Below are 56,613 nucleotides of genomic sequence, written 5' to 3' on the forward strand. Positions count from 1 at the left end.
ATATTGCGCTTTTCGGTTTTCAACACATCACCCCGCATTCTGGGTCATTTGTATTCCTATTCAGAGGGGGTACGTTTAGAAGTTTTTTAGGATGTTCAGAATGCGTTGAAGGTTCTCCTCAGAGAACCCGTAGGTATGTTGGATTGCGTACTCGATCACTCTGTACGCTTCTTGGTTTCGTGGGGCTTTCTTCAGGGCCACCTTAGTCAAACTTTCAGACAGCTCTTTCGTGGTCAGCTGCTTGGTCTGCTTTTCAGGCTCCACCTCCCCAATCTCTTTCTCGATCTCGTCAAGTTTCCTTTGGGCATTACCACGCTCCCCTTCAGTGGCCGACGGGTCGTCCCTCAGGGCACGTAGACGCTCAACCTTGCGGAGGTCGTCAAGGGTGGCTGAACGGCGTTCTGGTTTGGGGGTTCGTGAAGGTTTCCCTAAGGCGAGGACTTCGCGTATTGAGGTGCATTGGTCAAATGCTACCCGCGAGTGACATTTGGCTTCTGCCACCTTCATGTACTCGTGCGCCCTCTTTCGGGTGAAGTTACACCACTCTTAGACCCAAGGGATGAACTCCCCATGCTTCAGCTCAGCCTTCTTGTCGATCAGCATCATGCCAATGTCAGCAGCGTAGTGCTTCATCTGGTTCTCACCGCGTTGGATGGTTCGGTGAAGGTCGTTGATCGAGGATGCCAAAAGGGCGCCTGGGGTCGGTGAAGGGGCTGGGGTCGAGATCATATACTGAAAGTTCCTGCTATGGATTCCGACACCACCTAAGAACCTCAATAAACTCAATCAAGCCTTTATTTTTGCAGATTATTTCATACACCGACTACTGAGTGACGAGCATGTCACTGAACAATATCCAGCCTATTGATACTCTGTAAGTTGCACGGGATTTTCTATCCCCGGCGCTACATTCATTTTTTTTCGGTGACGCAACAAAAAACCGGAAACCTGATAACGCGTAGAGCGCTGCGGCGACCGAAGCTACGCCAGCAAACCCAGATCACTCACCTTAAGCAGTGCCTTATGGGTCACCCGCAGCTTCGCCAGTTCACCCCCATAAGCCGTGTCCCCCTCGCCCCCTAAGGTGTGACCAAGAATGAGGTTTTGCTCCAATGTTGGAACGCCAGCTTCTCGCAGCCAGTCCTTCATTGAATGACGCAAGCTGTGGTTCGTATGGCGAGGGTTAGTTGTGACTTTCCTGAGGTGTTTCATGAGCGCCTGAGAGGCCCCGTCAGCACCACGGGGCTTGGCATAGGTGTGAAACAGCGGCGTAGCCTCATCAGCACTGTGCGACTCTCTCACTGCCTCTTGAGCAGTATCCAGAGCAAGCCCTACAAGTGGCACCTTACGAACCGATGAACGCGTCTTGAGACTGCGAACCGAGTTCGGGCGAATTACAAGGTGGGGTACTTCGTGATCAAGAATCACCTCATCAACAAGTAGACCTGTTATCTCAGCCATGCGGCAACCTGTACCCGAAAGCAAGTTCCAGATACGAAGCAACTCACGTGACTTGCATGACCTCTCTAAGCAGCCCCTCATCGCCTTGATTAGATCAACTGGAAGCGGGTCTCGTTCGTCGCGGGCTTCGAGTGTCTGTGTGGCCTTAGGCATATCTAGCTTTTCAAATGGGTTCCCCATCTTGTCTGACAAATCAAACTCACGGCTACCGATACCAACCATGGCGCGGACCATGTTCAGTTCACGTTTGACCGACGAAACAGCACGAGGCGTCCCATCTTTCTTGAGCATGGAAAGCATTGCATCTCGAAGGGAGCGGGCATGTTCTCGTTTCAGATCAAGCAACGCAAAATCCTTCAACGGACCGAACGTGTCAGCCATGTAGCCACAGACGCGGTCAAGGCGAACTGACTTCGGCCTGTCGTCGCCAATCCGCTCTTTCAGGTACAGTAAACGAGCGTCTTCAAGAGTGTGGGCGGGAGGTAGTTGTTGTGGATTGGCAACCGCTTGAATGAGTGACGAACGAGCGCCCGAGGCCAACAGTGCCTCAGCAAGAACCTCCGCTTTGCCGCCATCGACCCAAACACCGAGTTGCTCGTCATACTGGTCATTCAGTCCAGTTACGCCGGACAGCAGTGTCTTGGCCTCCTCTACATCGACTAGGAATTGCTCTCTTGGGGTCAGCAAAGTTTCTCCACGGGCGATAGAGACTTGCTTGTCAAACTCAGCCATCAACGCGTGATGCTCTTGCACGAGGGCGGAACCTTCGCGGGCCTTCATCGCCACTTGCAGAAAGGTCTTACCAACTATCGGAACAACATCTTTAGGGAATCGTCTACGGAACCGCTTACGGCCACCTGAAAGTTCATCTACGTGGTTGAGTTTCATCGTTATCGCCATGCTTTGTGTTCCGCCATGTGTCCCAAATGTGTCTCAGGACAGCGGCGAAAAGCCCAATAAACCAAGGAAATAAGGCGAACAAGTATGTTCGGTGGTGCCCCCACACGGACTCGAACCGCGGACCTACTGATTACAAATCAGTTGCTCTACCAGCTGAGCTATAGGGGCACTCGGGGACGATCTAATTGCTTCTTTCGAAAGGTGCAAGCAAAATTCAACGGCGGCTCGCACGGGCCATCAATGCGACTGCACAGAGACCGACAGAAATGACCATCAACGCGGGGGGCGCGGCTTGCCCCAACTGTTCCAGCGACGCCTGTTCATAAACGCGCGTGGCCAATGTTCCATAGTTAAATGGGCGTAAAAGCAAGGTCGCTGGCAGCTCTTTTACGCTGTCTACAAAGACAAGCAAAAGTGCCGTCCCCACTGAACCGCGGATCAGAGGAAAATAGACCTCAATCAAGGTTCCACGGGCGGAACGGCCCAATGATCGCGCCGCCATCGGGATATTGGGCGAGACTCGTTCGAACGCGGCATCACTGGCACCTTGGGCGATGGCAAAAAAGCGCACACAGTAAGCATAGATTACGGCGAAGGCCGTTCCCGTCATAACCAACCCCGGGTCCCAGCCAGTCACAGCGAGGATCCCATCGGCCATGGCGTTATCCGCCGCAGCCATTGGGATCAGGATACCAATACCAAGAACTGCGCCGGGGGCAGCATAGCCAATCGTCGTAATCGGCATTAACTTGCGTGCCAACACGCTGCCCGAAAGGCGCACGCCATAAACCAAAAACAATGCGCCAAGCACTGAAACAAGTGCGGCAACCGAACCGACTGTCAATGTATGGACCAGCGCGGAGAAAAGCCCATTGGACAGCCAGTACTCGGGTTTTGACACAGCATGCGAGAACAGGACGATGACAGGCAGTACAAAGCCAATCGCGAATGGAATCGCACAGGCAGTAAAGGCTGCCAGCCCGGACCAACGCCCCAACTGACGTGGTTCGACAGGACGACTTTGACGCGACATGCGATAGAAACGGCTTTTTGAACGACCGATTTTCTCGAGCGCGGCGAGCACAAGCACGAAGCCTAGGATAACCAATGCAATTTGAGCCGCGCCGCCTGCATTGTGGCCCTCGAGCCAAACCGTGAAGATCCCCGTAGTCAGGGTCTGTACAGCGAAGTAATCCACGACCCCAAAATCCGAAACCGTCTCCATCATCACAATGGCTACTCCAGCCGCAATGGCAGGGCGCGCAAGTGGAAGACCCACGCGCCAGAACCGCGCAAACGGCCCTGCCCCCAGAGCGCGGGCGACCTCGTACGCATCTGCGGATTGCTCTCGAAACGCCGCGCGGGCTAACAAAAACACATAAGGGTTCAATGCAGCTGCAAGCACAATAATGGCAGCCCAGCGCGACCGAATTTCTGGAAACCAATAGTCCCGCGCCGTTTCCCAGCCAAACAATGTCCGAAGCCCCGTCTGCAAGGGGCCTGCATATTCCAGAAAATCAACCAGCGCATAGGCGCCTACATAGGCCGGGATGGCCAACGGGGTCAGCAAAAGCCACTCAAGCCAGCGCGCACCAGGAAAGCGATACATAGTAATCAACCAAGCAGCGCCCGTACCCACAGAGGCCGAGGCGATCCCCACTGACAGAGAAATAACCACCGTGTTGGTCACATAGCGCGGCAGGGTTGTTGCCATCAGATGTGGCCACGCATTTTCTTCGGGCGTGAAGGCCAGCCACAGAATCGAGAGAATGGGCAGAACCACCAGAAATGCGATCACAAATGCCCCGATGGACCAGACGTTTATACGATGCCAAACGCGCGCGGACGCCTCTATCTGAGTCTTTTGCTCAACCATGCTTTGGCTTTAACCTGAAATCTGTTTAACTGTCCAGAAATCCCCAGTATGTTTCACTGTGCAGGACAAAAGAACACAGGCGCCCCATGAAAATCGCGATCCATATCGGTGCACATTGTACAGATGGCGACCATCTGACCAAATCGTTGCTGAAAAACGCCGATCAATTGCTGTCACACGGCGTCGCAGTTCCTGGCCCGATGCGCTATCGTGGCCTGCTGGGACAGATCATGGTCAAGCTAAAGGGAAGTGTCGCAACGGTCGAGACTCAGGACATGCTGATTGACGAACTGGTCGACTCGCAGAAGGTTGATCGGGTCATCTTGGGACATCAGCATTCGCTGGGTGTGCATCACCGAGCTTTGGAAGATCGTCGCCTCTATCCACTTGCAGAGCGAAACACAGCCTGGATGAGAAATGTATTCCCGGATCACGAGGTTAGTTTCTTCCTTGGAATCAGCAATATCGCCAATTTCTACCCTGATATCATTGACGCCGTGAACGATGATCAGCGCCCGCCAATCTTGGAAACGATTGATCCGCGCGATCTGTTCTGGTCCGATGTCGTCGAGAACATCCGCACTGCTTGTCCCGATGCGCCGATAACTGTGTGGTGCAACGAAGATACCCCCGTGATCTGGCCCGACGTCATGCGCAGCATTGCGGGGCTCGCACCATCTGTCTCGCTGAACTCCGGTGAGTTCGATATTCTTGAACAGATTACCGCGCGTGAAGGCATGGCCCGTTTGCGGGCCTATGTGGATGAGAATCCGTTTCAGTCCAGCGCGCAGCGCGCGCGTATCTTAAACGCGTTCATGGAAAAATTCGCGCGAGATGACACAGTTGAAAGGGAGGTCTCGCTACCAGGGTGGACGCAGGATCTGGTGGACGATCTGTCTGAAAACTATGAGCGTGACCTACAAGACATCGCAAGCATTACCGGCGTTACATTGTTGACCCCATAAAAAGGGCCCCGAAGGGCCCAATTCCGCGCGTATCAAAGCCAGCTTACATACCCAAGGCTTCTTTATACATATCCAGAACGGCTTCTTCTTCCGCTATGTCATTGGGTTCACGCTTACGCAGAGCGATTACTTTGCGCATGACCTTGGTGTCGTACCCACGACCCTTGGCCTCGGACATCACCTCTTTCTGATGGTCGGCGATGTCCTTCTTTTCCATTTCCAGACGTTCGTAACGTTCTACGAACTGGCGAAGCTCGTCTGCGGTCACGCGATAGCTGCTTTGGGTCTGATGATCTTCGTCCATTGGGCCCTCTTACCTGTGATGGTTGCCCGCAAATCGTGACAGGCGTTGCTGCTAACCGCTTTAGCCCGACAGATTGATGCCTTCAAGGCCTCACAGGACTTGCGCGGCGGCATCCCGCGCGGTAGGCGCAAAGAAATCAAAAGGAGACCGCCATGGAATGGCTGATTATCGTTGGGGCTATCATGTCCGCCATTGGCCTGATCGGGTTGGTGGCAAGCGCACTCAAAGTCATGAAAGCCAAACGCGAGGGGCTCGAAGAAGCCGCGTTGCGCGCGCGTATGCAAAAAGCTTTGGTGCTGAATTTGGGCGCGTTGGGCGTGTCGGTTCTGGGCCTGATGTGCGTTATTCTGGGCGTATCGCTAGTGTGAGACGTGGTGGGGCCGCTCCCGGCCCCCTCGAACTCGCAAGCGTCTAAAGGTCGCCGAAGCTTCGTCCGTTCTTGATCAACTCATCAAACAGTGGGGATGGCACCCAGAAACGCGGCTCCTCGCTTTGCCAGTTGATCAGAGCGTTCTTCACAGTCAATAGTCCCGCCTGATCTGCGGCCATCATCGGCCCGCCGCGATACCGTGGAAAACCATAGCCATACAACAGAACAACATCAACATCTGAAGGCCGCAGCGCAACCCCCTCAGACACCAGACGCGCGCCTTCATTCGCCATCGCAAAGACACATCTCTGTTGTATTTCCTGCTGCGAAAATGCCCGTAGCGCAACGCCCTTAGAACGTCGCTCAGCCTCGATAATGGCCAGTACGTCCGGATTTTCCACAGGCGTTCCCGCCTGATCATGGATATAGTAACCGCGACCGGCTTTCTGGCCGAACCAGCCCTGTTCGCAAATCTTGTCCCCAATCGCAACATAGCGATCTTCCGGCGCACGGCTTGCCGCCAAACGCTTTCGCCGCGCCCAGGATATATCTAACCCGGCCATGTCCAGTACCTGATAAGGACCGATGGGAAAACCGTATGCACGCATCGCTGCGTCGATCTGCGCGGGCGATGCACCATCCTCGAGCATGAAATCCGCTGCCAAGCGGTAGGACGCCAAAACGCGATTTCCGATGAAACCATCTGCTACACTTGCGCGTACTGGAACTTTGCGCAGTTTACGCGCCAGATCAAACCCGGTAGCAACCACGTTTGGATCAGTCTGGTCGCCCACTACAACCTCGAGTAACTTCATGATGTGCGCAGGTGAAAAGAAGTGATAGCCGACCACATCCTGTGGGCGCGAAATCGTCGCCGCCAGCGTATCAATATCCAGATACGATGTATTGGTCGCAAGGATCGCGCCCGGCTTCATCACTGTATCTAGCTGGGTAAAAACGGTGCGCTTGACCTGCTCGTCTTCGAACACCGCCTCGATGATCAGATCGACCGGGGCCAGTTCATGCATCGAAGTGGTACTGGTCAAGCGTGCCAATCGCTCGACACCTGTGGCAGTGTCGATGCGGCCCTTGTCGACCGATTTGTCATAATTCGCAACAATGCGTTGAACGCCACGGTCCAGCGCGTCCTGATCCCGCTCGACCAGCACGACAGGAAACCCCGCATCCAGACAGGAAATCGCAATGCCGGACCCCATGGTCCCTGCCCCAACAACGCCAATGCTTTTGATGGGCCGCAGCGTTGCACCCTCAAGCTCAGGTATTTTCGAGGCGCGGCGCTCCGCAAAAAACGCATGACGCATTGCATTGGCCTCAGCACTTGCTTCACAATCGTCAAACGCAGCACGTTCCATCGCGATCCCGGCGTCAAAAGGCAAAATCTGCGCGGCCTCGATACAATCAACGATCCGCGCAACCGATGGCAGCGGGTCACTTTTTACCTTTTCACGACGAGCTGCTACTGCATTCACAAACCCTCCGGGGTCTTGCAGTCCCTCGCTCCGATCCCGAGTTGGCCGCGTGGCCCCACCATTGGCGATCAGCTGCCCGGCCAACGTCATCGCAGCCGTATCCAGATTGGCCTCTACCACCAGATCTGCCACGCCCAAATCCAACGCAGTTTGCGCACCAAGCGGTTTGCCCGTCAGCATCAAGTCTAGTGCGACAACTGCACCGACAATCCGAGGCAGACGTTGGGTTCCACCTCCCCCCGGCAAAACACCCAACTTCACTTCCGGGAGTCCAAACCTGGCCGCTTTTTGCGCGACGCGGTAATGACAGGCCAGCGCGAGCTCAAACCCACCACCCAGCGCGCTGCCATGTACCGCTGCGATTGTCGGTTTAGAACAGTCTTCCAACAGCGCGCAGACATCCGACAAAATCGGTGCCTCGCGCGGGCGTCCGAATTCACGCACATCCGCTCCGGCAGGGAAGGTTCGCCCTTCGGCCCGCAACACAATCGCCTTCGCCGTCTCATCCGCGACTGCGATCTCAATTTTATCGCTTAGGCCTGCGCGCACAGCGTGGCTCAGAGCATTAACCGGGGGGTTCTCGATGGTGATGATCGCGACAGAATTATCGACGCGCAGGGTGACGGGCTCGGTCATAGGTCCTCCTTGATCAGCTTCCTTCAAGGGGCAGATCCGCACCGCATTTGTCAATGGCTGTTGGCGCAAACGGCACACCTTTTCCGACCAATCGGTCGGATTTACCACCCCGCCAGAGGAAAAAACTTCTTAGACAGGCAGATTATCGAATGGATCTTCCGAACCATCCTGCTTCAACTCTTCTTCGAAGTGGCGGATCTCCTCTGGTGCAGGTAGTCCCATTTTTTCCAGCTCTGAGAGTTTTTCGCGCAACTGTTCCTGCAGCACATGTCGATCTTCTGGTCGTTTTGCGATCTCGTCCAAAATTAAGCTTATTGCGACCTTAAGTTCTTCAAAAGCCATGACGTCCTCCCTTTCATATCAAATCAATAGGCGTCTGGGGCATACTGGATGCCACCGTCCCTCCTCAGGCAGTGACTTCCTTAGGCGTGCTTCGCCGCACAATCCCGGCAAAATGGGGTATGTGGCAGGAGGTTCAGGCGCTCAGGTGAGATTTCAGCTCCACATTCAGCGCAGTATCCAAATTCACCGTCATCCATCCGGGCAAAGGCGGCCTGAATCTGGGCAATCTCGGTCTGACCGGACGTTCCCAGCCCTTCCAGCACCTCATCTTCTTCACGCTCGACGGCCAGTTCTTCCCAATCTTTCGATTGGTGGCTGTCCAGCTCGTCTTCGATCTCGTGCAGTCGCTTGTCCAGCTCTTGCATCCGGGCGTTCAGAATATCGCGGTACCTGTTCACGTCTACCATAGAAGTCTCCTTTGCCCAACTGTGGCGCGGGGCGAAAGAAGCTGCCTTGATGCAGGTCAAGCGATGAGATACTTAGTGTTCTGGCGTTTCTGGATGAGCCATGGGTGGAACAGCAGCCGCTTCGGATCCAGCAGTGACGTTACGGGACAAAGTCGTTTCTGGGCTAATATCCAATAACGTCCCGCCCCCGATCCGCAACGCGCGTTGCCCATCCATCTGCCCCAATCGGCAGATTGTGACGACTTCACCTTTGGAATCCAGAAGATCCACATGTCTCAACGCCTGAAGCGGTACTGGGAAAACCATCCCAACCTCGAGGTTTGTAATGTCCGCAACTGGCATTTGAATCTGATGTAAATTCGCACGCAGCTCCGCATGACAGGTCATTGCAACATCTGCGATAGTTCGCATCGAATCCCCACTCCCCTTGCCCTGCATGGGCTTAATGGGCGCGTCAAAGGGAAGGATCAGACTTAGGGCACCTTGCTTTGCCCCACCCGCCAGATCCAGTTCCACCCGCAACGTGCGATAAATCACGTTGTTCAGCGTCAGCGAGATTGTCTGAGGGTCCATGAGTGGCAGCGCGTAGCGAAATCCTGAAACACGAGGCGCAATGTCCAAAGCAGCTTCCTGCACTTCGACTTCAAAGCATTCTAACATGCGATCAACGAAGTCAGCACAGATAGCCGCGTCTGTCCGCGTCGGCGCGCGATCAGGGGCTGCGGCCGAGGTCACTTTTCCAATGGTCAGCGCTTCGACAAGACCCGTCACCACAGTACTGTCCAAAATAACCATGCCGAAACTACTATCGGGTCCTTCGACCATACATATAAGCCCCTGCTCTGGCAGATCGGCCAGAACGTCATCCAGCACCGCCTTACCTTCGCTGATCGACTGGGGCGCAAGAACGGTTCCAGCTACGTCTTGCCCGGTGCGACGCAACGCATTTCCGAGCGCTCCGGTCACGGAAATTGGGCAAATCGCTGAGGGTGGTCGCCCTGCACCGGCTTTGCGCTGCATTACGCTGAATGTGTCTGGATCGGCCATGTATGTTCCAAGCGATAGATCGCCCCAACATTGCCAAGACAAGGTTTACAAATGGTTGACACCAGCCTCTGCACCACGGGCAAATGTAGATGGGTTCCCCACTGGCAAAGTCACACGAAACGCCGCCCCGCTTTGGCCCGGCAAATAGGTGATCTCTCCCCCAAGTTTGTCCATGATCTCGCGACAGATGGCCAAGCCAAGACCCGCGCCCCCGGCGGCCAAATGGTCAGACAGACGCGAAAATTTCTCGAAAATCATCGACTGGCTTTCCAGCGGCACACCGCCCCCATTGTCAACAAAATCAACCTGAAGCCTGCCCCCACGCTGTCGCACCCGAATCGCAAGACGTTTTTCCTTGGCATCACAGTACTTTGCGGCATTTGAAATCAGATTGATGAACACCTGCGCCAGCCGGTCCGTATCGGTATAAAGTGCAATGCCTTCATCCGAGCGGTTGCGGTGGATGTGCATATTTTCGTGATCAATGACCGAGCTTGTGGCCGCGATCGCGCGGTCCAGCACCTCGCGCACCACCTCGCGGCGTGGGTTCAATTGCACCTGCCCATTTTCCAGCACACTGAGGTCAAGAAGGTCGTCCAGAAGCCGGGTCAGGCGCACGCTTTCATCATGAATGATCGACGCATGGCGCGCCGCCGCCTGCGGATCATCGGCACCGCCATCGCGCAGAATTTCCGAGAACGCGCGGATTGACGTCATAGGGGTGCGCAGTTCGTGGCTGATCTGGCTGAGGAACGCATCTTTCTGGATCGACAACTGGGTCAGCTTCTCGTTCACCTCAGACAGCTGGCGCGCGGTCAAGGTCAGCTCGCGCTGCTTGGTTTCCAGTTGCGTGGTTTGCTCTAGCATCTGTTGGGTTTCGTCCGCGACGGCAAGAAGATCGTCAACAGAAACTGTGGCCCCACCCAGGATTTGCGCGATCATGGCGTGGGCGGTGGCGGTGCCCACAAGCCCGGACAGCTCGCGCTCTAACCGCCCGATGAAGTCTGGTGTTGTGTCGGGCAGATAGCCCTGTTTTCCTTGCAATTCAGCCTGAGCCTGAAACCATGCCTGCGCCTGATCCGCCCCCATAATCTGTTGCGCCATCACCAGCAGGTCTTCTGCCGTAGCTGCGCTGAAGCTGCGGCCGCGTGCCGGGCCGGAATGGTCCAGCACGTTAACAAATTGCGCCGCCTGCAACCGTTCCAACGGGCTGGGAAATGACATCAGCGAAATCAGGATGAAAACGGCACAATTCAGGATCAAAGACCAAAACAGCGCATGGACCACCGGATCCAGACCATCAACGCCGAACAAGGCCTGCGGTCGCAAGGCCTCGATCCCCCAAGGTCCGTGGGCCAACATCGAGGCGCTCATTGCACCAGCATCGCCGAAACTGGGCAGAAACAGCGTATAGGCCCAGATTGCAAACCCTGTGATCAACCCCGCCACTGCGCCACCACGCGACGCTCCGCGCCAGAACAGCCCCCCGGCCATGGCAGGCAGCACCTGCGCCACGCCTGCGAAGGAAATCAATCCGATGGCCGCAAGCGCCGATCCCCCGCCTGAAATGCTGTAATACAGATAGCCCAGCGCCAAAATGCCCCCGATGGACAGGCGGCGGGCGGTCAAAAGGATCTGACGCACATCACCATATTCTGACGCTCCACCGGGGCGGGTCGACAGCCAAATCGGCATGATTATGTGGTTCGACACCATGGTCGCCAGCGCAATCGATGCGACGATCACCATCGAGGTTGCCGAGCTGAAACCACCAAGGAAGGACAGCATCGCCAACCCATCCCGCCCAAAATAGAGCGGCAATGTCAAAACGAAGAGGTCCGGGTTCTCGCCTGCAGGCATGAGGGACAGCCCCACCACGGCGATGGGGATGACAAACAAGCTCATCAGAAACAAATACAGCGGGAACGCCCACGAGGCCATCGCCAGCTGCCGCTCATTCACATTCTCGACCACCAGCACCTGAAACATACGCGGCAGGGTCAGGAATGCGGCGGCGGACAGGAATGTCAGACCAACCCAACGCCCGCCCTGCAATGCCCATGCGCCTTCGGGCGCGGCCTTGATGACTTGGTCCATTGCGCTGGCGATCCCCTGCGGCCCGCCTCCGACGCCCCACACCACAAAGATCCCGACCGCCAGCAGCGCCACCAGCTTCACCACGGCCTCGACCGCGATGGCGGTGACGACACCGTGATGACGTTCGTTCACGTCAAGATTACGCGTGCCAAACAGAATGGTGAAAAGCGCAAGCCCCCCGGCCACCCAAAACGCAGTTTGCTCCAAATCCGGGACCGCCCAGCCGGCGGATCGGTCACGTGCGAAGACTGCGAAGGACAGGGTCACTGATTGCAGTTGAAGCGCAATATAGGGCGTGGTGCCAACGACCGCGATCAAAGTGACCAACACCCCCAACAAGTTCGACTTGCCATAGCGCGACGACACAAGGTCCGCGATCGACGTCACCCTTTGGCTACGCCCGACCCGTACCAGCTTGCGCAGAAACCACCACCAGCCGATCATCACCAAGGTTGGTCCCAGATAGATCGTTACGAATTCTAACCCCGACCGTGCCGCGTAACCCACTGCGCCATAAAAGGTCCACGCGGTACAATAGACAGACAGTGACAGGGTATAGATCATCGGCGAGGTCAGAAACCGCACCTTGCTGCGCCGCGCGCGCTTGTCGGCGACGAACGCCACAAGAAACAACAAGACCACATACAGAAAGCAGACACCAACCAACGTGTTGAAGGTCAGCATCAGCGCAATCCACCGGCATCATCGGCAGCATCTGTATCAACGGTTGAAATGCTGTTGGTGCTGTGTTCGTCCTGCCCCACACCACGCCCCAGATGCCGTGCCAAAAGCATAGAGGACAGGATCAACACGAACCAAGCCGAGAAAACATAGGCCAGCCGTATCGGACCAATTTCCCCACCCACCATCAACGGCAAAAGAAAGGCGATCACACCGAACAGGGGCAACAAGCGGGCGGCGTCCTCGATCCGGCGCCTGCGATAGCTTTGGCGCGCCAGAAACAGGGGTTCACGCGGCGATCTCATCCCTTGTCAGCCCCCGACCAGCTCGCGCAGGTTTGACAGCATTTCGGTGTTCGAGAACGGCTTGGTCATAAAGCGGCTGACGCCCAGACGTTCGGCCAGCTCGCGGTCAGTTTTTTGGCCGCGTGCGGTCAACATCAGAACCGGCAGAGCGCGCGTATCGTCAGAGCTGCGCAGATCCTGCAAAATATCATAACCCGATTTTCCGGGCAGCATCACATCAAGGATCAGTACATCCGGTTGCACATCACGCACCGCCTGCACCGCAGTTGTTCCGCTTGCATGGGTGGACACATTCCACCCATCGCGGCTGAGAATGAAACTAATGGCCTCGGCGATATTGGGTTCATCTTCGATGACCAGTACCTGTTTTGTCATAAAGCCCTCCCCAGAGATGCGGCAGTACGCACCGTCCCGCGACTATCGCCAAGAACATGGCTGCAATCAAGTGAAACACGCTTTTAGAACGGTAGGTTGCAGGTCGATCCATCCGATCAACCGGCGGACAGGATCGTCGCCTCGCGTCGGGCAGCACAATCCGGGCGGGGGCAAACACGGCAGGCGGACCCGACTTCCACGGGTGGTGTATGTGCCAAAGCCTCTCCGTCCAGCGCATCGTCCAGCTCGCGGATCAGCATGACGGCTTCCAAAGCTGGTGGGTGATTGAACGACGGCGCATCGCGCCGGACGCAGATGGCCTGACAGACATAGCGCCGCCGCGCACCGCCCGGTTGCCGGACCACTGTTTGCATGGGGCGGTCGGGTTGCGCCAACGCTTGAAACACGGGCCAATACGGACAGGCGGCCCCAAATCTTGGCAGGGTGAAACCCGGAACGGATTTGCGCAGCCCAAGTGCACCCGCCCCATCGCAACTGATCACACCCGCACCGATCCCGCCTTCTGACGGCGGCACGAACGCAATACGTCGCAAAACCGTCGGCAATGGCTGATCGAATGCATGGGCCAAGGCCATCGGACCCCAGCGATAAGTCTCACGCGCGGTTTGAAAGTCCTGCAATGGCATCGCAACCGCTTCGGACATGTACTGCGACAGGAACTGACGCGCCATATCCTGCGCCTCGCGCGAGGTCAGGGCGTCGCTGTCTGCAATCAAACGGCCAATGGCACGGTCGTGTACACCGGCGTCGCTGCCCGTGACCTCTTCCAAAACCGGAAAGAAATGATCATGCGCCTCTAGAAATGTGGCCAGCTCTTCTGCTGGGCCAATAGGCACAACTTCGGCGCTGGCACCTGCGTCCAGAAACTCGACCAACCCCTGCGCCGCACCCGACAGGCGCATCCCTTCATCACGCATGTTGCGCAGGAACCTGTCTTGCCATTCCTGATCGACCTCCCCCCCACCGGACAGGATGGCAGCGGTTGATCTGATCGCCGTCACCGCCGAGATCACCTCGTGCAAAGACGCGGCCAGCTCTGGGTCATGGGTCAGCCGGTCAGACAAGGCTTCGACCATCTGCTCAAGTTCTTGAATGCGCTGATTTTGCGCCGTGACAAGCGAAGCCCACCCGGGAAACCGCCCGGCGAAATCCTCGGACCTGTCCAGTTCGGCCTGAGCTTGCGGCAACCGTTTATCGGCCTCGCTTAACGCGCCCAGAAGCGCAGCTTCGGCGCCTTCTGCGAGGACGGCTGGATCGGTTCGCAACACTTTGGAAATCGCATCAAGTAAAGCGTCACCAACCCGGCGTCGGTTGTGTTCGATCAGATTCAAATATGCCGCAGAAATCCCGACTTCTTTCGCCAAAGCCGCCTGTTTCAGGCCCAAAACAAGCCTGCGCTCGCGAATTCGGCTTCCTGTCAGTCTGGAATGAGGCATAATGCAGATCGACTTTCATTGACGTGCCGGGGCCGACCCGGTTTTCGGACTACACCACGTAACAGCAACGTTGTTTACAAAAAGATCCCTATTTCATAGCCTGTTAACATTTAGTTTTCAAAGGCGATCAGCTTGAAAGGTCAAAATTTACACCACATCGGCACATCGTGCTGAATATTCGACTCCGACGGTGCGGCGAAAACCCGCCGGGATTTACCCAGATCGCTCTGATAAGTTCCCTTGACCCACCAATTGCCTAGAAAGAGTATGAAACGGCCTTACTTTTAGGAGGATAAGATGAAGAAATCCGTATTGACCCTTGCCTGTGTGGCGTCGCTGGCGCTAACCGCATGCATGAACCGCCCGCTGACTGATCAGGAAAAAACCATCATCGGCGGCGTTGCCGGTATTGGCGCTGGCTTGATCACAGCAAACGCCATCGGCGCCAACAAGAACTGGACCGTTCTGACCACGTTGGCCGGTGCAGCCGCTGGCATCATGGTTGCGCGCAACAGCCACACCAACATGTGTGCATATTCGAACGGCGACGGCACCTACCGTCAGCGCCCCTGCCCGGTCTGAGTTAGGCACAATAGAACACGAAAAGGCGCGCTGGAAACAGCGCGCCTTTTTTATGCCAGCGTCTTGCGCAACTGGGTTTTCAACACTTTGCCATAGTTATTCTTCGGCAATTCAGGCACTGCAAAATAGGCTTTAGGACGTTTGAACCGGGCGATATTGTCCAGACAATGCGCATCTAGATTGGCTTCGTCCAATTTGCGACCGTTCGCCAACACAACAAAGGCAACGACATCCTCGCCCCATTCCGCACTGGGGCGTCCGACGACGCTGACTTCACGCACATCAGGATGGATCAGAAGCGCCTCTTCCACCTCGCGTGGATAGATGTTCGTCCCGCCCGAAATGATCACGTCCTTCGATCTGTCCCGCATGGTCAGATAGCCGTCTTCGTCCAAGAACCCCATGTCGCCCGTCATCAGCCAGCCATCGACCAACGTCTTCTGGGTGGCGTCGGGATTGTTCCAATAGCCAGGCATGACCGGCGTGCCACGCACCATGATTTCGCCCACCACGCCATGCGGCACTGGCTGGCCGTCTTCATCACCAATTCGAACTTCAACCACGCTTTGTGCGCGTCCGACCGAAGCCAAACGTTCGCGCCACCGCGGATGCGTACGATCCGCCACGTCTTCGCGCGATAATACGGTGATCGCCATAGGGCATTCCCCCTGCCCATAGATCTGCACAAAGCGCGGGCCGAACCAATCAACCGCCTCTTCAATATCTGCCAGATACATCGGACCGCCACCATAAACGATCGTCTTGATCCCGTCCCCACGCCGCCCGGCAGCTTTCGCAATATCCGTAAATCGCCGCACCATCGTGGGTGCCATAAACATCTGCAGCGGCCCTTGGGCCTCGGCGGTGTCCAACAGCTCGACCTCGTCAAACCCACCCGAGGCCGGCGTGATATGTCGTGCACCACGGGCCACGTGAATGGGCGCATAAATGCCCGCGCCATGGCTCATCGGGGCCATATAGAACACCGCATCGTCGGCCGAGACATCGTCACAATCCAGCAAATACGACATAGACGTCGAACGGATCATGCCGTGACTGATGTAAACGCCCTTGGGCTGCCCGGTTGTGCCCGAGGTATAGAAAAGCCATGCAAGATCTATATCCGCACGGGGCGCCACCGCCACCGGATCATGTTCGCAAAGTGCCGCGAACTCGTCTTGTTCGACATGAATCATCGGCACGTCGATAATATCCGACAGGTCAGAGGCCAAATCATCCGTCACCAGAACCAGTTTCGCGCCAGAATTCTTAATAATATACGCGGCTTCTTTCGGATGAAGCTTTGCATTGATCGGCACCACCGCCGCACCCAGCCCCCAAACCCCATAGAACCCCAGAAGATATTCAGGGCAATTCTTCATAAACAGCGCAACCCGGTCGCCTGGACCAACACCGCGCGCGGCCAAACCGGCAGCCAGCCCCTGCGCAGCGCGGAAAAACGCGGCATAGGTCATAATCTGCTCTGCCCCGCGAAACACAGCTGGCTGGTCGCCTTTTACCTGCGCGGTACGTTCAAGCCAAAGTGCCAGATTCATGTGACCTCCCTTTCATCACGATCGACCTTTGGACTATCGAACGACACTTAATGTCCGCGCAAGCCCCGTAAAACTACGCAACTGTTTGAATTGTCGCCAAAGCTTTGGCAGGATAGGGGCATGACGCAGACCGATCTTGCCTTCATGTACGCGCCCACTGGGCTTGCGCTGACCGAAAACAGGATCGTGCGGCAGTGCAATCTGCGCTTTGCTGAAATGTTCGGTGCCGACGTCGAGAACTTCAAAGATATGCCGCTAGAGCATCTTTATCCGTCCCTGAAAGACTATGAAAAAGTGGCGCGGATCGGCGGGGATATTCTGCGTGAAACTGGGCGATATGAAGATGAACGCATCATGCGGCGACTAGACGGGGACATGTTCTGGTGTCGCGTGCGCGGTACAAGCCTGACGCCGGAAGACCCCTTTCGGCAAGGAGTTTGGAGCTTTGCAGACCTGTCCGCAGAGCGCCCCGTGGTCGAGCTGACCCCCCGCGAACGGGACGTGGCAATCCTGACCTGCCAAGGCAAAACATCCAAGGAAATCGGCCTATCATTGGGGCTAAGCTATCGCACGGTCGAAGCCCACCGCGCACGCCTGCTGCAGAAATTCGGGGCACGCAAGCTGCCCGAGCTGGTCGCGAAGTTCTCGGGCATGCCGATCTAGGCTGTCGTTAACCTTTCTGAATGAAAGATTACGCAAATTAATCATTCGGTAACTCCTTTCCAGCCATCATTGTACTTGGTGGGGGCTCCGTAACTGACGGAGCATACAATGGAATTCGTACTCCCGTCCCCGTTGGGGACGCAGGCCACGCTTACGGCACAGCAACCGGCGCGCCCCGCGCCCAATCCAACACGTGTGGAAAAAACACCCAGCAGCGGCAAATCCCGCGCAGATGCGCACAACACGCAAGATCATGGGAACACTCGGCCCCTTTCGGAAAAGCTGCTAAAGGATGTGTATTCACCACCGCCGGACCCGGATCAGCCCGTCGGCCCCCCTCCGACTTTTCAATTAAACGTGCTCGAGATGGAGCGGCAGTTGCAGCAAAGGCTCGCGCAGATCGAGTTTTCGCGTGCGTTGGAGAGCGACCGCGCATCGCTACCCGCGCCAGATAACTCGGATCAGGTCCTCGAAGAACCTGCCAAATCGCCGCCCGAACATCCAGACTGACACGCCCATGGGCATAAATCGGTAAAACCGCCCCCAATTTCCCGCGAATTCCTGACAGAATTCGGGCGATTTTGCGTTTTCGCAAACCTTCTTGCTTTTCTCCCCTTACCTAGCGTCCTATAAGCGTTGCAATGAGATAAAGCCTGCATAAATAGGCGGGCAGACAAACAAGGGTGAGGACCCATGGCGAAGAAAAATCACGAGACCGATGTGGCATTCATCGAAGCGCTGGCGAAGCTGCTTCAGGAAAACGACCTGACCGAGCTGGAAGTCATGCGCGACTATGGCGAAAATGACAGCCTGAACGTGCGCGTCAGCCGTGCAAAAGAAGTCATTCAACAGATTGCTGCCCCCGTTGCAGCGGCCGCCCCGGCAGCCGCCCCTGCAACAGTTGCCGCAGCGCCTGCTGCTGAAGCACCCGCTGCCGCGTCTGACGATCCGGCCAACCATCCGGGCGCTGTACCGTCGCCGATGGTGGGCACGGCCTATCTGCAGCCGGAACCCGGCGCACCGTCTTTTGTCAGCGTTGGTGACACTGTGTCTGAAGGGCAAACCGTTCTGATCGTGGAAGCCATGAAGACCATGAACCAGATCCCGGCCCCGCGTGCCGGCAAGGTCACCCGCATTCTGGTCGAAGATGGTTCGCCCGTTGAATTCGGCGCACCGCTGATGATCATCGAATAAGGGGCGGATCATGGCCCAGTTCGATAAAATCCTGATTGCCAACCGGGGCGAGATCGCGCTGCGCGTGATCCGAGCCGCCCGCGAGATGGGCATCAAAACCGTTGCCGTGCATTCGACTGCTGACGTGGACGCAATGCATGTGCGCATGGCAGATGAAAGCGTCTGTATCGGCCCCAATGCCGGCACCGACAGCTATCTGTCGATCCCCGCGATTATCGCCGCATGCGAGATCACCGGCGCACAGGCTGTGCACCCCGGTTACGGCTTCCTGTCGGAAAACGCGACCTTCGTACAAGCGCTTGAAGATCACGAGATCACCTTTATCGGCCCGTCGGCAGCGCATATCCGCATGATGGGCGACAAGATCACCGCGAAAGACACAGCGGACAAGCTGGGCATTCCCTGCGTCCCCGGATCTGAAGGCGGTGTGCCCGACATTGAAACGGCCCGCAAAGTGGCCGCCGATATGGGCTATCCGGTGATCATCAAAGCCACCGCTGGCGGCGGCGGGCGCGGCATGAAAGTGGCCGAGTCCGAGGCTGAAATCGACATGGCGTTCTCGACTGCCCGCTCGGAAGCCAAAAGCGCCTTCGGAAATGACGAAGTTTACATGGAGAAATACCTCCAAAAGCCGCGTCACATTGAAGTGCAGGTCTTTGGTGACGGACAGGGCGGCGGCGTCCATCTGGCCGAGCGTGACTGTTCGCTTCAGCGCCGTCACCAGAAGGTTTTCGAGGAAGCCCCCGGCCCCTCGATCAGCCCGAAAGAGCGTGAAAAAATCGGGACTGTCTGCGCTAACGCCGTGGCCGAAATGGGCTATTCCGGCGCGGGCACGATCGAATTCCTCTATGAAGATGGCGAGTTCTATTTCATCGAAATGAACACCCGTCTGCAGGTGGAACATCCCGTGACCGAAGCCATTTTTGGCGTCGATCTGGTGCGCGAGCAGATCCTTGTGGCAGAAGGCAACAAGCTGTCCTTTGCCCAGTCGGATCTAGAAGTGAACGGCCACGCAATCGAAGTACGTCTGAACGCCGAGCGTTTGCCGAACTTCACCCCCAACCCTGGCAAGATCACGCAGTATCATGCGCCTGGCGGTCTGGGCGTACGGATGGATAGCGCGCTTTATGACGGCTATTCGATCCCGCCCTATTATGACAGCCTGATCGGCAAGCTGATCGTGCATGGTCGCGACCGTCCTGAAGCGCTGGCACGCCTAAGCCGTGCGCTGGGTGAGCTGATCATCGACGGGATTGAGACCACAGTCCCGCTGTTTGACGCCCTGTTGGCCGAGCCTGACGTGCAGTCCGGAAACTATAACATCCACTGGCTGGAACGCTGGTTGGACGAAAACATGGGGTAAGGGCCATTGGCCCACCCCTCCCCTCCTCTTCTCACTGCTGAGCTGTTGCTGAAAGCCTATGCCATGGGCGTCTTCCCCATGGCCGAGGGGCGCGACGATCCCGAAGTTTTTTGGGTGGATCCAAAGCACCGCGGGATCATCCCGCTTGACGGCTTTCACCTCTCGCGCAGCCTTGCACGCACCATCCGCCGCGAGCCGTTTCAGATCACGCTAAACCGTGATTTCGCGGGCACTGTGGCGGCCTGTGCAGATCGCGACGAAACGTGGATAAACGACACGATCTTTGATCTTTACAGGCAGCTTCACCAAAAGGGCCATGCCCATTCGCTTGAGTTGTGGGAAGGGGCTGAACTGGTCGGCGGTGTCTATGGTGTGACCTGTGGCGGGGCGTTTTTTGGCGAAAGCATGTTTTCGCGCCGCAGGGACGCATCGAAAATTGCGCTGGCCTTTCTGGTGGCACATCTGAAAACCTGTGGGTTCACGCTGTTTGACACCCAGTTCCTAACCCCCCACTTGGCCAGTCTTGGCGCGATCGAAATCCCGCGCGCTGCGTATCACGTGCTGCTAGATAACGCGCTTGAAATTCAGGCGGATATCCAAGGACACCCGCTGCCTGATGCCTATTCTGTGGCGCAGCGAAGCACCCAGACGTCATAGCGCGGGTGATCCAAGGCGTTCAGTGCGGGCGATGATGCGACCATCCAACCCTCGAACGTTGTTTCTTCGGCATTTCCGTCGCGCACGACCAACCACGCATATGCATCGCCTGACGGGTTATCCACGGGATACCGGCATTCACCCAGCGTGACGCGAAGACGGCCCAGTTCAACCGTGTCGCCGACCTTCATTTGAAAGTCCACAGGCGTGCCAGACACTTTGTCCAGCCCACGCAGATGCGCGCCGGATGCCTTAACGGTTTCGGCCCAAGCGGCACTAGCTGCAAAAAGGGCAGCCGATAATGTCAAAACAGCGCGGATCACTCGGCGCTATCCTCGCCACCGGCCACATATTTCAGCAGCAACTGCACCAGGCTGACAGAGCCCTGAGTGTCTTCAATTTCGGCCCCGGGATCCAAATTGAAGGGGGATCCGCCAGGCAGGAGTTCGACATAGTTGCCGCCCAAAAGACCCTCGGACGAGATAATAATGGCCGTATCATCCGGCAGAGCCACATCTGACTGCACCGTGAAATCCGCATCCGCCCGGAACGTGTCAGGATTCAGCGTGATGTCCGTGACAGCACCAACTTTGACGCCGCCCAGTCGAACATCGGTGCCGATCGAGATGCCGTCAGCAGTGCGGAAGGACGCTGTATAGGTGTGCGTCGCGCTGGTGCCGGACAGGCCAACAATTTGCCCCGCATACATCAGGAACCCAACGGCAGCGGCCAGCACGATGCTGCCCGTTACGACTTCGGTTGTGTGACTGTTACTCATACGAAACTTCCCTGTTTCCGGGGCAACCGGCAGACGTGACTAATTATTCAGGCTGCCAGGCTTCGTAGTCGCTTCGCTCGGCCGGAGCAGCCTGACGAAGGGACCCAATCGGAGCATAGGCCATCGCCGTACCCGTCAGGTTGTCCTGATGCGGTTTCTCCCACGCCTTGTGGGCCAGCGGCTTGTCTTCAGGGCAGTTGTCGAAGGTGTGATGCAGCCAGCCATGCCAGTCAGGGCTCACGCGACTTGCTTCGGGCTCGCCGTTATAGATCACCCAACGGCGGCTGTCGTCTTGGTTGCGATAGAAGACGTTGCCTTGATCATCTTCCCCAACTTTCACGCCTTTACGGCGGGTGAACAGCCAGGTTCCGATCGTCTCACTGTGGTACCATGTCAGAAGCGAAAGAAGCCGCATATCGATCTCCGAAATTTCTTACACTTGATATGGCGCAAACAACGACCAAGGTCCAGTGTTGTCATGCTGCTCAGGCGTTAGTCAGCTGGCACAAGCGCGGTTAGCTCAATCTCGATACGGAATCTTGGGTCGATCAGGTTGCATTCGATCATGGTCGCTGCCGGTGGGTTATCGCCAAATGCGTCTGACAGGATCGGCCAGCAGGGCTCGAACTCGGCCGCATCGGGCAAATAATAGTTCACACGAACGGCGTGATCCAAGCCAGAGCCTGCTTTCTTCAGCGCGTCTTTAATGATGCCGAGCGCAGATTCGCACTGTTCTTCAACAGTATCCCCCTGCCCCACAGTCCCCGCGACATGAACAAAGCCGCCAGCGACCACAGCGCGGCAGTAGCCGATCTTTTCTTCGAATTCACCACCCGAAGAGATGCGTTTGATATTCGTCATGATATCCGGTCTTCCTGCGCTTAGCTGGCGGTCACTTCTTCCTGCGCGGCATCCGCGTAGATGATCAGCGGCTTCGCATCTGAATTCACGGCGTCGTCGTTGACGACCACCTCGTCCACATTCTCAAGCCCAGGCAGGTCGAACATCGTATCCAGCAGGATGTCTTCCATGATCGAGCGCAATCCGCGTGCACCGGTCTTGCGTTCGATGGCACGTTTCGCGATGGCTTTCAGCGCGTCGTCGGTAAAGGTCAGCTGTGCCTCTTCCAGTTCGAACAGGCGCTGGTATTGCTTGACCAATGCGTTCTTCGGCGCGGTCAGGATGGTGACCAGAGCTTCCGCGTCCAAATCCTCGAGCGTCGCGATAACAGGCAGACGGCCAACAAATTCCGGGATCAGACCGAATTTCAGCAGATCTTCCGGTTCCAGTTCTTTGAACAGCTCGCCCACGCCGCGGTCATCATTCTCGCGCACATCGGCACCAAAGCCCATTGCCGAGCCCTTGCCGCGCTGTGCAATGATCTTGTCCAGACCGGCAAACGCACCACCGCAAATGAACAGGATGTTCGTGGTGTCAACTTGCAGGAATTCCTGCTGCGGGTGCTTACGGCCACCTTGGGGTGGGACCGACGCCACAGTGCCTTCCATGATTTTCAGAAGCGCCTGCTGCACACCCTCGCCCGACACGTCGCGGGTGATCGAGGGGTTGTCCGACTTGCGCGTGATCTTGTCGACCTCGTCGATATAGACGATACCGCGCTGCGCGCGTTCGACATTGTATTCGGATGCCTGCAGCAGCTTCAGGATGATGTTTTCCACATCCTCGCCCACGTAACCGGCTTCGGTCAGCGTGGTCGCGTCAGCCATGGTGAAGGGCACGTCCAGAATGCGCGCAAGCGTTTGGGCCAGCAGCGTTTTACCGCAGCCAGTCGGGCCGATCAGCATGATGTTGGACTTTGCCAGCTCAATCTCGTCACCGTTGGCGGCAGCGTGATTCAGTCGTTTATAATGGTTGTGCACCGCCACAGACAGCACGCGTTTGGCGTGTCCCTGCCCGATCACATAGTCGTCCAGCACCTGACAAATTTCCAGTGGTGTCGGCACACCGTCCGAGGATTTCAACCCCGACGACTTGGTTTCTTCACGGATGATATCCATGCACAGCTCAACACATTCATCACAGATGAACACTGTCGGGCCCGCAATCAGTTTGCGCACCTCATGCTGGCTTTTGCCGCAGAACGAGCAGTAAAGCGTGTTCTTGCTGTCACCAGAGGAATTATTCGCCATAGTCCAGTCCTATTCGGCCGAATACCGACCTCGTTAAGCCCTTCCGGGCGGTCTTTTGCCCCGCCCCCAGCTTAGGCCAGTGGAGGAACAGGTACAATCAGCTTTTTGAAGGGCCCCTAGATGGGTCCTTCATTCAGGCACAATCAGGCTTCAGCTTCGTCACCATTGGCTCGGCTCTCAACGATTTCATCGATATGACCCCAATCTTTGGCTTCCTGTGGAGACATGAAATTGTCACGCTCAAGTGCTTTTTCGACATCCGCCAGATCATTGCCAGTATGCTTGACATAAATCTGATGCAGCGTGTCCTTGACCTTCTGCGTCTCAGCCGCGTGGATCATAATATCTGTTGCCTGCCCCTGATAGCCACCAGACGGTTGGTGAACCATGATGCGCGAGTGCGGCAGAGAGAAACGCATACCTTTTTCGCCTGCCACAGACAGCACCGACCCCATTGATGCCGCCTGGCCAATCACCAGCGTCGACACCGGGGGCTTGATGTACTGCATCGTATCATAAATCGACAGGCCCGAGGTCACGACCCCGCCAGGCGAATTGATGTACATTGAGATTTCTTTTTTCGGGTTCTCAGCTTCAAGATGCAGCAGCTGCGCAACGATCAGGCTGGACATGCCGTCGTGAACCGCTCCATTTACAAAAATAATCCGCTCTTTCAGCAGACGCGAGAAAATGTCATAGGCCCGCTCTCCGCGTGCGGTTTGTTCAACCACCATCGGGACCAGGTTATTGTTAAGAGTGTCAATCGGATCGTGCATGTCGCCTGCTTTCTCTTCGCGCCAAAGCCCGTTCTGGGCACCTGCTGCCAACCTAGTGCTGTGTTTAGGGGGCTGCAAGGGGCCGAAGTGACCCGGCTGCAAACTCCGTCACACATTTCAGACAGAGTTGCCGGAAAACGGTTAACAAACTCCTCTTATTCGCGACGTCACGACAATAATTTGCAAAAGAAAAGACGCCAGAGTGGCGCCTGATCTTTATCAGTTTTCTCGGACCAATCAGCCCGGAGACATCCCACGCAGACGCTCGGACCGGCGGCGCAGCAACTCGACCGTGGTCAGAAGCGCGATCGAAATCACAACAAGGATTGTCGCAACCGCCAGAATGGTCGGACTGATCTGCTCGCGCAGACCAATAAACATCTGCCACGGAAGTGTCTGTTGCTTGGCCGAACCCACGAAAATCACAACCACAACTTCGTCAAACGATGTGATGAACGCAAACAGCGCGCCCGAGATTACGCCGGGCAGGATCAGCGGCATCTGCACCCGGAAGAAGGTCGTGACAGGGTCCGCCCCCATATTGGCCGCAGCGCGGGTCAATGACCGATCAAAGCCAACCAGCGTCGCGGTCACTGTGATAATGACGAAGGGAATGCCCAACGCGGCGTGCGCCAACACAACCCCCCAATAAGTGCCCGCAAGGCCGATACGGGAATAGAAAAAGTACATCCCGGCCGCAGAAATGATCAGCGGAACGATCATCGGAGAGATCAGCGTCGCCATAATCGCACGACGTGCGGGGACATGCGGCTGACTTAGGCCGATGGCGGCAAGGGTTCCCAACGAAACCGACAGAAGCGTCGCAACCGGTGCAATCTTGATCGAGTTCCAAAGTGCGTCTTGCCAATCAGGATTTCCGAAGAAGTCCCGATAGTGCTTCAGCGAATACCCGGCCGGGTCAAAGCTCAGCATCTCACGGGTGAATGTGAAGAAGTCCTGCGAGTTAAAACTCAGAGGGATCACGACAGCAATCGGCGCAATCAGGAAGAAAAAGATCAACCCGCAAATCACACGGAACGTGTAGTACCAGATGCGCTGGCCAGTGCTTGCATATGATGGAAGTGCCATGTCCGTTACCCCAGCTTCACGTTGTCGATGCCGACGATCTTGTCATACGCCCAGTAAAGGACCAGAACGACCGCCAGAAGAATAGCACCCAGCGCCGAGGCAAGGCCCCAGTTCAGAGAACTTGAAATGTGGAAGGCGATCTGGTTCGAAATGAACGTGCCTTTCGTACCACCGACAAGTGCGGGTGTGATGTAGTAGCCGATCGCCAGAATGAAGACGAGGATCGAGCCCGCGCCGATGCCCGGAATGGTTTGCGGGAAGTAGACGCGCCAGAACGCAGTCCAGTCAGTTGCCCCAAGGCTTTTGGCTGCGCGCAGGTAAGTGGGCGGAATGGTCTGCATGACCGAATACATCGGCAAGATCATGAACGGCAGCAAGATATGGGTCATCGCTACGATTGTGCCGAACTGGTTGTTGATAATCACAAGCCTTGCACTGTCATCCACCAAGCCAATCCAAACCAGAATGTCGTTGATTACACCCTGCTGCTGCAGAAGGATTTTCCATGCGGATGTCCGTACCAAAAGCGATGTCCAGAACGGAAGCAGCACCAGGATCATCAGCATATTTGCCTGACGCATTGGCAGGTTGGCCAAGATCCAAGCCACCGGATAAGCCAGCAGAATGCAGCACACCGTAATGGTCAGTGACATCCAAAGCGTCCGCTTCAACAGGTTCATATAAATCTGTTCGCTTTCCGGGCGCGACTCTGCGCCATCCGGCCCGACGCGCATATCAACAGCGTTCAGGAAATAGCCAGCCGTAACCGGTGGCGAATAGGTTTGAATGGTGCGCCAATTGTCCGGGTCACCCCAACCTTTGTTGATATCGATCAGCGCTTCTTTCCACGGACCGCCATTTTCAACGTCGAACTTTTTGGCCTTACGACCCGTCTTGCGGAACAGGGAAGAGATCCCTGGGTTCTCATAGTTTAAACGCGTGCCGACCTTTGTATGCGTCTTGGCGGCGGCTGCATCTTTCAGATCCGCTGCCATCGCTGCAAAGACCGCCTCGGACGGAAGATCACCGCTATTGGCATCCCAATCAGCCAAGGCCACAACAGAGCGTGGCAGCGTTTCAGTGACGATCCCGTTTTGAACCGAGCGATAAAGCATGTCCGCGACGGGCAAGATAAAGCTGATCAGGATGAACAGCAAAAGTGGTGCAATCAGCATCAAGGCCCGCATCTTCTGCCGTCGCAGCGCCCGCGCAAGACTACGCTTCAGCGGTGTTCCATCTGCGGCTAGAACCGGGCCGCCGGTGTCGGTCATATCGCTCATATCATCCCTGTCGGCTGTTGCCGTTTCTTGGTTTCATGTCAGATCAAAGTGACAAACGAATAGGATTCTAAATAATGGGTCGGAGAGGGCCAAAAGGCCCCCTCCGGGAAATCGATTACTTGGCCAACCAAGCTTCGAATTTTGCGTTCAGATCGTCACGGTTGTCTGCCCACCATTCGTAGTCATACACGTGAACGTTGCCCGAGTTTGCCGGGTCGGTCGGCATGTGCGGCGCCATGTCGATGCCCAGTTCGGCGTGCTTGCCAACCAGCGGAGCGGACGATGCACGGGCCGGACCGTACGAGATGTAGGCAGCCTGATCAGCCAGACGCTGGGTGTCGGTTGCGAACTTCAGGAAGTCCATGACGCGGGCTTTGCGATCTGCGGGCAGACCAGCAGGAACAACCCAACCGTCAAGGTCAAACGACTGCATGTCCCACAGCATCTCGATCGGCTGGTTCTGTTCAGCAATGGCCGAGAACAGACGGCCGTTGAAGGTCGATCCCATGACAACTTCACCATCAGCCAGCAGCTGCGGTGTTTCTGCGCCAGCAGTCCACCAGACAACCTGATCCTTGATGGTGTCCAGCTTGGCCAGCGCTTGGCTTACACCTTCGTCAGTGCCCAGCGTGTCATAGATCGCGTCCTTCTCAACGCCATCGCAGTACAAAGCCCATTCCATGTTGTCGATCGGGCGCTTCTGCAGCGAACGCTTGCCTGGGTATTTCGCCAGATCAAAGATATCGCAAACCGTGGTCGGAGCGGTGTCACCAACCAGGTCAGTGCGGTAGCCGAAAGTGGTCGAGTATACGATCTGCGGCACAAAGCAATCCGATACCAGCAGGTCGCCGAAATCGTCCGAAGCGGATGTGCCGTCGGGGGCAGCAGCCAAATCTTCATCGTGGTTGATTTCTTCAGCAAGACCTTCGTCACACAGACGCATCGAATCCGATGCTACCACGTCAACAAGGTCCCAAGTGACGTTGCCGGTTTCGTTCATGGCGCGCAGTTTTGCCACTGCTTCGCCAGAGCTTTCGTCCCAGGTGACCTTAACGTCGGGGTGCATCTCAAGATACGGTTCGACATAGGCTTTTACTTGGCTGGCCTGATAGGCACCGCCCCAGGACACCAGCGTCAGTTCGTTGGCCATATCCTCGGCGGTTGCCACATTACCGGCAAGCGTCAGGGCCGAGGTAGCCATAAACATTTTCGCAAGTTTCATACTTAAATTCTCCCTAGTTATCCCGTTTGGTTCGTCGGAACTGCATGACGGGTCGCATGGCAATTCCCTGGCAGAATGCCCCGGGGCCGTGTCACCACGCCCCCGTTGCAATTGGGTTCACGCGTCCAGCGCGCGGCAATCCTGCGGCAACCAGCCGATTTCAATCTGCTGGCCCGGTTGCAGTCGTTCGACATCCGGTGCGTTACGGGTCTTGATGATGAATTCATCATTGCCGGCGACGCGCAGACGGGTGCGGAAAATGTCACCCATGTAGATGAACTCAAGCACTTCGGCTTTCAGCGTATGGGCGCCTTCTTGCAGGCGTTCCTTGTTGTATTCAACACGCTCTGGACGGATCGACACTTTGGTACGTTCGCCCACTTTCGAGACGTTGATCGGGGTCGCATCCAGTTCCTCGCCGTCATCCAGACGCACCACACATGTATCGCCAGTAATTTCGGTGACGATACCTTCCAAGGTGTTGTTTTCGCCGATGAACTGCGCAACGAAGCTGTTTTCCGGCTTTTCATACAGAAGATCCGGCGGGGCCAGCTGCTGAATACGGCCATCGTCAAATACGGCCACGTTGTCGGACATGGTCAGGGCTTCGGTTTGGTCGTGGGTCACATAGACCGTGGTGATGCCCAGATTATGCGCCAAATCAGTGATTTCGAACTGCATCTTTTCGCGTAGCTGCTTGTCCAACGCGCCCAGCGGTTCGTCCATCAAAACCAGTTCGGGTTCAAACACCAGCGCACGCGCCAGTGCGATCCGCTGTTGCTGACCACCGGACAACTGCGACGGGCGGCGGCCGCCAAAGGCTCCCATTTCCACCATATCCAGCGCACGTTTGATTTTCTCTTCCCGCTCTGATTTGCCCATCTTGCGCACTTCCAACGGGAAGGCCAGGTTCTCGGCAATCGTCATATGCGGGAACAATGCATAGTTCTGGAACACCATGCCAATACCGCGCTTATGTGGCGGGATGTTGTTGATTGGCTGCCCCCCCAAACGGATATCACCGTGGGTTGCAGTCTCAAATCCAGCCAACATCATCAAGCAGGTGGTCTTCCCAGACCCCGACGGCCCGAGCATGGTTAGAAACTCGCCCTTCGCAATCGACAGGTTCAGGTCTTTTACAACCAGTGTCTCCCCATCATAGCTTTTTTGGACACGATCAAAAACGACAAATCCGTCGTCGGAAACAGCTTCAGCCAAGTGACCCCCCTGGTCTATGTTCTTCTTTTTTTCATGCACCAGCCAACACGAAGAAATGAGCGAATTCAACAGTCAATTCGACTGTCTCCATATTGTCTGACAATTAATCGCACTTTTCTGAGCATGGAGCACATCAAAACGATTTATTGTCGTATCGCACAAAACCTCTTTTTATCCGGGCTTTGCCATGTCGCTTTTTGACCTTGGGCAAAGCAGTTGACCGATGACCGGACGGCGGGGATAAATCTTTGCGTTTATCTGCGCCTCCGCCCGGCTTTCTACCTTCAGTCTGAGTAATTCGCGACGCCGAGACGACACGCGCACGACCCATAAAGGCAATTTTACGCCAGAATCAGCACCTATCGCGAAATAATGTTATGCTCTGGACCATAGGGGAAACCGGTGATGTTTTCAGCACCATTTTCCCCGACCACAAGAATATCATGTTCACGATAGCCGCCGGCACCCGGCGTGCCCTCGGGCAGGAACAACATCGGCTCCATCGACACAACCATGCCGGGTTCCAGCACAGTGTCGATGTCCTCGCGCAGCTCCAAGCCTGCCTCGCGCCCATAATAGTGGGACAGAACCCCAAACGAATGCCCATAGCCAAACGAGCGGTACTGAAGCAGCCCTTCGCTTTCAAAGAACTTGTTGATCTCAGCCGTGATGCCCGAACAGGTCGCGCCCGGCTTGATCAGGCTGATCCCCAATTCGTGCGCGGCAACGTTGGCCTTCCAGATCCGCAGGCTTTCCGCGTCCGGCTCGCCGACAAACAGGGTACGTTCCAGCGCAGTGTAATAGCCTGAGATCATCGGGAACGTGTTCAGCGACAGGATATCGCCATCTTCCAGTTTGCGCGTGGTCACCGGATTATGCGCGCCGTCGGTGTTGATGCCCGACTGGAACCACACCCATGTGTCGCGGATTTCGCTGTCGGGGTGGGCACGCGAGATCTCAAGCTCCATCGCATCGCGGCCCGCCATGGCTATGTCATTCTCGCGGGCGCCGACGCGGATCGCGTCGTGAATGGCTGCCCCGCCCACGTCGGCAATACGTGCCCCTTCGCGGATCAGCGCAATTTCTTCGGCCGACTTGATCATGCGGGCCTGCATCGTATCAGGTGCAATGTCGGTGAACCTGCTGTCGGGCAGGAACTCTTCCGCCAAACCGCGCTGCGCCAAAGTCATGTGGTCGCCTTCGATCCCGATCGACTTGGCATTGCCCACAAGGTTCTTCACAGCGCGCCAATAGTTGTTGCGCTCCCAATCGGTGTAGATGACGTTGTCGCCATAACAGCGCCGCCACGGCTGGCCCGCATCGATATTGGCAGACACTGTCGTCGACCGATCCGCTGTGACCACCAGCGCATAGGGGCGACCGAAGGCGCAGTACAGAAAGCCTGAATAATAGGCGATATTGTGCATCGAGCTGAACACAACCGCTTCCACACCGCGCGCGGCCATGATCTTGCGCAGCTCCGCCAAGCGGCGCTCATATTCCGCGTCCGAGAAGGGCAGCGGGGCTTTTTCACCGTTTTCACAAACAAAATACTGAGGGCGTGACATATCACATCTCTCCATCTTCCGAGGCCAGGATGTCTTGGGATATGCCCGGCCAACCAAACTCCCCGGCGTGCAGGGCAGTTGATCTCCGGACCGGTGTGCATATGGCACACAGGGCAGCGACGCCATCGCTGCGGATGGAAAGACAGTGGCGGCTTACCGCGCACCTGTCAACCGCTTGGGCTGTAGCTGCACCCACAAGATGGGGTCACTCTATGACACGCATGTCCGTTCGCACTGCCCCAATCCGACAGTAAAAGCGTGCCAATCAAACGAACGTATGCATGTTGCGAACGAACCGACCAATGCGGCACCTTGAAATGGCTCCAATTAGCCAATCGCGACACCGACCGCACACGGCATATATATCGAATTTGAGAGCCGCCCTGATGGCCAGGCTGCGTTGGACTTGATACATTGGCGAGCACGCCACAAACAATTCCCAGAAGCCTGCGCAGCATCCCAAAGCTGCGGGGCTGGATCTTCCCAAAGAGATCACGAAATCCTGATTATGTCCAACAGCGGCGGTGGCAAGAGGAATTGCATTCACCCCGTCAATGGGTGCCCGAGATTTGATGCAGGGGCGTGTGCTGCTGTTTGGCATCACACGCAATTGTGTATATGAACCACCGCATGCACGCCCTTCGGGCGCTTTGGAACGTATTGCGGCGGCCAATTTGGCTTGGTATACAGCGGCATACCATAGGCATTTCCAACGGCCTGACGATTCCTTCGTGCTGGGCTAGGGGCTGCATCCAACTCATATTTGTAGGGACCGTCATGAGCTTGTACACCGACTACCTAACTGAGATTGAAACACGTAAAGGCGAGGGGCTGAACCCAAAGCCCATCGACGACGGCGCATTGGTGGCTGAACTGATCGAACAGATCAAAGACACCGGCAATGAGCATCGCGACGCATCGCTGAACTTCTTTATCTATAACACACTTCCGGGCACCACGAGCGCCGCTGGCGTCAAGGCGAAGTTCCTGAAGGACATCATTCTGGGTGGGGCCACTGTTGCCGAAATCTCGGGCGAGTTTGCCTTTGAGCTTCTGTCCCACATGAAGGGTGGCCCCTCGGTTGAGGTGCTGTTGGATCTGGCGCTGGGTGATGACGCAGCGATTGCGGCGCAGGCTGCAGAGGTTCTGAAAACACAGGTTTTCTTGTACGAAGCCGATACGGATCGTCTGGACGCAGCCTATAAAGCGGGCAATGCCGTCGCCAAAGAGCTGCTGGAAAGCTATGCCAAGGCTGAGTTTTTCACCAAGCTGCCCGAGGTCGAGGAAGAGATCAAAGTCGTTACCTATATCGCCGGTGTTGGTGATATCTCGACCGACCTTCTGTCGCCGGGTGCCGAAGCACACTCGCGCGCCGACCGTGAACTGCATGGCAAATGCATGATCACACCCGAAGCTCAGGCCGAAATCCAAGATCTGCAGAAACAGCACCCGGATGCGCGCGTGATGCTGATCGCGGAAAAAGGCACGATGGGTGTGGGCTCGTCCCGTATGTCAGGCGTGAACAACGTGGCGCTGTGGACCGGTAAGAAGGCCAGCCCTTATGTGCCCTTCATCAACATCGCACCTGTTGTGGCCGGGACCAATGGCATCTCGCCGATCTTCCTGACCACTGTGGGTGTGACCGGCGGTATCGGCATTGACTTGGACAACTGGGTCAAGAAGCTGGATGCAGACGGCAATGTGGTGGAAGACGAAGACGGCGAAGCCGTGTTGGAAGAGGCGTACTCGGTTGCGACCGGTACCGTCCTGACCATCAACTCGAAAACCAAAACCCTGCATGACGCGTCGGGCAAAGAGCTGAAAAGCGTTGCTGCGGCCTTCACCCCGCAGAAGATGGAATTCATGAAGGCTGGCGGTTCCTATGCCGTTGTCTTTGGTAAGAAGCTGCAGACATTCGCCGCTGCCGCTTTGGGGCAAGAGCTGAAATCGGCTTATGCACCGTCGAAAGAGATCACTGCCGAAGGTCAGGGCCTGACCGCTGTTGAAAAGATCTTCAACCGCAACGCCTTAGGCGTCACGCCCGGCGCGACACTGCTTGCAGGATCGGACGTGCGCGTTCAGGTCAATGTCGTTGGCTCGCAGGATACGACCGGTCCGATGACCGCGCAGGAACTGGAAGCCATGGCAGCGACCGTGATCTCACCTTCGGTTGACGTTGGGTATCAGTCGGGCTGTCACACCGCTTCTGTTTGGGACAAGAAGGCGCAGGCCAACATCCCGAAACTGATGCAGTTCATGAATGATTTCGGCCTGATCACTGCACGTGACCCGAAGGGCAAATATCACGCGATGACTGACGTGATCCACAAGGTGTTGAATGACATTACCGTGGATGACTGGGACGTGATCATTGGCGGCGACAGCCACACACGCATGTCCAAAGGTGTGGCTTTTGGTGCGGACTCGGGCACGGTGGCGCTGGCACTGGCGACTGGTGAAGCCTCGATGCCGGTCCCGGAATCGGTGAAAGTGACCTTCAAAGGTCAGATGGCCGAGCATCTGGACTTCCGCGACGTCGTTCACGCCACGCAGGCACAGATGCTAGACCAGCACGGTGACAACGTCTTCCAGGGCCGCGTGATCGAAGTGCATATTGGGACGCTTCTGGCTGACCAAGCCTTTACCTTCACCGACTGGACAGCCGAGATGAAGGCCAAGGCGTCGATCTGTATCTCGAATGACGACACGCTGATTGGATCGCTCGAACTGGCTAAATCCCGCATCCAAGTCATGATCGACAAGGGTATGGACAATGAAGCCCAATTGCTGGCGGGTCTGATTGCCAAGGCTGACAAACGCATCGCCGACATCAAGTCGGGTGCGAACCCAGCCCTGACCCCGGATGACAATGCCAAGTATTTCGCCGAGGTTGTTGTCGATCTGGACGCCATTGATGAGCCGATGATCGCGGACCCGGATGTGAACAACGAAGACGTGTCCAAGCGCTATACCCACGACACCATCCGCCCCGTGTCCTATTACGGTGGCGACAAGAAGGTGAATCTGGGCTTTGTTGGCTCGTGCATGGTGCACAAGGGCGACATGAAAATTGTGGCCCAGATGCTGAAGAACCTTGAAAAATCGATGGGTAAGGTCGAATTCAACGCGCCGCTGGTTGTGGCCGCACCGACCTACAACATCATTGATGAGCTGAAGGAAGAGGGCGACTGGGAGATTCTCGAGAAATACTCGGGCTTCGAGTTTGACGACCTGTTCCCGAAAGCCGAGGCACGGACCGAGTACGAGAACATCATGTATCTTGAACGTCCCGGCTGTAACCTGTGCATGGGCAACCAAGAGAAAGCCGCGAAAGGTGATACGGTTCTGGCAACCTCGACCCGCTTGTTCCAGGGTCGCGTCGTAGGTGACCTGCCCGAGAAGAAGGGTGAATCGCTTCTGGCCTCGACCCCGGTTGTCGTCCTGTCCGCCATTTTGGGCCGCACGCCGACGATGGAAGAATACAAGGCGGCGGTCGAAGGCATTGACCTGACCAAATTCGCCCCACCGCTGGCTGTTCCGTCAACCACCAATTCGGCGCATTTCTAAAGCGTGAAAAAATTAAGAAGGGCGAGGATTTCCCCGCCCTTGACAAAAAATGCCATACGCAACCGCACCTCGGACTTATCAAGGTGCGGTTGTTCGTTTCTGAGAGCGTGCCACCACCATACCTTCACATACCTATCTTAACGACAAAGCTTATACCGCCCTTCGAGAAAGGTGCACTAACGGCACCTACGCGGCGTAGCTATCAACTGCCTCAGCAAAATTTGAACCCGCCGGTGCAAGTTGGCGGGTTTCTTCTTTTGTGTCGGTTAGTGCGCCAACTGGTCCGGATATATGCACTGGCAAAGTGTTCCGGAGGCAATTTCTCAACTCACTTAAGCGCTTGTAATATAAGGAAAAAGAGAGATTGGCTGGGGTGGTAGGATTCGAACCTACGGTACACTGTACCAAAAACAGTTGCCTTACCACTTGGCTACACCCCAACTGTGAGCGCTTAAGTAGCTAAAGCCGAAACGGGGTGCAACCCTAAAGTTTCGGTTCTTACAGAAATTTCGTTGCACGGTCGAATTGGCAAAAGACGGGCGTTCTCATGACAAGTGTTTCTCGTAATAATAAGAGCTTAGCCGGATTTTTCCTCGGGCGATTACCTGGATTTTGGAGTGAAGTCTCACCAGTTTGCATACGGCAATTATGCCTGAAAAAGGCAGCACAGATTCGCGATCACAGAAGGCTATCGGCTAACTACAGGTTTCGGGGAACGACCGCGCCTTAGCTACCGCATCGAGCGCGGCTAAGTCAGAGAGAAGCGATCCCATGTCATCAATGGGTATCATATTAGGACCATCGGACGGCGCATTGTCAGGATCCTGATGCGCCTCGACAAACACGCCTGCCACTCCAACGGCAACCGCAGCGCGCGCCAACACTGGCGCGAATTCCCGCTGACCGCCAGACGCGCGCCCCTGCCCTCCTGGCATCTGGACAGCATGGGTCGCGTCCATGATCACCGGACAACCGAGTTCTGCCAGTTGCGGTAGTGCTCGCATATCGGTGACCAAAGTGTTGTAGCCAAAGCTGGTTCCCCTTTCGGTCAACAAGATTTGAGAATTCCCTTCAACAACCAACTTTTCCACTACATTCTGCATGTCCCATGGGGCCAAAAACTGTCCCTTCTTCACATTCACAGGTCTATCTGTGGCCGCTGCTGCCAGCAACAGGTCTGTCTGGCGGCAGAGAAACGCTGGGATCTGCAAAGCGTCCGCGACCTCGGCCACGGGGGGGCACTGGTTGGGCAGGTGTACGTCTGTTAACACCGGCACGCCGAGCTCTGCCTTCACGCTCGAAAGCATCTCCAACCCCGCCTCCATTCCCGGTCCACGTTTCCCGTGCGTAGACGTGCGATTGGCCTTATCGAAGGATGCTTTGAAAACAAAGCCAACACGCGCCTTCTGACACGCAACGAGCAAACGTTCCGCCAGAAACAAGGCATGATCGCGGCTCTCTAACTGGCATGGCCCCGCAATCACCGACAAAGGCAGACGATTTCCGAAGCGCACTGAACCTATCGCAACCTCGGACATATCAGGACGAAATCTGTTCGCGTAGGATCGACGCAGTCAGGGACAGCATCAAATAGATCCCCGAAAAAATCAAAAACGCCAGCAGCGTGTTTTCAAACGCCTTCGGATAGGTCGGCTGGTCCGGCGCAACGGGGCTGACGTTTGTGGATAGATAGCGGGTTTGCTTGTTGGCCTCGATCCGAGCGACCTCAAGCTGCTGCAGCGCCTGTTGCATCAGAAGAGTCCGGGTTTCAAGGTTTGTTTGCGCAATACGCAACTGCCCGCTGATCGACGCCAGCGATCCTTTTTCACCGCCGGTATCAGTCAAACGCCCGCGAAGTTCGGCGATCAGACTTTCAAGCCGCGAGATGTCTCCTCGCACACCATCGACGCGGGCTTGATTCGGGCTAGTATTATCCAAGAGCTGCTGGAGTCGCAGTCGTTTATCCTGCAATTGAAGCTCATAAGTGTTGATCTGAGACATCAACGAAGACGCATCCGAGGTCGCATCGAACACCCCGACCTCTTCTTGCAAAGCCAAGACACGGCCTTGAGCGGCCAGCATTTCACGCTCAGCCTCTTCATAGCTGTTTTGAGCACCTTCCATCTGATCTTCCCGCTTGCGCTGGGTCAGATTATCAACGCGCTCTTCAGCATAGGAAATCAATGCCTTCGAATATAGCTCACTCAGCTTTGGTGACGGGGCGACTACTTCCATCTTGATGATGCCTTCGGTCGGATCAAACCCAATTTTCACCCGCTTTCGATAGGCTTTATAGGCCGTTTCGTTACTTGCACCTTGATCAAGCCGCTGAACAACATCAATTGACGGATCGCTGAAACTGTCTTTGAATCCGACGTCGCGGTCCAAGCGCAGCATAGCCTCGCGTGAAGTCAGGTAGCCCTGAACACCGATACTGTCTTGACTTGAGGCCAGCCCGGTTCCAGCGAAAAGCCCACTTGCGCCGCCGCCACTGCCGTCGGCCTGTTGGATAACAAACTCGGACTTTGTCGCGTACATAGGCGTCGCGACGTTGTAATAGTAATAGCCCGCAGCAATGGTCGGAAACACCACAAAAAAGATCAATCGCAGTATCAGCATCTGCAGGTTACGACGCCGGCGGCGGGCAATGTCTCGTTGAATGTCGATGACCGATCTTGCGCGTGCGGCGGCATCGAATACACCGGGTCCGGGCACGCCCACTTGTGGCGCCGGCTGTGGCAAATTGGTCGACTTGCCATCCCCCTCGCCTTCGACCAGTTCAAGCATGTTCGCACGCTTAAAGGGATCAATCCCGGCGCGGCGCAATTTGATTACGGCATCATAATCGTTGTCAGCTTGCACACCGTGTTTCTGTGCCACACGACGGGCCATGCGCAGCTGGCGACCTGTCAGGCCTTCATTCTGTACCTGTGCGATCTCATCGGGGTTTGCGTCAGCGTCCGTTGCACCCGAGGGCCTTGTGTTGCGTTCGATACGCATGGCCGATTTGCCCGCCGCAGGCGGCAATCCGTCTTCTTGCGGAACGGCGGCCATCTGCTCAAGCGGATTAAGCTCGGCTTCCTTTCGGGAAGACGTTTCTTGTGACGCCTCCGAAGCGGCCTGCTCGGTCGCCGAAGCATGCTCTGATCCGCGTCGAATGCGATATCTGCTAACTTTGGGTTTGGTAGTCATAGAGCTGCTTCGCTTCTTCCAAAGTCTCGAACTGACAAAACTGACCATTGGTCAGAACTGCGGCCGAGCTGCATAGTTTTTCCAGTGTTTGGGCCTGATGGGATACCACGATCACCGTGGCTTCTTTCAATCGATCCTGCAAGACGGTCCCGGCGCGACGATTGAATTCCGCATCCGTTGTGTGCGGCATACCTTCATCAATCAGGTAAATGTCGAATTCCATTGCCAGAAGCAACGAGAATGTGAATCGCGCCCGCATCCCGGCACTATATGTCGCAATCGGGAAGTCATAGTATTCTTCCAGGTTACAAAGCCAGCGCGTGAAGGCCTCAAGATAGTCGGGATCAAGCCCATAGAGCCGCGCGATATGGCGGGCATTGTCACGCGCCGACAGCTTGCTGACCACCCCGCCCATGAACCCCAATGGAAACGAAATCCGGCAATCGCGTACAATTTCGCCTTCATCCGGCTTTTCCAGCCCGGCCATCATGTTGATCAGTGTGGTTTTTCCCGTTCCGTTCGGCGCAAGGATGCCAAGCGAATTTCCAAGTTCCACCCGGAACGAGGCCTGATCAAGAATGACCTTGCGTTGTTTCCCGGTCCAGAAGGACTTGCTGACATTTCTAAATTCGAGCATCCGCGCTCCGATACCTCAAGTGTCCTATTCTGTCGTAGGCGAACTTTCTTAACTATCCGCTATAGTTGGCCATTTCGTCTAAAATATGTCTGAACACGCCCAACTTCCAGCGTTCAAAGCACTGAAAAAAGGGGAAAGCGCCAGACAAACTGACGCTTTCCTTCGTATTCCGGCAAAGCTTGGCGCGCAAACTTATGCGATCTTCATCTTAGCCATGCTGTTTTTCAACGCGCAGGACCTTACCCGCGATGAAGGACAGGAACACAGCGCCGAAGCTGAATAGCGCGCCCATTTTGGCGGCATCCTGCACAGGGCCTGGATCGAACGCGACTGCGGCCACGAAGAGCGACACGGTAAAGCCAATCGCCGCTACAAAGCCAATCACGATCAGGTCGACCAGCCGCATGCCTGCCGGAAGCCCAAGGCGCATTGGTCCGACCGCAATCCAACCCATGATAAAGACCCCCAAAGGCTTACCAATAATCAGGCCAGCCAGCACCAGCCATGTGGCCTCGCCAATTGCTCCGAACTCGACCCCGGCGTTTAGAAGACCGAAGAAGAACAGCACGATATCAACCGGAATGGCCAATCCATGCTCCATCTGGTTCAGCGTGTCGGTCAGATATTTTTCTGCTTCCGAGAAGATCCCAAACGCGCGATCCGCATGTGGGATAGCCGGGATGACAGGCAGCAGGCCCAGTGCCGGGTGAATGCCAGCCTGCGCAAAGCCATACCAACTGATGCAACCGGCAATCGCATAGGGGACCCAGCCAAGTTTCTTGCGCACGAAGGTCGAATATCGGCGCAGCTGATCGCCACGGTCCTTGCGGCGTGGCAGCCAGTTGAACAGCACAAATACGATGACCGAAGCAGCAACCGAAAGCAGCAGCCATTCAGGAGCCAATTCGCCCGAGGGATAGAAAATCGCAAGAATGATCAAGCCCGCTGCGTCGTCGGCAATTGCCAGAAGCAGCAAGAAGCGCACGGCCGGGTGGCCTGCGCCAAAGACCATGCGTCCCACCAGATAGCTGAAGGCAATATCGGTTGCGGTCGGGATGGCCCACCCGCGCGACACGGCATCAAAAGTGCTGGATCCAAGGAAATAGGCAATGCCCAGATAAACCGCGATCGGACCGATCATACCGCCAGCGGTCGCGACCAAAGGCGTCGCTGCCTTTTTCCCGCGCAGGCTGCCGTTTTTCAGGATCACGGCCTCCCACACTTCTTTGCCGGCGATGGCGAAGAACAACGCCATCAAGACGTCGTTGATCAGATAGTGGAAAGTCAGAACCTTCTCGACATCACCATATTCAAAGTGATGCGACGCCTCTCCATAGGCTTTTTCCCAATACCCGATATCGATGCCAATCCAGCCGTTAAACCACAGAGGGTACTCGACAAAATGGTGATACGAGTGGGGATCAATATTAGCCCAAATCAACGCAATCAAAGCACCGGCTATCAGAAGTACTGAATAAGTGGTGATGAAATTCCACACACGATACATGGCAAACCCCGTCCTGGTCTTGTTCTTGTAAACAAGCCGCACCCCGAGTGTTAATCTGGGACGCGACCGCATCTTGTTACATTTGGAAATAATCTAAACGGCGTCAAACAACAACAGGAGGTCAGCAATTCTCTGCCTGACTGCTGCCCCCGTCTTTCGCAGGTTTACGCGATGGCGCTCCAACCGATGCCGGCCAAGACGGCCCCGACAACGGCAATCCCCAGATAGGCTGCAAAGACCCGCGGCTTGACCAAGGCCCAGACTGCAACGGCGGCAGGGATGCAGCTGACGCCACCTGCTATTACGAAAGACATCGCGGCCCCGTTTGACATTCCCTGATCCAGCAGAGCAGCGACCATCGGCACTGCGGCGTAGCCGTTCAGATAGGCGGGCGCACCCACAATCGCCCCCAAAAGGATCGGTCCAATACCACTGCCACCCAATACCTGCGCGACCAGCTCTGCCGGGATATAGCGCAGCATCAGCGCTTCGATCATATAGGCCAGAAGCAGCCATTTCCCTAAAAACAGCGCGTTTTCTACGGCGGCGTTTTTAAATGTTTCGCGACGATGCGCCTCGGTCCAGAATTTCCAGTTCACTTCGCCGGAATATACGTCCGCACCTGACCCCGAGCCACAGGACGAGCTGCAACAGGACTTAACCGGCGCGTTTTTTAGCGGGTCGGCAAAAACTGCGGACTTGGCAAATCCTTTGACGATGAAGCCGCCCATCAAGCCAAGACCGACCGCCGCGACCAGCTTGGCCGTTGCAAATCCGGTGCCCAATGTCCCTGCTGTAATCGCAAACATGGCGGGATCCATCAAAGGTGAGGACAGCCAGAATGCCATTACAGCAGATAAGGGCGCCCCAACGGCCAGAAGGGCTGCAATGAAGGGAATAACCTCGCACGAACAAAAGGGCGACAATCCGCCGGCCAATGCAGCCACCACGATCATCCGCGTCTCGCGCCCCTCAAAGGCACGCGCCAGAAGGTTTTCCGCTCCGGTGGCTTTCAAAAACGCCACAGCAAGGATGGCAAACAAAATGAACGGCGCCGTATGCCCCAGTGCCGTCAGTGCAAAGCGAAGCATCGGCATGACCTCGGCCGGATCAAGAGATGCCAGAACTGCTGGCAAGGCCAGAACGAAGACCCAAGCCCAGTCGGGTTTGAACCGCCGCGGCGATTGCGTCTGTGTTGCATCAGCCATGATCGTGGCCCTTTCCTTCGGCGCAATCTGCGCAGCATTCCGACAATAGATAATCTGACAGCGCGCTCATCACGTCATATTCCGCAGCTGCGCAGATGATTGATCGCCCCTGTTTTTCCTGTGTCACCAATCCGGCGGCTGACAGGATCTTCATATGATGGGTCAGGGTTGATCCGGTGACGCCACAGCGTTCGCCCAAAGCGCCAATTGACAGCCCGTCGGGCCCCGCACGCACCAAAGTACGCAGGACGGACAGGCGGTGTTCAGATCCCAGCGCCGCAAATTGCGACGCCGCGATGTCTACATTCAGAAGGTCAAGAGAATCATTTTCCATATTTCTAGTAATATCGAAACATTCGATAGGCGCAATAGTAATTCCGACAAACCTCGAAATATTGAATCCTCATCCGACAGGCCCTAACCTGCCAAAATGACCACCCTACATGATGCCATTTCCGCCTGTACCCTATGTGCAGAGCGTTTCTCGCAGACCGAAACGGCCCATGCCCCGCGCCCTGTGATCTGGTTTCAGCCGGGCACCCGGATCCGCATCATTGGGCAAGCGCCCGGCATGCGGGTGTATAAATCCGGCGTGCCGTTTGACGATCCCTCGGGCGATCGCTTGAGACAATGGATGGGGGTAAGCCGGGACACGTTCTATGACCGCAAACGCATTTCCATAACACCCATGGCGTTCTGCTTTCCGGGCTATGACGCCAAGGGGGCAGACCTTCCACCACCCAAGCTCTGCGCCCAGACATGGGCAAATCAAGTCGATCAGGCGCTAAATGGAATGCCCCTGACGCTGCTTGTCGGCGGCTATGCGCAATCCCGCCATCTGGGGCGGGGTTCTGGCGTGACCGCCACAGTCACAGACTGGCGTGCCCATGCGCCGCAGTGCTTCCCCTTGCCTCATCCGTCGTGGCGCAATACGGGTTGGCTGAAGAAAAACCCGTGGTTCGAGGCCGAGCTTCTGCCCGAGCTGCAAACGCAGGTCACGCGCGCGCTGACCACATAGTCGGAGAATTCCATGAGCGACCTCACGCAGCTGGACCACGCACACGCCGCCATGCATGCAGATCTGAACGACGACGCCGCGCGCATGCGGTTTTACGAACGCTTGGCAGACCGCGAGCTATTCCTTTTGCTTGCCACCGAACCGCAAGGCGAAGACATCGAACCTGAGCTTTTTGAACTTGAGACCGACAAATATGTTCTGGTCTTCGACCGCGAAGAACGGCTAGCCGAGTTCGTGGGCCAAACTGCCCCCTACGCTGCCCTGCCGGGTCGGGTCATCGCGGGAATGCTCGCCGGTCAGGGTATTGGGCTGGGGGTGAATCTCGGGGTCGCCCCATCCTCGATCCTGATCCCGGCCGAAGCGATGGACTGGCTGGCCCAAACGCTCAGCGGCACCCCGGATGAGGTTGAGGCGCAGATCACCGAGATCCTGCCGCCATCCGCCCCCGAAACCCTTCTGACGGCATTGGCTGAAAAACTAGGATCTGCCGGTGGTCTGGCAGACTATGCCTGCCTTGCAGGCGTGCGCCATGCAGATGGACGCCACGGCCATCTGTTGGGATTTATCGCCCCCGCCGACGGTGCAGAGCGTGCATTAGCGGGGGCCGTGAACGAGGCGCTAACCTTCTCGGGATTGGACGCTGGCGAGCTTGATGTTGGTTTTTTCACCCCGGCTGACGAGATTGCACAGAAACTGACAACACAAGGCCTGCGCTTTGATCTTCCCGCTCCCAAAACACCCGAGCATCTGGCCCCTGTTGCGCCGGGGTCAAACCCGGAAAAACCGCCCATCCTGAAATAGCGAACCAGCTTTTTCTTGTCAGAAATATCCCCGCCGGAGGCATGAAAACCACGCCGCGCAAGCAGCGTTCCAAAATGAAAGGGCGCAGAAAACTGCGCCCTTTCCTGTTTGCATGTCGAGAAACGCTTTATCCGCGCGTCCAGATCCACATTGCGTTGTTTTCGTGCTTGCCGGTGTCTTCACCGATAATCACCGAACCATCGCGGCGCACGACCAGGTTGTCCGGGTTGGAAATCGACTCGACCGGGCAGGCATTCGGCGCGTTTTCTTTGTTGTAACCGTGACCAGCAACAACCGGCACCATGGTCTTCACATCGAAGTCAGCTTCCAGCTTCATTTCATAGACCACACCGCATTTGTTGGCTTCCAGACGCACGTCGCCTTCGCCATCTGCCATGCCTTTGCCGATCGACGACATCGCCATGTACATATACGGAACCGACCCGTCTTTCGCGCCTTCATAGTTGATGTTCACACCTTCCATCTTGCGGAATTCGGCGGTCGCACCCAATGCGGCGGCAGCTTTACGGCTTTCCAGAAAGGCCACGCGGTTATCAGCGGCTTTGCCTTCGGCCCAGGCCGCAATCTCTTCTGCGGTGATATAGCTGTTCTGGCCTTCCACGAAGTTGTCAGGCGTGATGCCGTCATATTCGCGCACCCAGCCCGCGATCTCGTCGCTGGTGCCGTGTGCCAGTTTTACCCAGCTAACGTCAAAGCCGGTGGTCGCCGACGGGGCTGCATTGGCTTCGTCCTGCTGAACCATTTTGGCGGCATAAAGCGTACCCGAGGACAGGTCATCGGCCTTGTCAGCCACAAATTTGAAGAACACAACGTCGGTTCCGTCATCCGATAGGTACACGGTCTTGTGGTCGGGCATCACAACCGCGTTTTCGTGGCTGAAACGGCCTAGTGCGAAATGCTTGACCGGAGCAGCCGACGCAGCTGGATCCGATACCTCTACGATATAGCCATAGTCATATGGGTTCGGGAAATCGCCGCCCAGATACTTAGCCAGGTTCAGCTGATCTTCGTGGTATTTATAGCCGGGGTTGTTCCAATCGGCAGAGTTGTCAAAATACAGTTCTTCCGACGACAACGGAGTGGCCCAAGGGGTCATCGTGCCGAAGCAGTTCACCCATGTGCCGCGCACAGCCGAGAAATCCAGCATCATTGTGTCGCCGACCGACCAGGTGCCATCTTCGTTACGGGTCAGGGCCGCGCGGCTCATCCCACCAGGACGGTTTTCCCAGTTGGTGAACAGGAAGCCAGTGTTTTCACCGGTTTTGACATAGCCGTTGAAATCCGGATCATTTGACGTCAGCAGCTCTTCGCCACCAACCGTTTTGATCACGCCCATGACGCCATTGTCGCCTTCCTGCATCAGGATCTGATAGTCGCCCAGTGTCGACATCACGCGTGTCTTGTCTGCGTCTGCGGTCGGGGCAGCCATGCCTTCGGCGTCCCAGTTCACATTCGAGATCACACCAACGCTGGCCTTAGCAAATTCATTGCCCAGCTCTTTTTCAGGGTGCTGCGTGTTGAAGAACAGGTCATTGCCTTCTTCGTAGATGCCGGTGATTTCGGCACCCAGCTGAACGGTGGCCACACGTTTCAGGTTGTGTCCATCGGCCAAGGCAACAGCGGGGGTCAGCGACGTGGCAGCCAAAAGGCAAGCTAGCGTCTTTTTCATGGGAATCTCTCCTAGGATCATAGCCGCGCACGTAATTGCACGCTTAGGCGTTCTCCTAGGTTGGGACTATGACAGCCCCGACACATCCACGTAACACTTCTGCGACACCCGGAAACTTGCAAAAGCCCGGGCATCCCGAAGATTATTTCTTGGCTTCCAGCGCGTCCAAACGGGCCTTCAGCGCCTCGTTTTCTTCACGGGCTTTCTGGGCCATGGCGCGGACTGCGTCGAATTCTTCGCGGGTGACAAAGTCGCGATCCGCCAGCCAGCGATCCATCCAGCTTTTCATCGCGGTCTCGGCTTCGTCCTTCGCGCCCTGCGCCACGCCCATGGCGTTGGTCATCAGTTGGGAAATATCATCAAAAACCTTGTTGCGCGTCTGCATCTGCTTCTCCTCGCTTGAGCTGACCCTTATATGGGGTCTTGAGCAGGCCGAGACAAGCTTGACTTGCCCCGAAGAAGAGGTTCAACACCAACCTATGTTTATGGCCATCCCTTTCCCCGACATCGCGCCCGAGATCTTTTCGATCGAACTGGGCAGCATCACCTTTGCCCTGCGTTGGTACGCGATGGGCTATCTTGTGGGCATCGCAATCGGCTGGTGGATCATCGCCCGCGCGCTGTCCTTTCCGGAGCTGTGGCGCAACGCGCCGCCGATGACGCGTGCGCAGCTGGAAGATTTCGCAACTTGGGTCATCCTAGGGATCATCATTGGTGGTCGCTTGGGGTCAGTGATTTTCTATCGCCCCGACTATTTCTTCGCGAACCCTTGGGACATTCCCAAAATCTGGCTTGGTGGCATGTCATTTCACGGTGGCTTTCTGGGTGTGATCCTCGTGACATGGCTCTATTGCAGGCGTCACAAATTGCTGACCGCCTCGGTCGCAGACCTGCTGGCCATCGCAGCCCCTATTGGCATCGGCCTTGTCCGCGTCGCGAACTTCATCAACGCCGAGCTTTGGGGCCGTCCGACCGACGCCCCATGGGGGGTTATCTTCCCGGGCGAATACGCGCAACATTGCCCCGGATGGGATGCGGCCATTGGGGCCTGTGCCCGCCACCCCAGCCAGCTTTACGAAGCCCTGCTGGAAGGTGCTGTCTTGGCGATTGTGCTTTTATATCTTGCTTTCCGACGCGGATGGCTGAAAACGCCGGGCCGCCTGACTGGGCTGTTTTTCCTTGGTTACGGCCTGTCCCGCTTCGTGGTTGAGTTCTTCCGTCAGGCGGATGCGCAATTCATCACCCCCGACAACCCATGGGGCCATGTCGTTCGGGTCGGAGATCTGGGCATCACCATGGGCCAAACCCTGACGCTTCCCATGATCGCCATCGGCATCGTGACGTTGATCTGGGCCAGGCGACGGACACACGAATGAACGCTCTCGAAAAGCAACTAATTGGTCGCATTTCGAAATCAGGGCCGATCTCGATCGCCGACTATATGGCTGAATGCCTATTGCATCCTGAACACGGATATTACGCAACCCGTGATCCGCTTGGCGTCGACGGGGACTTCACCACCGCCCCCGAAATCAGCCAGATGTTTGGCGAAATGCTGGGGCTGTGCTTGGCGAAGGCGTGGATGGATCAGGGTGCGCCATCGCCCTTTGCGCTGGCCGAGCTGGGACCGGGGCGCGGCACACTGATGGCTGACATTCTGCGCGCCACCAAAGGTGTGCCGGGATTTCACGCCGCCGCAAAGCTTCATCTGGTCGAAGCCTCGCCCGTGTTGCGCACCCGACAGATCGAGCGCCTTGCGCCACACACCGTCACCCACCACGACAGCATAGGCAGCTTGCCCGACGCACCTGTGTTCCTTGTTGCCAACGAGTTCTTCGACGCCCTGCCCATTCGCCAGTACCAGCGCGACGGTGACGGTTGGAGGGAATGTCAGGTGGGACTGGGCGACGATGCGCTAACGATGGGCCTGACCGCCCCCCTGCCCGTCCCCACGCTGGCCGACCGGCTGGCCGACACGCAAGACGGCGATGTGGTCGAAATCTGTGCGCCCGCCCAAGGAGTGATGTCCAAGCTCGCAAGCTTTATTGACACGCATGGCGGTGCAGCGCTGATCATTGACTATGGTGACTGGCGATCCATCGGGGACACATTTCAAGCGCTGAAAAATCACACGCCGGTATCGGTACTGGACACCCCCGGTCAGGCCGACCTGACCGCGCATGTGGATTTCGAGGCTTTGGCCCGCGCCGCCGCCCCCCTGACCGCACACCAAATGACCCCACAGGGCGTGTTTCTAGAGCGTCTGGGCATCACCGCGCGTGCGCAGGCGCTGGCAGACAGGCTCAGCGGAGATGCACTGAACAGCCACATTACTGCACACCGGCGCTTGACGCACCCGGATGAAATGGGGACTCTCTTCAAAGTGCTGGGACTGACTCGTGCGGATTCCCCCGATCTTCCCGGCCTGCATCGCAACCAATGACAGGCGCGCCCGGATGACACTTGAGATCCTGACCTCTGACGCCCTTGGCCAGACACGGCACGGGTTCTTCACCCGTAAAGGCGGCGCGTCTTCGGGCGTCTATGCGGGATTGAACTGCGGTAGTGGCAGCAAGGATCAAACCGAGCTTGTGCAGATCAACAAAGATCGCGTCGCACAGGCATTGGAGGTGCACCCGGCCCATCTGTGTGGTGTCTATCAGGTGCATTCGCCTGACGTGGTCACGGTTCATGAACCGATGATCGGCGACCGACCAAAAGCAGATGCAGTGGTCACTGCAACGCCCGGACTTGCCCTGTCGATCCTGACTGCTGATTGTCAGCCAGTCTTGTTTTCGGATCCTGACGCACAGGTGATCGGCGCGGCGCATGCGGGCTGGAAAGGCGCCATCGGTGGCGTGCTGGAGGCTACGCTAGACGCAATGGAATCGCTTGGCGCGACGCGCGCAAACATCACTGCTGTGATTGGCCCAACGATCAGCCATGAAGCCTATGAGGTCGGCCCTGAATTCCGGGAAGAGTTCACAGCGCATGACAGCAGCTATGATCGCTTCTTCACCAATGGCAATGGTGATCGCGCCATGTTTAACCTGCCCAGCTTTGGGCTGCATCGCCTTGAAGCGGCGGGTGTCGGGCACGCTGAATGGACCGGTCACTGCACCTATTCCGACCCCGAACGGTTCTATTCCTATCGTCGTACTTGCCACAAGAAAGAGCCGGACTACGGGCGCTTGATCTCGGCAATCCGCCTCTGACCCACAAAAAATGCCGCCAACAGTGTGGGCGGCATTCATGACTCCGGCGATCTCGATTTCTTTACGGCGTGTCTTCCATCCGCGCTTCCAAAACATCAAACGGCACACCCGGCTCGTCCTTGGCACCGCGAATGACCAGCGAGGTCTTCACCGACGCCACATTTTCTGCCGATGTCAGCTGCTCGGTCAGGAAGCTTTGGAAGGTCGACAGATCGGGCGCGACACATTTCAGGATGAAATCCACTTCGCCATTCAGCATGTGACATTCGCGGACCAGCGGCCAGTCACGGCACTGTGCCTCAAAGGCAGACAGGTCAATTTCGGCCTGACTGACCAGACCGACCATTGCGAAAACCTGCACCTCAAAGCCCAGCGCGCGGGCGTCTACATCCGCATGATAGCCCCGGATCAATCCATGCTCTTCCAACGTACGCACCCGTCGTAGACAGGGGGGCGCTGAAATCCCGACACGTTTGGCCAGTTCCACATTGGTCATACGACCGTCGGCCTGAAGTTCGGCCAGAATCATACGGTCGATAGGGTCAAGTTTACTTGCGGACATTAGGTTGCCTTCTGATGAGCATCCGGTGGCGCGCCAACAGGCGGCTTCCGATCGGAAATTGCGCAGAGATTACATCTGGATGACGCATTGCGCAACAATCTTTCGCATCTACGCAACATCATTTCCTGAGAGAGCCCCCCGCCACGCCGTCACAGCACCGTGAAGGCGTCGGGCACAGGCCTTTCAATACAGCTCCAGCTCGCTTATATGCGTCACGAAACAAGATTGCTCAAGGAATAATCCATGTCCGAGACTCGCCACACCAAAGTTCTGATCATCGGCTCCGGCCCCGCTGGGTACACTGCAGGCGTTTACGCCGCGCGCGCCATGCTGGAACCGATCCTTGTGCAAGGTATGGAACCGGGTGGCCAGCTGACCACCACGACCGAGGTCGAGAACTATCCGTCTTTCATCGACATCCAAGGCCCCGAGCTGATGATGAAGATGGAAGAGCACGCCCGCGCAATGGGAACCGAGGTGATTGGTGACCTGATCGTGGATCTGGACATCTCAAAACGCCCCTTCACCGCCAAAGGTGACAGCGGCACGGTCTATACTGCCGATGCCGTCATTCTGGCCACCGGCGCACGCGCCAAGTGGCTGGGTCTGGACAGCGAAGAGAAGTTCAAAGGCTTCGGCGTTTCGGCCTGCGCAACCTGTGACGGCTTCTTCTATCGCGGCGAAGAGATCGTCGTTGTGGGTGGCGGCAACACAGCCGTCGAAGAAGCGCTGTTCCTGACCAAGTTCGCGTCGAAAGTGACCTTGATCCACCGCCGCGACACGCTGCGCGCGGAAAAGATCCTGATCGACCGCCTGATGAAAAATGAAAAGATCGTGCCCCTGTGGGATCACACGCTGGACGAGGTCGTAGGCGACGAAAACCCGCTGGGCGTCACCGGCGTGCGCGCCAAACATGTCGACACCAGCGAGATCACCGAGGTCCCGGCCAAAGGTGTTTTCATCGCCATCGGCCACGCGCCCGCAAATGAGTTGGTAAAGGACACGCTGGAAACCCATATGGGCGGCTATGTCGTGACCAAACCGGACTCGACCGCCACGTCGGTACCCGGTGTGTTTGCCGCTGGTGACCTGACAGACCACAAATACCGCCAAGCTGTGACCTCGGCGGGTATGGGCTGCATGGCTGCGCTGGAAGCAGAGCATTTCCTGGCCGAACAAGAGTGATGACCGATCTGCTAAGCGTGACCCTGAACGGTCTGTTTTGGCGATCAACTTTTCTGGGGCATGAAGACAGGATTCTTGCCCCAGCCTCTGCCCCATTCGGGCGCTGGCATACCGAAGGGCAGAAAGCGCTTTATCTGTCGGGAACGCCTGAAGGTTGCCGGGTTGCGCTGAATGTCTATCTTCGCAAAGATGACCCCGAGCGTGGAATATATCCCCTGCGGGTCATCAACGCACAAGTGGCAGATCTGCGGGACCCGGAAACCCGCGCAGCTTACAGCGCACCCCTCGACGAAATTCATGCACGCTGGGCCGATCTGCGGGCCGAAGGACTAAATTCACCGACGTGGCGGGTTAGCGACCGGGCACGCGCTGCCGGGCTTGACGGCATCCTGACCCCGTCCCGCTCGCGGCCTGACCTGACCCACCTGACGTTGTTTCAGTGGAACTCGGCTGGCGCGGCCCAGGTTGCACAGGCCGGCGCACCCTTACCGTTTCACAACGAGAGCTGATTAGACAGAACGGTGCTGTCCATTGCGATTATCCCCGCTTCAATGCTCTTGGCAAAACACTGTTCCACAATAAACACAGTCTGCGTGACTTTCCCCGTATATTAGAATCCTCGTCAAAAACCTCTTTGCCCGACACTGAATTCATGCGAAGCGTTCACGCGTGAACACACTTTGAGTCGCCAGTTATGTCGTCACCCGTGACAAAACCCAATCCGGACGAGGAAGATCAGCTCTTCCGCCTTCTGCGCCAACTGGATACGGCGCCGGAAGCTTCGCAACGCGCGATCGCTTCTGCGATTGGAACGTCGTTGGGGCGGCTTAATGCGCTTTTGCGCATGGCAGCCGAAGACGGCCTGATCACGATAAGTGAGCGGGCCGGACCCGATAAACGCCAGCGGTTTGCCTATTCGCTTACCGCACGTGGCGCGTCCGAGAAGGTGCGGCTCACAGACATTTTTCTGAACCGCAAGCTTGCAGAATATAACGCATTGCACGCGGAATTAACTGGTACAACCAGCGGCCTGGTTCCGCTTAAACACAGGACCAATCTTATGGAACACAATCTTGCTCCGATCCCGGAACTCTATGTCAGCCACGAAAGCGCGCTGAAGCTGAAAGTCGAAGCGGCTGATCTGACCAGTCACGACCTGACCCCGCGCCAGATCTGCGATCTTGAGCTTCTGATGAACGGCGGCTTTAACCCGCTGAAAGGCTTCCTGAGCGAAGAAGACTATAACGGCGTTGTGGAAAACATGCGTTTGGCTGACGGCCAACTGTGGCCGATGCCGATCACGCTGGATGTGTCCGAAGATTTCGCCCAGTCGATCGAACTGGGACAAGACATTGCCCTGCGCGACCAGGAAGGTGTCATTCTGGCGACCATGACTGTGACCGACCGCTGGGAGCCCAACAAGGCCCGCGAGGCCGAAAAGGTTTTCGGTGCGGATGACGACGCCCACCCGGCTGTGAACTATCTGCACAACCAAGCGGGCAAGATCTATCTGGGTGGTCCGGTTGTCGGCATCCAGCAGCCTGTCCACTATGATTTCCGCGCTCGTCGCGACACCCCGAACGAGCTGCGCGCCTATTTCCGCAAGCTGGGCTGGCGCAAAATTGTGGCCTTCCAAACCCGCAACCCGCTTCACCGCGCGCACCAGGAACTGACCTTCCGCGCCGCGAAAGAAGCGCAGGCCAACCTGCTGATCCACCCGGTTGTTGGCATGACCAAGCCGGGCGATGTGGACCACTTCACCCGCGTGCGTTGCTATGAAGCCGTTCTGGACAAATACCCGGCATCGACCACCACCATGTCGCTTCTGAACTTGGCGATGCGTATGGCTGGCCCGCGCGAAGCTGTTTGGCACGGCTTGATCCGCGCCAACCACGGCTGCACCCACTTCATCGTGGGCCGCGACCACGCTGGACCCGGCAAGAACTCGGCTGGTGAAGACTTCTACGGCCCCTATGACGCGCAAGAACTGTACCGCGCGAACCAATCGGAAATCGGCTGTGAAATGGTCGACTTCAAGCACATGGTTTGGGTTCAGGAACGCGCTCAGTATGAGGCGATCGACGAAATTAAGGACAAAGATGACATCACCATCCTGAACATTTCAGGCACCGAACTGCGTCGCCGTCTGGCCGAGGGTCTTGAGATCCCCGAGTGGTTCTCGTTCCCCGAAGTGGTCAAGGAACTGCGTCGCACCAAACCGCCACGCGCTAAGCAGGGCTTTACCGTGTTCTTCACCGGCTTCTCGGGTTCGGGCAAGTCGACCATCGCCAACGCGCTGATGGTGAAGTTGATGGAACAGGGCGGCCGTCCGGTGACGCTTCTGGATGGTGACATCGTACGTAAAAACCTATCGAGCGAACTTGGCTTCTCGAAAGAGCACCGCGACCTGAACATCCGCCGCATCGGCTATGTCGCGTCCGAGATCACCAAAAACGGTGGTATCGCGATCTGCGCGCCCATCGCGCCCTATGCGACCACCCGCCGTGCGGTCCGTGAAGACATCGAAGCCTTTGGTGCCTTCGTGGAAGTGCATGTCGCAACCTCGATCGAGGAATGCGAACGTCGCGACCGCAAGGGCCTCTATAAACTGGCCCGCGAAGGCAAGATCAAAGAGTTCACCGGGATCTCGGACCCCTACGACGTGCCCGTGAACCCGGAACTGTCGGTCGAGACTGAAAACGTCGATGTCGACAACTGCGCCCATCAGGTTCTGCTGAAACTGGAAAGCATGGGTCTGGTGAAAGCCTGATCCGGGCAGATTAAAAAACGAAAGCCCGGCCGTAGCGCCGGGCTTTTTTTATCGTATTGACGCACGATCTCGGCGCGCAGATAACAGCACTCGACCTCGCCCCTAGGTGGATTTCGATCGCCTGCCAATAATTTCAGAAGCCCTGCCCCGTTTGGAGACCCGCCTATGGCACGCCGTGAGAAGAAACCGTTGGTTTGGTTTAGTAAAGTGTTCGTCGATTCAACCCTGCTCAAAGGCTTTGAATCTGATACCTATCAAAATGATCGTGATCTGGCAGTGGACGCCATGCGCCGCAATGTATTGGGTGAAGATCTGCCTGCCGAGCGCTTCGCCACAGAGTTCTGGTACGAATACGGTGACACGAAAATCCGCAAAGTGCCCGATTTTGCGATGATCGGCGGGTATTGGGTCGTCTCGCAAGAGATGAAAGATGTGTTCGAGCAGTTCGACCTGGGAAAAACCTCGTTCTATCCAACCAAACTGTATGAGCATAATCGTAAAACCGAGGTTGCGGGTACGCATTACTGCATCAACTTCGCCGAGGTGAAGAATAGTTTCCTGCCACAGCATTCACCCGAGGTCGAAAAGCCGTTCAAAAGCGTCGACTATTACAAATTAGAGGGATGGATGGACGAAGGCATGGTTGCTGTGTCTGACGACGCCCTTGACGGCGTAGACCTATGGCTCGAGGGCAGTTTACGCAAAAGCCTGTTTTTCAGCGACCGTCTTGTGTCGGCGCTGAAAGATGCCAAGCTTACGCGTCGTCTTAGCTTGCGTAAATGCACCATTATAGACGGCTAATCCCCCGCTAACCGCTCAACCCATCCGGCATTGGGTTCCAGTCGAAATAGGCTTTGACGATCCCGTGGTCTGACGCGCCCAGTTCTTCTTCGAAATCTTCGCGGTTCAGGTGGTCGTTGATCACTTCCATCTCGCGGAAGGACCAAAGGCGTTTGCGCGAGTGGTCATAAAACTCCTCGCTAACCAAAATATGGTCAAGACTCTCGCGCTTATGCTTGTAGACATGGGTGTAATAGACATGCCGCATCGAGCGGTATTGTTGAAGCCGCTCGACGGAATACAGCCCTTTGTCAGCGGACAGCCCTGCCCGGCTTTTCTGCACCACGCGATAGGTGGGTTGATCAGATATCAGCTCGTTCGTCACGGACATCGTGTCATCGTTCAGATCGCCCATCACGATGGTGGGCGAGATGTCGTTTTCGTCCTCGGACTTCATCCAGCCGTCCAGAAGCACGCGAAGCGCGCCGGCCTCCATCACGCGGCGCATATGCGCCAGCGTGGATTTCGCGTGTTTAGCGTGGTGTTGCAGAATGATCGGTTGCGGCTGCGCAAAGGACACGCGGGCCGGTCCCTTAGATTTCAGATGCGCCACAACGATGGTGACTTCGGGCGGCGTCGGGTTGTTTCCTTCTGGGTGAATCTTTGCGATCAGCAAGGGCCGCGAGAATTTATTGATGGTGATGGTGATCTCTTCTTCAGCGCCTGCCGTCTCGCGCACCTTGTCGAAGCGGAACTGCGGCGGGAAATCCGCATGCCAGCCGCCTTGCGCCAGCTGAGAGTTGCCATGCCGATCTTTACGCACCGCCAACGCGACCTGAGGCCGCCCCCGCCCCGGCGCGTCCCGCGCGACAAGGTCATAGTCGTTGGTCAACCCAGCCTCGGCAAAACATTCGCGCAAGGCCAGAACCGACCAGAGCTCCTGAAAGGCGATGACCTCGGCGTCGACCTCTTTCAGGCGCGCGGCGGTCCATCGGATTTTGCGCTGGTAATAGGCGCGCCCTTCGTCATCATCTTCGATATGCGGCTGGTTAGAATAGGTAATCCCGCCGGGGACCTGAAGGTTGAAAAGATTGATCGTCGCAAAGCTTAGATCACGCATATTCGCACGGGCCATGGCAAAGTCCTCCTGAAATCAACTTCTGGAAGAATAGCATGATTCTGTGACAATTGCGGATGGCAGGTCAAATTCGTCTGAACGCGGGCTTTATACTTTGTTGATCGTGATCGTCTGAACCACGGTTTCCGGCTCAGCCCGCTCAAGATCAATATGCAGCAACCCGTTTTCAGTCTTGGCGCCAACCACCTCGACCCCATCGGCCAGCACGAAGCTTTTCATGAACTGGCGGGCAGCGATGCCCCGATGCAGGAAAACCCGGCCTTCGCCTGTGTCACCTTGAGATCCGCGGATCACCAACTTCGCGTTCTCGACCGTGATCGACAGATCGTCATCCGCGAACCCGGCCACGGCCAAAGTAATCCGATAGGCCTTGTCTGACACTTGTTCGATATTAAACGGGGGATAGCCATCTTTGCCAGATTTCGCGGCCTGCTCGACCATGCGTTCCAGCTGTTCAAACCCCAGAAGGAACGGATGCGTTCCCAAGCTTACTTTCGTCATCGACACGTCCTTGAATAAGCGACACGTTGCAATTGGCCCCCAAAGGCTGCCACGGATTGAATATGGGAGCCACGACAACCAGTTGCAAGGCGGCTTTTACTTGGAGATTGCCCCCGCCTGACGTTATGATCAGGCGACCACTCAGCAGAATGACTCGAAAATGAGCAATGCCCAAGAAATGAAGACCGACGACGTGCTCCGTGTGGAGCTTGAGGTCTTCCGCGCAGAACATCGGGATCTGGACGAAGCCATCCACGCGCTTGAAGAAAGCGGGCGGGCGGATCAGCTGCGTCTGCGGCGCCTGAAAAAGCAAAAGCTGTCTTTGAAGGACAAAATCGCCCGGATCGAAGACAAATTGACCCCGGATATCATTGCCTGATTGCATCATTGCCCCGCGAACCTGTAAGGATGCGCCAACTTTCCTAGGGGATGCGAGGATCATATGACGGATGTGAAAGTCGGGATCATCATGGGCAGCCAGTCGGACTGGCCCACGATGAAGGAAGCCGCCACGGTATTGGACGAACTGGGCATCGCGTATGAGGCCAAGATCGTGTCCGCGCACCGCACCCCTGACCGTCTGTGGGACTATGGCAAGACCGCCGCTGATCGTGGGTTGCACGTGATCATTGCGGGCGCTGGCGGAGCGGCGCATCTGCCCGGCATGATGGCGTCGAAAACCCGTGTGCCCGTTGTGGGCGTGCCAGTACAAACACGCGCATTGTCTGGTGTCGACAGCCTGTATTCCATCGTACAGATGCCCAAGGGCTTTCCGGTCGCCACCATGGCCATCGGCGCTGCTGGGGCGGCCAATGCCGGCCTGATGGCCGCTGGCATTCTGGCCGTGTCGGACGCTGATCTTGCAACCCGGTTGGATGCGTGGCGTGACGCGCTCTCGGCCTCGATCCCGGATGAGCCCTCGGATGACTGATATGCTGACCACAGGCGCTACCATTGGCATTCTTGGCGGCGGTCAGCTGGGCCGAATGCTGTCGGTCGCGGCCTCGCGCCTTGGCTTCAAAACGCACATCTTTGAACCGGGTGCCAACCCGCCCGCAGGTCAGGTCGCCGATCGCGTGACCACCGCTGGCTATGACGACATCGCTGCGCTGGAAGCCTTCGCGGCCTCGGTCGACGTGATCACCTATGAATTCGAGAACATCCCCACTGAAGCGCTGGACGTGCTGGAGGACCACAAGCCGATCCGTCCCGGTCGCGAGGCGCTGCGCGTCAGTCAGGATCGCCTGACCGAGAAGGACTTCCTGTCCGGCTTGGGTCTGAAAGTCGCGCCCTATGCGAATGTAGAAAGCGCTCAGGACATGGATGCCGCGGTCGCACAGATCGGCACACCTTCAATCCTGAAGACGCGCCGCTTTGGCTATGACGGCAAAGGACAGGCGCGGCTAAAATCCGACGGTGATGCAGCCCCGGCACTGACTGACATGCAGGGCGCCCCCGCCGTACTCGAGGGCTTTGTGAATTTCAGCCACGAGATCAGTGTGATCGCCGCACGCGGCATTGGCGGAGATGTTGCCTGTTTTGATCCCGGCGAGAACGTCCACAAAGATGGCATCCTCGACACAACGACCGTGCCCGCAAACCTGACCGCCTCGCACCGGATGGATGCGGTACTGATGGCGGCAAACATCCTGAATGCACTTGACTATGTGGGCGTCATGGGCGTCGAACTGTTCGTCACGCCGAAAGGTTTGATCGTGAACGAGATCGCCCCGCGTGTGCACAATTCGGGACACTGGACCCAGCAGGGCTGCACCATCGACCAATTCGAACAGCATATCCGTGCCGTCGCGGGATGGCCGTTGGGCGACGGGTCACGTTTTGCAGATGTCGTGATGGAAAACCTGATCGGCGATAACATGGACCGCGTGCCGGAAATTGCGCGTGAAGGAAACGCATCGCTGCACCTTTACGGCAAAGCCGAGGTCAAGCCGGGGCGCAAAATGGGGCACGTGAATCGTGTCACACCGACGAAGGCATAGCCGCTCCTACCAAAGGAAATCAGATCGCCCGCA

56 protein-coding genes, 2 tRNA genes and 1 pseudogene are annotated in these 56,613 nt (G+C 56.7%); 21 read left to right on the forward strand and 38 right to left on the reverse strand.

The features are described from left to right. Positions 1–75: 75 nt before the first annotated feature. The 5 genes from FIL88_RS14570 to FIL88_RS14590 form a co-directional block, all read right to left on the reverse strand. On the reverse strand, positions 76–507 hold the full coding sequence (locus tag FIL88_RS14570; protein ID WP_142854614.1) for a hypothetical protein: 432 nt from the start codon (positions 505–507) through the stop codon (positions 76–78). 39 nt (positions 508–546) lie between these two features. Beyond that, positions 547–729: a hypothetical protein gene (locus tag FIL88_RS14575; protein WP_142854615.1), complete on the reverse strand. Its 183-nt coding sequence runs from the start codon at positions 727–729 to the stop codon at positions 547–549. A 252-nt stretch (positions 730–981) separates the two neighbouring features. Continuing rightward, positions 982–2,361: a tyrosine-type recombinase/integrase gene (locus tag FIL88_RS14580; RefSeq protein WP_142854616.1), complete on the reverse strand. Its 1,380-nt coding sequence runs from the start codon at positions 2,359–2,361 to the stop codon at positions 982–984. 92 nt (positions 2,362–2,453) lie between these two features. After that, positions 2,454–2,529: transfer RNA gene (locus tag FIL88_RS14585), tRNA-Thr, on the reverse strand. Positions 2,530–2,575: 46 nt separating this feature from the next. Continuing rightward, on the reverse strand, positions 2,576–4,237 hold the full coding sequence (locus FIL88_RS14590; RefSeq protein ID WP_142854617.1) for an ABC transporter permease: 1,662 nt from the start codon (positions 4,235–4,237) through the stop codon (positions 2,576–2,578). 86 nt (positions 4,238–4,323) lie between these two features. Here FIL88_RS14590 and FIL88_RS14595 point away from each other — a divergent pair, with 86 nt between their 5' ends. After that, positions 4,324–5,202 (forward strand): hypothetical protein, encoded by an 879-nt coding sequence (locus tag FIL88_RS14595; RefSeq protein ID WP_142854618.1) that lies wholly within the window; start codon positions 4,324–4,326, stop codon positions 5,200–5,202. Positions 5,203–5,245: 43 nt separating this feature from the next. On the opposite strand, the gene FIL88_RS14600 is transcribed toward FIL88_RS14595, so the two are convergent. Further along, entirely contained in the window at positions 5,246–5,506 is a 261-nt protein-coding gene (locus FIL88_RS14600) for a DUF2312 domain-containing protein (RefSeq protein ID WP_142854619.1), read from the reverse strand. Positions 5,507–5,658: 152 nt separating this feature from the next. On the opposite strand from FIL88_RS14600, the gene FIL88_RS14605 reads away from it, so the two are divergent. Continuing rightward, positions 5,659–5,874, forward strand: a complete 216-nt coding sequence (locus FIL88_RS14605) for a hypothetical protein (RefSeq protein ID WP_142854620.1) — start codon at positions 5,659–5,661, stop codon at positions 5,872–5,874. A gap of 43 nt (positions 5,875–5,917) precedes the next feature. Here the strand turns inward: FIL88_RS14605 and FIL88_RS14610 are convergent, their stop codons facing one another. From FIL88_RS14610 to FIL88_RS14645, 8 genes are all read right to left on the reverse strand, one after another. Next, positions 5,918–8,002, reverse strand: coding sequence for a 3-hydroxyacyl-CoA dehydrogenase NAD-binding domain-containing protein (locus FIL88_RS14610; RefSeq protein ID WP_142854621.1), 2,085 nt, complete (start codon positions 8,000–8,002; stop codon positions 5,918–5,920). A gap of 129 nt (positions 8,003–8,131) precedes the next feature. Further along, positions 8,132–8,344, reverse strand: a complete 213-nt coding sequence (locus tag FIL88_RS14615; protein ID WP_142854622.1) for a hypothetical protein — start codon at positions 8,342–8,344, stop codon at positions 8,132–8,134. Between the two features lie 80 nt (positions 8,345–8,424). Then, positions 8,425–8,751, reverse strand: coding sequence for a TraR/DksA family transcriptional regulator (locus FIL88_RS14620; RefSeq protein WP_142854623.1), 327 nt, complete (start codon positions 8,749–8,751; stop codon positions 8,425–8,427). A 72-nt stretch (positions 8,752–8,823) separates the two neighbouring features. After that, positions 8,824–9,798, reverse strand: coding sequence for a FliM/FliN family flagellar motor switch protein (locus FIL88_RS14625; protein WP_142854624.1), 975 nt, complete (start codon positions 9,796–9,798; stop codon positions 8,824–8,826). Between the two features lie 45 nt (positions 9,799–9,843). Then, entirely contained in the window at positions 9,844–12,579 is a 2,736-nt protein-coding gene (locus tag FIL88_RS14630) for an ATP-binding protein (RefSeq protein WP_142854625.1), read from the reverse strand. Continuing rightward, entirely contained in the window at positions 12,579–12,881 is a 303-nt protein-coding gene (locus FIL88_RS14635) for a hypothetical protein (RefSeq protein WP_185960970.1), read from the reverse strand. Before FIL88_RS14635 ends, FIL88_RS14630 begins: the two co-directional genes overlap by 1 nt. 6 nt (positions 12,882–12,887) lie before the next feature. After that, on the reverse strand, positions 12,888–13,256 hold the full coding sequence (locus FIL88_RS14640) for a response regulator transcription factor (RefSeq protein WP_142854626.1): 369 nt from the start codon (positions 13,254–13,256) through the stop codon (positions 12,888–12,890). A 116-nt stretch (positions 13,257–13,372) separates the two neighbouring features. Beyond that, on the reverse strand, positions 13,373–14,713 hold the full coding sequence (locus FIL88_RS14645; protein WP_142854627.1) for a helix-turn-helix transcriptional regulator: 1,341 nt from the start codon (positions 14,711–14,713) through the stop codon (positions 13,373–13,375). Between the two features lie 297 nt (positions 14,714–15,010). On the opposite strand from FIL88_RS14645, the gene FIL88_RS14650 reads away from it, so the two are divergent. Then, positions 15,011–15,295, forward strand: a complete 285-nt coding sequence (locus tag FIL88_RS14650) for a glucose-6-phosphate isomerase (protein WP_142854628.1) — start codon at positions 15,011–15,013, stop codon at positions 15,293–15,295. 50 nt (positions 15,296–15,345) lie between these two features. Here the strand turns inward: FIL88_RS14650 and FIL88_RS14655 are convergent, their stop codons facing one another. Further along, the gene (locus FIL88_RS14655) at positions 15,346–16,851 is read right to left on the reverse strand and encodes an AMP-binding protein (protein ID WP_142854629.1); all 1,506 of its coding nucleotides are present in this window, start codon (positions 16,849–16,851) and stop codon (positions 15,346–15,348) included. A gap of 120 nt (positions 16,852–16,971) precedes the next feature. Between FIL88_RS14655 and FIL88_RS14660 the strand changes: the two genes are divergently transcribed. From FIL88_RS14660 to aat, 5 genes are all read left to right on the forward strand, one after another. Beyond that, positions 16,972–17,514 (forward strand): LuxR C-terminal-related transcriptional regulator, encoded by a 543-nt coding sequence (locus tag FIL88_RS14660; RefSeq protein ID WP_142854630.1) that lies wholly within the window; start codon positions 16,972–16,974, stop codon positions 17,512–17,514. A gap of 108 nt (positions 17,515–17,622) precedes the next feature. Continuing rightward, complete coding sequence (locus FIL88_RS14665; RefSeq protein ID WP_142854631.1) at positions 17,623–18,024, forward strand: hypothetical protein; 402 nt, start codon at positions 17,623–17,625, stop codon at positions 18,022–18,024. A gap of 183 nt (positions 18,025–18,207) precedes the next feature. Beyond that, positions 18,208–18,708 (forward strand): acetyl-CoA carboxylase biotin carboxyl carrier protein, encoded by a 501-nt coding sequence (gene accB, locus FIL88_RS14670; protein WP_142854632.1) that lies wholly within the window; start codon positions 18,208–18,210, stop codon positions 18,706–18,708. A 10-nt stretch (positions 18,709–18,718) separates the two neighbouring features. Continuing rightward, complete coding sequence (gene accC / locus FIL88_RS14675) at positions 18,719–20,071, forward strand: acetyl-CoA carboxylase biotin carboxylase subunit (RefSeq protein WP_142854633.1); 1,353 nt, start codon at positions 18,719–18,721, stop codon at positions 20,069–20,071. Between the two features lie 6 nt (positions 20,072–20,077). After that, positions 20,078–20,728 (forward strand): leucyl/phenylalanyl-tRNA--protein transferase, encoded by a 651-nt coding sequence (gene aat / locus FIL88_RS14680; RefSeq protein WP_281281315.1) that lies wholly within the window; start codon positions 20,078–20,080, stop codon positions 20,726–20,728. On the opposite strand, the gene FIL88_RS14685 is transcribed toward aat, so the two are convergent. The 11 genes and pseudogenes from FIL88_RS14685 to FIL88_RS14735 all read right to left on the reverse strand — a co-directional run bounded on the left by FIL88_RS14685 (position 20,692) and on the right by FIL88_RS14735 (position 30,809). Continuing rightward, positions 20,692–21,051, reverse strand: a complete 360-nt coding sequence (locus tag FIL88_RS14685) for a DUF2155 domain-containing protein (RefSeq protein WP_246066739.1) — start codon at positions 21,049–21,051, stop codon at positions 20,692–20,694. The genes aat and FIL88_RS14685 overlap by 37 nt on opposite strands. Further along, positions 21,048–21,506: an outer membrane lipid asymmetry maintenance protein MlaD gene (mlaD, locus tag FIL88_RS14690; protein WP_142854634.1), complete on the reverse strand. Its 459-nt coding sequence runs from the start codon at positions 21,504–21,506 to the stop codon at positions 21,048–21,050. Before mlaD ends, FIL88_RS14685 begins: the two co-directional genes overlap by 4 nt. A gap of 43 nt (positions 21,507–21,549) precedes the next feature. Beyond that, entirely contained in the window at positions 21,550–21,921 is a 372-nt protein-coding gene (locus FIL88_RS14695) for an NADH:ubiquinone oxidoreductase subunit NDUFA12 (RefSeq protein ID WP_142854635.1), read from the reverse strand. Between the two features lie 77 nt (positions 21,922–21,998). After that, complete coding sequence (locus tag FIL88_RS14700; protein WP_142854636.1) at positions 21,999–22,367, reverse strand: RidA family protein; 369 nt, start codon at positions 22,365–22,367, stop codon at positions 21,999–22,001. Positions 22,368–22,387: 20 nt separating this feature from the next. Further along, positions 22,388–23,656 (reverse strand): ATP-dependent Clp protease ATP-binding subunit ClpX, encoded by a 1,269-nt coding sequence (gene clpX, locus FIL88_RS14705; protein ID WP_142854637.1) that lies wholly within the window; start codon positions 23,654–23,656, stop codon positions 22,388–22,390. Between the two features lie 143 nt (positions 23,657–23,799). Then, positions 23,800–24,432, reverse strand: coding sequence for an ATP-dependent Clp protease proteolytic subunit (locus FIL88_RS14710; RefSeq protein ID WP_142854638.1), 633 nt, complete (start codon positions 24,430–24,432; stop codon positions 23,800–23,802). A 237-nt stretch (positions 24,433–24,669) separates the two neighbouring features. Further along, positions 24,670–25,494: pseudogene (locus FIL88_RS14715) on the reverse strand (ABC transporter permease); the annotation flags it as partial. Positions 25,495–25,526: 32 nt separating this feature from the next. Beyond that, the gene (locus FIL88_RS14720; protein ID WP_142854640.1) at positions 25,527–26,801 is read right to left on the reverse strand and encodes an ABC transporter permease; all 1,275 of its coding nucleotides are present in this window, start codon (positions 26,799–26,801) and stop codon (positions 25,527–25,529) included. Between the two features lie 115 nt (positions 26,802–26,916). After that, positions 26,917–28,023, reverse strand: a complete 1,107-nt coding sequence (locus FIL88_RS14725) for an extracellular solute-binding protein (protein ID WP_142854641.1) — start codon at positions 28,021–28,023, stop codon at positions 26,917–26,919. A 117-nt stretch (positions 28,024–28,140) separates the two neighbouring features. Continuing rightward, positions 28,141–29,241 carry an ABC transporter ATP-binding protein gene (locus tag FIL88_RS14730; protein WP_142854642.1) on the reverse strand — a complete coding sequence of 367 codons (1,101 nt, stop codon included), beginning with the start codon at positions 29,239–29,241 and terminating at the stop codon, positions 28,141–28,143. Between the two features lie 359 nt (positions 29,242–29,600). Beyond that, positions 29,601–30,809: an aminopeptidase P family protein gene (locus FIL88_RS14735; protein WP_142854643.1), complete on the reverse strand. Its 1,209-nt coding sequence runs from the start codon at positions 30,807–30,809 to the stop codon at positions 29,601–29,603. 777 nt (positions 30,810–31,586) lie between these two features. Between FIL88_RS14735 and FIL88_RS14740 the strand changes: the two genes are divergently transcribed. Continuing rightward, the gene (locus FIL88_RS14740; RefSeq protein ID WP_142854644.1) at positions 31,587–34,376 is read left to right on the forward strand and encodes a bifunctional aconitate hydratase 2/2-methylisocitrate dehydratase; all 2,790 of its coding nucleotides are present in this window, start codon (positions 31,587–31,589) and stop codon (positions 34,374–34,376) included. Positions 34,377–34,741: 365 nt separating this feature from the next. Here FIL88_RS14740 and FIL88_RS14745 read toward each other — a convergent pair. The 7 genes from FIL88_RS14745 to FIL88_RS14775 all read right to left on the reverse strand — a co-directional run bounded on the left by FIL88_RS14745 (position 34,742) and on the right by FIL88_RS14775 (position 41,254). Continuing rightward, positions 34,742–34,816 (reverse strand) — tRNA-Gln (locus FIL88_RS14745). A 255-nt stretch (positions 34,817–35,071) separates the two neighbouring features. Then, positions 35,072–35,914, reverse strand: coding sequence for a 3-deoxy-8-phosphooctulonate synthase (gene kdsA, locus FIL88_RS14750; protein ID WP_142854645.1), 843 nt, complete (start codon positions 35,912–35,914; stop codon positions 35,072–35,074). 1 nt (position 35,915) lies between these two features. Continuing rightward, on the reverse strand, positions 35,916–37,568 hold the full coding sequence (locus tag FIL88_RS14755) for a KpsE/RkpR family capsule polysaccharide export protein (RefSeq protein ID WP_142854646.1): 1,653 nt from the start codon (positions 37,566–37,568) through the stop codon (positions 35,916–35,918). Continuing rightward, on the reverse strand, positions 37,546–38,205 hold the full coding sequence (locus FIL88_RS14760; protein WP_142854647.1) for an ABC transporter ATP-binding protein: 660 nt from the start codon (positions 38,203–38,205) through the stop codon (positions 37,546–37,548). Before FIL88_RS14760 ends, FIL88_RS14755 begins: the two co-directional genes overlap by 23 nt. A gap of 208 nt (positions 38,206–38,413) precedes the next feature. Continuing rightward, a complete protein-coding gene (locus tag FIL88_RS14765; RefSeq protein ID WP_142854648.1) occupies positions 38,414–39,712 on the reverse strand; it encodes a Na+/H+ antiporter NhaA in 1,299 nt (432 codons plus the stop codon). A 164-nt stretch (positions 39,713–39,876) separates the two neighbouring features. Further along, the gene (locus FIL88_RS14770) at positions 39,877–40,920 is read right to left on the reverse strand and encodes a permease (RefSeq protein ID WP_142854649.1); all 1,044 of its coding nucleotides are present in this window, start codon (positions 40,918–40,920) and stop codon (positions 39,877–39,879) included. Then, positions 40,913–41,254 carry an ArsR/SmtB family transcription factor gene (locus FIL88_RS14775; RefSeq protein ID WP_142854650.1) on the reverse strand — a complete coding sequence of 114 codons (342 nt, stop codon included), beginning with the start codon at positions 41,252–41,254 and terminating at the stop codon, positions 40,913–40,915. The genes FIL88_RS14770 and FIL88_RS14775 overlap by 8 nt, the downstream gene beginning before the upstream one ends. A 96-nt stretch (positions 41,255–41,350) precedes the next feature. Here FIL88_RS14775 and FIL88_RS14780 point away from each other — a divergent pair, with 96 nt between their 5' ends. Together FIL88_RS14780 and FIL88_RS14785 are read left to right on the forward strand one after the other, a co-directional pair. Further along, the gene (locus FIL88_RS14780) at positions 41,351–41,938 is read left to right on the forward strand and encodes a uracil-DNA glycosylase family protein (RefSeq protein WP_142854651.1); all 588 of its coding nucleotides are present in this window, start codon (positions 41,351–41,353) and stop codon (positions 41,936–41,938) included. A gap of 12 nt (positions 41,939–41,950) precedes the next feature. Continuing rightward, entirely contained in the window at positions 41,951–42,739 is a 789-nt protein-coding gene (locus tag FIL88_RS14785; RefSeq protein WP_142854652.1) for an SseB family protein, read from the forward strand. Between the two features lie 127 nt (positions 42,740–42,866). On the opposite strand, the gene FIL88_RS14790 is transcribed toward FIL88_RS14785, so the two are convergent. Together FIL88_RS14790 and FIL88_RS14795 are read right to left on the reverse strand one after the other, a co-directional pair. Continuing rightward, complete coding sequence (locus FIL88_RS14790; protein WP_142854653.1) at positions 42,867–44,429, reverse strand: alkaline phosphatase PhoX; 1,563 nt, start codon at positions 44,427–44,429, stop codon at positions 42,867–42,869. 142 nt (positions 44,430–44,571) lie between these two features. Next, the gene (locus tag FIL88_RS14795; RefSeq protein WP_133487168.1) at positions 44,572–44,814 is read right to left on the reverse strand and encodes an accessory factor UbiK family protein; all 243 of its coding nucleotides are present in this window, start codon (positions 44,812–44,814) and stop codon (positions 44,572–44,574) included. Between the two features lie 94 nt (positions 44,815–44,908). Here FIL88_RS14795 and lgt point away from each other — a divergent pair, with 94 nt between their 5' ends. The 3 genes from lgt to pgeF are packed head-to-tail and all read left to right on the forward strand — an operon-like array spanning position 44,909 to position 47,644. After that, positions 44,909–45,805 carry a prolipoprotein diacylglyceryl transferase gene (lgt, locus tag FIL88_RS14800; protein WP_142854654.1) on the forward strand — a complete coding sequence of 299 codons (897 nt, stop codon included), beginning with the start codon at positions 44,909–44,911 and terminating at the stop codon, positions 45,803–45,805. After that, positions 45,802–46,872: a class I SAM-dependent methyltransferase gene (locus tag FIL88_RS14805; RefSeq protein WP_142854655.1), complete on the forward strand. Its 1,071-nt coding sequence runs from the start codon at positions 45,802–45,804 to the stop codon at positions 46,870–46,872. The genes lgt and FIL88_RS14805 overlap by 4 nt, the downstream gene beginning before the upstream one ends. A 13-nt stretch (positions 46,873–46,885) precedes the next feature. After that, positions 46,886–47,644 (forward strand): peptidoglycan editing factor PgeF, encoded by a 759-nt coding sequence (pgeF, locus tag FIL88_RS14810; protein ID WP_142854656.1) that lies wholly within the window; start codon positions 46,886–46,888, stop codon positions 47,642–47,644. Between the two features lie 61 nt (positions 47,645–47,705). On the opposite strand, the gene FIL88_RS14815 is transcribed toward pgeF, so the two are convergent. Further along, the gene (locus FIL88_RS14815; RefSeq protein ID WP_142854658.1) at positions 47,706–48,206 is read right to left on the reverse strand and encodes an Lrp/AsnC family transcriptional regulator; all 501 of its coding nucleotides are present in this window, start codon (positions 48,204–48,206) and stop codon (positions 47,706–47,708) included. A gap of 243 nt (positions 48,207–48,449) precedes the next feature. Here FIL88_RS14815 and trxB point away from each other — a divergent pair, with 243 nt between their 5' ends. From trxB to FIL88_RS14835, 4 genes are all read left to right on the forward strand, one after another. Continuing rightward, positions 48,450–49,391, forward strand: coding sequence for a thioredoxin-disulfide reductase (gene trxB, locus FIL88_RS14820; protein ID WP_142854659.1), 942 nt, complete (start codon positions 48,450–48,452; stop codon positions 49,389–49,391). Continuing rightward, on the forward strand, positions 49,391–49,900 hold the full coding sequence (locus FIL88_RS14825; RefSeq protein ID WP_142854660.1) for an RES family NAD+ phosphorylase: 510 nt from the start codon (positions 49,391–49,393) through the stop codon (positions 49,898–49,900). Before trxB ends, FIL88_RS14825 begins: the two co-directional genes overlap by 1 nt. Positions 49,901–50,085: 185 nt before the next feature. Beyond that, positions 50,086–52,161: a bifunctional sulfate adenylyltransferase/adenylylsulfate kinase gene (locus FIL88_RS14830; protein WP_142854661.1), complete on the forward strand. Its 2,076-nt coding sequence runs from the start codon at positions 50,086–50,088 to the stop codon at positions 52,159–52,161. A 165-nt stretch (positions 52,162–52,326) separates the two neighbouring features. After that, a complete protein-coding gene (locus tag FIL88_RS14835) occupies positions 52,327–52,962 on the forward strand; it encodes an imm11 family protein (RefSeq protein WP_142854662.1) in 636 nt (211 codons plus the stop codon). A 7-nt stretch (positions 52,963–52,969) separates the two neighbouring features. Here the strand turns inward: FIL88_RS14835 and FIL88_RS14840 are convergent, their stop codons facing one another. Together FIL88_RS14840 and FIL88_RS14845 are read right to left on the reverse strand one after the other, a co-directional pair. Further along, the gene (locus FIL88_RS14840) at positions 52,970–54,076 is read right to left on the reverse strand and encodes an endonuclease/exonuclease/phosphatase family protein (protein ID WP_142854663.1); all 1,107 of its coding nucleotides are present in this window, start codon (positions 54,074–54,076) and stop codon (positions 52,970–52,972) included. A 90-nt stretch (positions 54,077–54,166) separates the two neighbouring features. Beyond that, positions 54,167–54,580, reverse strand: a complete 414-nt coding sequence (locus FIL88_RS14845) for an Hsp20 family protein (protein WP_142854664.1) — start codon at positions 54,578–54,580, stop codon at positions 54,167–54,169. A 178-nt stretch (positions 54,581–54,758) separates the two neighbouring features. Here FIL88_RS14845 and FIL88_RS14850 point away from each other — a divergent pair, with 178 nt between their 5' ends. The 3 genes from FIL88_RS14850 (at position 54,759) to FIL88_RS14860 (ending at position 56,580) form a co-directional block, all read left to right on the forward strand. Continuing rightward, positions 54,759–54,959 (forward strand): YdcH family protein, encoded by a 201-nt coding sequence (locus tag FIL88_RS14850; RefSeq protein WP_246066740.1) that lies wholly within the window; start codon positions 54,759–54,761, stop codon positions 54,957–54,959. Positions 54,960–55,022: 63 nt separating this feature from the next. Next, on the forward strand, positions 55,023–55,511 hold the full coding sequence (gene purE, locus FIL88_RS14855; protein ID WP_142854668.1) for a 5-(carboxyamino)imidazole ribonucleotide mutase: 489 nt from the start codon (positions 55,023–55,025) through the stop codon (positions 55,509–55,511). After that, on the forward strand, positions 55,504–56,580 hold the full coding sequence (locus FIL88_RS14860; protein WP_142854670.1) for a 5-(carboxyamino)imidazole ribonucleotide synthase: 1,077 nt from the start codon (positions 55,504–55,506) through the stop codon (positions 56,578–56,580). The genes purE and FIL88_RS14860 overlap by 8 nt, the downstream gene beginning before the upstream one ends. Positions 56,581–56,613: the final 33 nt, after the last annotated feature.

Origin of the sequence: Aliiroseovarius halocynthiae (assembly GCF_007004645.1) — a bacterium.
GTDB lineage: Bacteria > Pseudomonadota > Alphaproteobacteria > Rhodobacterales > Rhodobacteraceae > Aliiroseovarius > Aliiroseovarius halocynthiae.

Coding starts and splice junctions, on each gene's coding strand:
- FIL88_RS14570 (WP_142854614.1), bottom strand. CDS start 507: ATGAAGGTGGCAGAAGCCAAATGTCACTCGCGGGTAGCATTTGACCAA.
- FIL88_RS14575 (WP_142854615.1), bottom strand. CDS start 729: ATGATCTCGACCCCAGCCCCTTCACCGACCCCAGGCGCCCTTTTGGCA.
- FIL88_RS14580 (WP_142854616.1), bottom strand. CDS start 2,361: ATGGCGATAACGATGAAACTCAACCACGTAGATGAACTTTCAGGTGGC.
- FIL88_RS14590 (WP_142854617.1), bottom strand. CDS start 4,237: ATGGTTGAGCAAAAGACTCAGATAGAGGCGTCCGCGCGCGTTTGGCAT.
- FIL88_RS14595 (WP_142854618.1), top strand. CDS start 4,324: ATGAAAATCGCGATCCATATCGGTGCACATTGTACAGATGGCGACCAT.
- FIL88_RS14600 (WP_142854619.1), bottom strand. CDS start 5,506: ATGGACGAAGATCATCAGACCCAAAGCAGCTATCGCGTGACCGCAGAC.
- FIL88_RS14605 (WP_142854620.1), top strand. CDS start 5,659: ATGGAATGGCTGATTATCGTTGGGGCTATCATGTCCGCCATTGGCCTG.
- FIL88_RS14610 (WP_142854621.1), bottom strand. CDS start 8,002: ATGACCGAGCCCGTCACCCTGCGCGTCGATAATTCTGTCGCGATCATC.
- FIL88_RS14615 (WP_142854622.1), bottom strand. CDS start 8,344: ATGGCTTTTGAAGAACTTAAGGTCGCAATAAGCTTAATTTTGGACGAG.
- FIL88_RS14620 (WP_142854623.1), bottom strand. CDS start 8,751: ATGGTAGACGTGAACAGGTACCGCGATATTCTGAACGCCCGGATGCAA.
- FIL88_RS14625 (WP_142854624.1), bottom strand. CDS start 9,798: ATGGCCGATCCAGACACATTCAGCGTAATGCAGCGCAAAGCCGGTGCA.
- FIL88_RS14630 (WP_142854625.1), bottom strand. CDS start 12,579: ATGCTGACCTTCAACACGTTGGTTGGTGTCTGCTTTCTGTATGTGGTC.
- FIL88_RS14635 (WP_185960970.1), bottom strand. CDS start 12,881: ATGAGATCGCCGCGTGAACCCCTGTTTCTGGCGCGCCAAAGCTATCGC.
- FIL88_RS14640 (WP_142854626.1), bottom strand. CDS start 13,256: ATGACAAAACAGGTACTGGTCATCGAAGATGAACCCAATATCGCCGAG.
- FIL88_RS14645 (WP_142854627.1), bottom strand. CDS start 14,713: ATGCCTCATTCCAGACTGACAGGAAGCCGAATTCGCGAGCGCAGGCTT.
- FIL88_RS14650 (WP_142854628.1), top strand. CDS start 15,011: ATGAAGAAATCCGTATTGACCCTTGCCTGTGTGGCGTCGCTGGCGCTA.
- FIL88_RS14655 (WP_142854629.1), bottom strand. CDS start 16,851: ATGAATCTGGCACTTTGGCTTGAACGTACCGCGCAGGTAAAAGGCGAC.
- FIL88_RS14660 (WP_142854630.1), top strand. CDS start 16,972: ATGACGCAGACCGATCTTGCCTTCATGTACGCGCCCACTGGGCTTGCG.
- FIL88_RS14665 (WP_142854631.1), top strand. CDS start 17,623: ATGGAATTCGTACTCCCGTCCCCGTTGGGGACGCAGGCCACGCTTACG.
- accB (WP_142854632.1), top strand. CDS start 18,208: ATGGCGAAGAAAAATCACGAGACCGATGTGGCATTCATCGAAGCGCTG.
- accC (WP_142854633.1), top strand. CDS start 18,719: ATGGCCCAGTTCGATAAAATCCTGATTGCCAACCGGGGCGAGATCGCG.
- mlaD (WP_142854634.1), bottom strand. CDS start 21,506: ATGAGTAACAGTCACACAACCGAAGTCGTAACGGGCAGCATCGTGCTG.
- FIL88_RS14695 (WP_142854635.1), bottom strand. CDS start 21,921: ATGCGGCTTCTTTCGCTTCTGACATGGTACCACAGTGAGACGATCGGA.
- FIL88_RS14700 (WP_142854636.1), bottom strand. CDS start 22,367: ATGACGAATATCAAACGCATCTCTTCGGGTGGTGAATTCGAAGAAAAG.
- clpX (WP_142854637.1), bottom strand. CDS start 23,656: ATGGCGAATAATTCCTCTGGTGACAGCAAGAACACGCTTTACTGCTCG.
- FIL88_RS14710 (WP_142854638.1), bottom strand. CDS start 24,432: ATGCACGATCCGATTGACACTCTTAACAATAACCTGGTCCCGATGGTG.
- FIL88_RS14720 (WP_142854640.1), bottom strand. CDS start 26,801: ATGAGCGATATGACCGACACCGGCGGCCCGGTTCTAGCCGCAGATGGA.
- FIL88_RS14725 (WP_142854641.1), bottom strand. CDS start 28,023: ATGAAACTTGCGAAAATGTTTATGGCTACCTCGGCCCTGACGCTTGCC.
- FIL88_RS14735 (WP_142854643.1), bottom strand. CDS start 30,809: ATGTCACGCCCTCAGTATTTTGTTTGTGAAAACGGTGAAAAAGCCCCG.
- FIL88_RS14740 (WP_142854644.1), top strand. CDS start 31,587: ATGAGCTTGTACACCGACTACCTAACTGAGATTGAAACACGTAAAGGC.
- kdsA (WP_142854645.1), bottom strand. CDS start 35,914: ATGTCCGAGGTTGCGATAGGTTCAGTGCGCTTCGGAAATCGTCTGCCT.
- FIL88_RS14755 (WP_142854646.1), bottom strand. CDS start 37,568: ATGACTACCAAACCCAAAGTTAGCAGATATCGCATTCGACGCGGATCA.
- FIL88_RS14760 (WP_142854647.1), bottom strand. CDS start 38,205: ATGCTCGAATTTAGAAATGTCAGCAAGTCCTTCTGGACCGGGAAACAA.
- FIL88_RS14765 (WP_142854648.1), bottom strand. CDS start 39,712: ATGTATCGTGTGTGGAATTTCATCACCACTTATTCAGTACTTCTGATA.
- FIL88_RS14770 (WP_142854649.1), bottom strand. CDS start 40,920: ATGGCTGATGCAACACAGACGCAATCGCCGCGGCGGTTCAAACCCGAC.
- FIL88_RS14775 (WP_142854650.1), bottom strand. CDS start 41,254: ATGGAAAATGATTCTCTTGACCTTCTGAATGTAGACATCGCGGCGTCG.
- FIL88_RS14780 (WP_142854651.1), top strand. CDS start 41,351: ATGACCACCCTACATGATGCCATTTCCGCCTGTACCCTATGTGCAGAG.
- FIL88_RS14785 (WP_142854652.1), top strand. CDS start 41,951: ATGAGCGACCTCACGCAGCTGGACCACGCACACGCCGCCATGCATGCA.
- FIL88_RS14790 (WP_142854653.1), bottom strand. CDS start 44,429: ATGAAAAAGACGCTAGCTTGCCTTTTGGCTGCCACGTCGCTGACCCCC.
- FIL88_RS14795 (WP_133487168.1), bottom strand. CDS start 44,814: ATGCAGACGCGCAACAAGGTTTTTGATGATATTTCCCAACTGATGACC.
- lgt (WP_142854654.1), top strand. CDS start 44,909: ATGTTTATGGCCATCCCTTTCCCCGACATCGCGCCCGAGATCTTTTCG.
- FIL88_RS14805 (WP_142854655.1), top strand. CDS start 45,802: ATGAACGCTCTCGAAAAGCAACTAATTGGTCGCATTTCGAAATCAGGG.
- pgeF (WP_142854656.1), top strand. CDS start 46,886: ATGACACTTGAGATCCTGACCTCTGACGCCCTTGGCCAGACACGGCAC.
- FIL88_RS14815 (WP_142854658.1), bottom strand. CDS start 48,206: ATGTCCGCAAGTAAACTTGACCCTATCGACCGTATGATTCTGGCCGAA.
- trxB (WP_142854659.1), top strand. CDS start 48,450: ATGTCCGAGACTCGCCACACCAAAGTTCTGATCATCGGCTCCGGCCCC.
- FIL88_RS14825 (WP_142854660.1), top strand. CDS start 49,391: ATGACCGATCTGCTAAGCGTGACCCTGAACGGTCTGTTTTGGCGATCA.
- FIL88_RS14830 (WP_142854661.1), top strand. CDS start 50,086: ATGTCGTCACCCGTGACAAAACCCAATCCGGACGAGGAAGATCAGCTC.
- FIL88_RS14835 (WP_142854662.1), top strand. CDS start 52,327: ATGGCACGCCGTGAGAAGAAACCGTTGGTTTGGTTTAGTAAAGTGTTC.
- FIL88_RS14840 (WP_142854663.1), bottom strand. CDS start 54,076: ATGGCCCGTGCGAATATGCGTGATCTAAGCTTTGCGACGATCAATCTT.
- FIL88_RS14845 (WP_142854664.1), bottom strand. CDS start 54,580: ATGACGAAAGTAAGCTTGGGAACGCATCCGTTCCTTCTGGGGTTTGAA.
- FIL88_RS14850 (WP_246066740.1), top strand. CDS start 54,759: ATGAAGACCGACGACGTGCTCCGTGTGGAGCTTGAGGTCTTCCGCGCA.
- purE (WP_142854668.1), top strand. CDS start 55,023: ATGACGGATGTGAAAGTCGGGATCATCATGGGCAGCCAGTCGGACTGG.
- FIL88_RS14860 (WP_142854670.1), top strand. CDS start 55,504: ATGACTGATATGCTGACCACAGGCGCTACCATTGGCATTCTTGGCGGC.